Consider the following 57,671-nt stretch of genomic DNA (forward strand, 5'->3'; position numbering starts at 1 on the left):
TATATGGGTGAAACTAACTTATAACGATCATTTAGGCAAAATACTTTTTAAAAGTTTACTTTTTAGTGTTCCCATGAGTATCGGTCAATGGTACTTTGAAAAGAATTCCAAGTTATTCAAATGGGAAAAATGGACAATATTTCATACCTTTACCAGTGTAAATTTTACTTTGTTTACTATAAGAGGTTTCGTTGGATTATTAAAAAAATTAGATAAGGTAAAGAGTGCATAAGTTTTTAGAGCGAATTCAAAGGTTTTGCTGTAGGCATGTATAAAGACTTTTCAGAACAAATGGAGTTTGTTGATCTGATTAAAAAATATCAAGCATAAGGAAATTCAGGAAAGAAATAGTTGGAGCGTATAGCAGAAGAAATCCTGTTATATATTCCAACTTTTTGTTTTGAATGAAAGAAATAAAGCTCGATATTCATGACTAAGAAATTCAGAAAAGGAGTGACAGAAATGATTCAAATTTATCCTGCAGGTACACGATACACAGTAAAAAATGAATGGCTGGCGAGTAATTTAAGTTTTTCTTTTGGTGAGTATTATGACACTTCCAATATCCGATTTGGTCCACTGCGTGTCTTTAACGACGACATTGTCCAAGGTGATCGCGGCTTTGGAATTCATCCGCATCGGGAAGCGGAAATTGTTTCTATCGTATTAAAGGGGCAGCTAAAACATGAAGACAACTTGGGGAACTCTGGAATTATCAGCTATGGAAATATACAGCGAATAAGTGCTGGAACGGGAGTGCTTCATTCTGAATTCAATGCTTCCAATGATGAAGAAGTCCGATTTTTACAGCTATGGTTTTCACCAAATGAAAAAAAGTTAACTCCATCCTATGAAGATATCTCATATGACGTTGAACAATTACAAAATAACTTATTACCTGTAATATCCCATACTGCCTCCGAGCGGGTGGCAGGAATTCATCAAGATTTAACCCTTTATTTATCAAAGTTGGATGGTAATATGACATTGAACTTTCAACAGGAAGAAGGCAGGAAGATTTACATCTTTACTATAGAAGGAGAAATTTCAATTAATAAGGATTCCATTTTACAATCCCAGGATGCGGCACGGATCACAGACATCCATGAAATTACGATTCAGGCAAATCAAGATAGTTTCTTTTTATTAATTGATTTACCTGGGGGTGAATTTTAATGTTAATGATTCGTCACTCTATAGGCAGCCGATTGCTTTGTCAAACTACTAATTACCGTATTGAAAAGCAAGACGATCGTTGGCTGATCTCCTTATCTGTTGATGAAGAAACTGCTTCGACTGTTTTAGATTTTCAGGATGAGTTAAATATATTTGAAGCAAAGGAAAATGAAAAGACTTGGTATTACTCCTCTGATTCACAAATTAATTTTCAACCTAATGAAAAACAATTGGTGATCCTTGCTGATCATAAAACTGTCTATCCGACTTAATGATTAACTCTATTAAGTTGAGTAAATTTAAAAAGTCTGATGGGATTTACAAGCTCCTTTATTTTTATTAGAAAGAAAGGATGTCTACAATGACAAACAATTTATATGAAAAAGGAGATTTAAAAAATCTTAGTAAACTTAAAGAATTAGCACCAGAACAGCTTGAAGCTTTTTCGGATTTTAATACGGCGGTCATGACAGATGGTGCACTGAGTAAAAAGGAAAAAGAAATCATAGCGGTTGCAATTGCCCATGTAACGGAATGCCCTTATTGTATTGATTTATATACACGACGTGCAAAAGCTGAAGGAGCATTACTTGAAGAATTAGTAGAAGCGATCTTTGTTGTAGCAGGAGTAGAAGCAGGTGGGGTAGTAACCCATAGTACTCATATACATAATGCGATGGATGCCAGAAGCAGAGGATTCACTTTATAGACGTTCAAATCTAAAAAACCTTGGTAAATTAAATAAATTTGCTCCTGAAGGCTTTAAAGGTTATTCAACGTTTAGTAGAACAGCAATGAAGAAAGGCAATTTGAGTGGAAAGTTTAAAGAGATTATTGCTGTGGCAGTTGCTCATGCTACGCAATGCCCATATTGTATAGATGTCCATTCGAAAAATGCCATGAAGCTTGGATGTACAAATGAAGAGCTTGCAGAAGCAGTAATGGTTACTTCAGCATTACTTGCAGGAGGAGCTTATGCACATATCGCTAATTTGATACAAAGCTATGGTGATTAACAAAAAGGTAGGATAAAAAAGGCCGACTCTCATTCCTGATTAATGGAAGGTGTGAAGTGACCCCGTAAAGTTAGACACATTATTTCGTTAGGCAGCTTGTTGGGCATGAGCTCGGTATTGAACTGGGCTCATGCCTTTTAATTTTGCCTTGATTCGTTTGTGATTATAGTATTTTATATACTTTTCTAGTTCTTGCTTAAAGTGTTCCACACTCTCAAATTCTTTTAGATAAAGAAATTCGGATTTCATAATGCCAAAGAAATTTTCCATAACGGCGTTATCGTAACAGTTCCCTTTGCGTGACATACTTTGTGTAATGCCACGTTTACAGAGGGCATGACGGTATTGTTTCATTTGATAATGCCAGCCTTGATCAGAATGAATAAGGAGTTTATCCTCGTCTGTTAAACGTTCAAAAGCTTGATCTAACATTGTTGAAACAAGCGAATAGGTTGGTCTTGAACCAATGGTATATGTAATGATTTCCCCGTTAAATAAATCCAACATCGGCGATAAATATAGCTTCTCTCCAAATAATTTAAATTCCGTAATATCTGTAACCCATTTCACATTTGGTTTTTCAGCTTGGAAATTGCGATCTAAAAGATTAGGGGCAATCTTCCCAACCTTTCCTTTGTAAGAGCGATATTTTTTCATACGGACAATACATTTTAATCCTAGTTCTTGCATGATACGCTGAACTTTTTTATGGTTTATTTTGTGATAGACGTCCCTTGTTCGTTCATATAATTCAGTGGCGCCGCATGGATAAGTGGACGAAGGACACTGCTTCGTTTGCAGGTGCTGCATTCAAACAGATGTTTAATGGTCTCTATAAAGAAAACAAACTCTTAAAGGGAGAATTGGTGATTGGCGGAAGTAAGGTAGATTTAAAGAATATTAACTGCCCGCTTTTCGTCTTCTCTTGCTCACGTGACACACTTATATTAGAGAAGCAAAGTCTTCCGGTGATGAACCTTGTTTCAAGTAAGGATAAAACCTATGAGGTTTATGAAGGTGGACATGTTTCACTGGTCTTGACTGGGGTGTTCGCTAAAATCTGGGATCAGTGGCTTTCGGCTCGATCACAGGAAAATCGGAAGGGTTGAAGGGGATTTAATAATTAATGAAAGCTTTATATAGAATAGAAGAGTCATCAGGAGAAAGTGTAAAATATTTATTATTCAGTTAATGGCAAATGCATGATAAAACCTAAATGAGAAATGGTTGTCTCTGAACCCCATAACCGCACTGTGATTCCTCCACTCGTGCGGTTTTTTTCTTAGTTTGGCCTTTCATTGGCAAGATTTACATAGATATTTATCAGAAAATTCGAATGTAAGGACATCTCTTTTAATAAAGTAAATGTAAACGGGTGTAAAAAGGCTTTCAGCCGAAAAGTTTCATATTGAGGTAAGTAAAGGAACCATGTTCTTTTTTAAATAAAAGGGAGGGGTAAAATGCTGCATATTGTAGCCTGTATCAAGCAAGTACCTGACACCAAAATTATCAAGATGAACCCAAAAACAAACACGATGGATCGCAGGACGGCGCCTGCGATATTGAACCCGTATGATGCCCATGCTGTTGAAGAGGCGGTTCGTCTAAAGAATAGGTATGGGGGAATCGTATCTGTTGTTACAATGGGGCCGCCTCCAGCGGTTACCGCAATTAAAAAGTGTATTGAAATAGGCGCCGATGAGGGCTATTTAATCACGGACCGCCGGTTTGCGGGAGCGGATACATTGGCAACGAGCTATGCTGTGACAAAGGCGATTGAAAAGATAGGAAAACAACAGCCCGTAGATTTGATCATTTGCGGAAAAATGTCCATTGATGGAGATACCGGGCAAGTTGGACCCGGTATTGCACGAAGGCTCGATATTCCACCGCTGACTTCTGTGAACAAAGTAGTGGAAATTAATCAAGAAGATGGATATGCCATTGTCCATCGCAAGTTGGAGGACGGTTATGAAGTCGTCCGATCCACATTGCCGTGTTTGTTTTCCGTTGAAAAAACAATCAATGAAGTGCCGTATTCTCCGTTTCCAAACATGATAAAAGCTGCCAGGTATAAACCTCATATCTGGTCTGTTGATGACCTGGAAGAGGTTGATGTGAAGCAGCTTGGTTTGAAGGGATCTCCTACGATTGTCTCCAAAGTTTGGGCTCCACAAAAGCCGGCAGGTGGAACGTTCCTTGAAGGCAACCCAATGGCACAAGTAGAGCAGCTGGTCTCTGTCATGCTTGAAAAGAAAGAATTGTTTGAATCAAAGGAGGAAATGTAATTGGATTTCCAAGATTATAAAGGTGTTTGGGTGTTCATTGAACAAAAAGATGGAGTGGTTGCTTCCGTATCCCTTGAACTATTGGGTGCCGGCAGAAAGTTGGCAGACAAACGGGGAGTGGAATTGGCCGGTATTCTAATAGGAGAAAATGTTAAACATTTAACGAAGACCGTTTTTGAATACGGTGCAGATACAGTGTATGTATATGATCAACCCATCTTTAAACATTACAGGACCGAATCCTACATGAAGGCGCTGTTGGAATGCACGGAAAAATATAAACCAGAAATTATCCTCTACGGTGCCACCTCAACAGGAAAGGACCTGGCAAGTGCGGTAGCCACCGATATGCCGACAGGTTTAACGGCGGATACGACGGAGCTGGATGTTGAAGAGGAAACAGGGTTACTATTAGCGAGCAGGCCGGCTTTTGGCGGAAATATTATGGCGACCATTTTATGTAAAAAATATCGGCCCCAAATGGCGACAGTACGCGCCAAAGTCATGAAAGCGCTGACCCCTCAATCAGGGAGAACAGGCAAGATGGTTGAAGAAACAATATCCCTAAAAGAAGAAGATATTCGGACAAAAGTCTTGGAAATTGTAAAGGAAACTGTAAAGAAAGTAAGAATCGACGAAGCGGACATCATTGTTGCAGGCGGAAAAGGATTAGGGAGCTTCGAGGGATTTCAGTTAATACACCAATTGGCGGAGACTCTTGGAGGAGCGGTTGGTGCCAGCAGGGATGTGGTGGAAGCGGGTTGGATCGACCACGCTCATCAAGTAGGGCAAACCGGTGTGACGGTAACGCCAAAAATTTATTTTGCAATTGGAATTTCCGGTGCGATTCAACATATTGTGGGAATGAAAAATTCCGGTTTAATTATTGCCATTAATAAGGACAAAGAGGCCCCCATTTTTCAGACCTGTCATTATGGAATTGTAGGCGATGCCTTTGAAATCGTTCCTATTCTAATCGAACAGTTTAAAAAGGCTTTATCCAGAGAAAAGGTAAGCAATACCAGCGAAGGTTGATGGAATGATACCAGGGCGAGAAACATAAAATAGAAATTCTCAAAAAGGTTGGAGACGTAAGTTCCCACAATAAATTAATTGTTACTCACAATAACTCTATAATAAAGCCTCACGGTGAATTTTCACTCATGAGGCTTTTTCCTATATATGCCTATAATTGAAGCCTAATGAAATCTGGAATAGATGGATAAATAATTTAGCTTATTGGAAAGATAAATTAATTAAAAGGGTACAAGATGGTTAAACAATATCAGTAAACAGGAGATTTAAATGGAAGATACACTTATACCCATTCTGAGAACAGGTGTCAGCTTTTTGCTTTTAATACTTGTTACTTTGGTTATTGGAAAGCATATTAACTCTCATAAAAACCACTATAGCTTTGCCTTATCCGTTACAATTGGTTCCTTTATAGCGAACATGGGGTTTGATACGAATTTAAAGTTCAAAGAAATTCTAATTTCATTTCTTGTATTAGTTTTAATGTTTTATTTGTTCATGGTGTTATCTTCTAGGAATCGAAGTTTTAGAAAATGGTTATCTGGTAGACCAACCCTACTAATAGAAAAAGGAAAATTACTAGACAATAATATGAAAAAGGTAAAGTTCTCGATTGACGACCTTAATCAGCTTTTAAGGGAAAAGGAAATCTTTAATATATTTGAAGTGGAATACGCATTACTAGAAGTGAGCGGGGAATTATCCATTCTAAAAAAGATACCGTTTCAAAATGTAATAAAAAAAGATTTAAATTTGCCCAATTCATCAGAGTCGCTGCCAGTTGAACTAATTATGGACGGGAAAATCATCGAAAAGAACGCTTCCGGCATCTATAACCGTGAGTGGATTGAAGCTGAATTCAAAAGAAGAAATTTACGAATAGAAGAAATTTATTATGCTGTAGTCAATAGCGGTGGTTACCTTTTTGTAGACAAATATAAAGATAAAATAAATTCACCTACAGATGTTGAATAATTTGGAAAGGCTAATTGATAATAAGGTTTGAAAATAGGAAGGCAACCATTCGGTTTATACGAACAAAAAATCCCCGGAATTTGTCAAAAGGGGATTTTTTGTTTGCATAGGAAAAGCACAGTTAGTTAACAACTTCCAAAAAGGCCAAACTGGTATAATCGCTTTTTTATGTTGATTTCCTATCATCCTTACTTAAATGAAAAAGCATATACATCTGCTTAGCAAGAAATTGCGGTGTATAAGGCATGTCCTTACGCAACCAAGCTACGATCGTGCCGATAAGAGCTGAAGAACCATGCCAAATCGCAATATCCCTTTGGATATCGGTAGTAGCGAGCAAGGAGTCTATCTCCATTCTCTCTGTTATTGATTTCGTAAGGATTTTTAATAACCGCTCTGTAAAGATTGGCGTCCGTGTAGAACTAAGAACCACTTTATAGAATTTAGCATTCTCGGCTATATGCTCAAGCAGGTTCACAAGCTTCAATGAATCAATTTCTTCAGCAGATTTCATGTTTGTTGTCGTACTCAGCATAATGCACTCAATATCCTCGGCCATTTCCTGTGCCATTTTCTCCATCAAGTCTTGTATATCATGATAATGCAGATAAAACGTAACACGGTTGATGGTTGCGCGTTCCGCAATCCGATTAACCGTTATTTTATTAATTTCCATCTCCTGCAGCAAATCTATAAAAGCGTCCTTGATTAATTGGCGCGTACGAAGTATACGAGGATCTACTCGTGGAGTTGCATTATCCTTCATGTTTAATCACCCTTCCCATTTGAAAATTTACAATTATTTTAGTTGTGTCTATTATTTTCAGCATTAACAACAAAACTGAAAAGAATGATAACTAATCTACACTTCTCAAGAAATTGTCTGTTGTCAGAACCAACGATCTTATTATAATGTAATTTATACAATGTTAATTATTAAACACATTGTAAAAAAAGTCTATATTCTAGTTAGAAAGGATAGGAGAGAATTGAATAATAAACCTAAAACTGTCACAAATTCGATAAAAAAAGGTCCTATTATGTTCATTATGATCTTAGGTGCTTTCATTGCAACATTAAACCAAACACTCATGAGCGTCGCTACGCCAGAATTAATGGTTGAATTTAAAATCACAGCTGCAACAGCACAGTGGTTAACGACAGGTTACATGCTGGTAAACGGTGTCTTGATTCCCATTACCGCTTACTTTATGCAGCGATTTACCACCCGTCAGCTTTTTCAAGCGTCCATGTTTATCTTTCTAGCTGGGACCATCGTTTCTGCTATTGCAACGGGATTTCCTTTATTATTGACCGGACGCATGATTCAGGCGGCTGGTGCAGGAATCATCATGCCGCTGCTTACGAATGTCATTCTGACCATCTTTCCTCCCAACAAACGAGGAGCAGCCATGGGGATGGTCGGGCTTGCGATTATTTTCGCCCCAGCCATTGGTCCTACCATAGCCGGCTATATTATTGAAAACTACAAATGGGAAACAATGTTTTACGGAATGATTCCATTTGCTGTCCTTGTTATTGTACTTGGATTCATTTATCTCCGAAATGTATCCGATCCAATCAAGACCAAACTTGATATCCTAAGTGTCGCCCTCTCTACCATTGGTTTCGGAGCCTTGCTTTATGGTTTCAGCCGTGCTGGAAGCCTTGGATGGTCAGACATCGAGGTACTAAGTACGATGGGTGTTGGAATCTTGGCCCTTGCACTCTTTTCATGGAAGCAGATGAAATCGCAAAATCCGCTGCTTGACTTACGTGCATTCAAGTATAATATGTTCTCTTTAACAACCATTATCAATATCGCGGTTACGATGGTGATGTACGCAGATATGATGCTGCTTCCGCTTTACCTACAGAATATCCGTGGTTACACAGCCATTGAATCCGGTCTTCTTCTTCTACCGGGTGCGCTAGTAATGGGCTTTCTTATGCCTGTTACCGGCAAGCTGTTCGATCGCTTTGGCGCGAAATGGCTAACGGTTATCGGAATGATAATTACCATTCTGACAACGATGGGCTTTACCAACTTGACAGATTCGACAAGCTATACCTTTTTGGTTCTGATGTCAACAGGGCGTCGCATTGGGATGGCCTTGATGATGATGCCTTTACAGACCGCTGGTTTGAATCAATTGCCACAAAAGTTAAGTGCTCACGGAACAGCCATAAGCAATACCATTCGGCAAGTGGCGGGTGCTGTCGGTACGTCGCTTCTTGTTACCGTTATGTCGGACAGAACGAAATCACATCTGCAGGATATGATTCCCACTGCAGCTGCTAAGGGCTTGACCCAAGGGCAGCTTATTAAGGAATCGACCATACAGGGGATTAATGACGCCTACCTTGTCATCATCGGAATCGGCATCATCGGATTACTTCTTTCCTTCTTTATCAAGAAGGTTAAACAAGCATCCGAAATAGAGCCCAAAGCAACTTTGGGAAAGGTACCACAAAGAAGCTTGGAAACTACCTAACTTAACCAACATCCATTGTATGGAGAAGTTTAATAGAGAATAGAAAATTATAAACAATTGGAGGAATTGATATGAGACTTCAAAATAAGGTTGCCGTAGTAACCGGTGCTGCTTCTGGGATGGGAAAAGCCATTGCGATTCTTTATGCGAAAGAAGGAGCAAAAGTAGTAGTTTCTGATATCAACATTGACGCCGCAACTATTACAGTAGATGAAATAAAGTCTAATGGTGGGGAAGCAATAGCGGTTATGGCCAATGTTGCGAAAGAAGAAGATATACAAAATCTGATTAACACAGCAGTTAATACTTTTGGAACATTAGACATCTTAGTCAATAATGCAGGAGTAATGGATAACTTTGAACCTGCTGGTGAAATAGAAGATGAGAAATGGGAGAGAGTTTTTGCGATTAATACTACGAGTGTCATGCGTGCAACACGTAAAGCCTTACCTTTCTTTTTAGAAAAACAATATGGGGTTATTATTAATGTCGCTTCAGCTGGTGGACTTCAAGGAGCTAGAGCAGGAGCCGCTTATACAGCATCTAAGCATGCTGTTGTTGGTTTTACAAAAAATACTGGATTTATGTACGCAACAAAAGGTATTCGTTGCAACGCAATTGCGCCAGGTGGAGTTGAAACAAACATCAGTTCATCCATAACGGGTGTTAACGAATTTGGTATGGGGCGCATTCAAGCAGGATTAGGAATAAATCCACGTGTAGGTAAACCAGAAGAAATTGCAAATATAGCTCTTTTTCTTGCTTCTGATGAATCAAGCTTTGTTAATGGAACAGTTATAACGGGGGATGCAGGTTGGACCGCTTATTAATTTAGTACATTAATAATGTGTTAAAACCGTCGAGATTTATCTTGACGGTTTTTGTTTTTTTAGTTTATGAAACATTGTTCTTAAACTAAACCAGCAAATAATTTGTCAACATTTTTAATAAAAAGATTAATAACCTCATGAATTGAACCACTAAAAGATAGAAAGGAGGGAGGGGTATATCTACTCGCATCACTTCGTCTCAACAGTGAGTAAGGTAGCTCCTCTTCTTTTAATAACATATTGGGTCGATATTAAATGAATAATCGCGTAGCATCCTCTTACAAATCAAGGCATAGAAAAATTCACCGATGATTGGAAAAAAACTCTTAAGAACTAAAACCAAAGGTCACTCTTTAATAAAAATGGGAAAAAGATTGGAGATTCTTTTTCCCTAGCGCAATAAAAATGCTAATTATTAATTTAGGGAATAATTTTATATTTTCAAAGGTAACAAATCCACAAAATTCGTAAATGAAGTGTGGATTTTTTCTATATTGTCAGTAACTAATCAAATAACAGAGTGGAAAGAAGAGCCAAAGTACATGCTCCTCCAATGAAATCCTATCAAAACAAATTATAAGTAAAATTTTAACAATATCAATATATTATTTTGTTTAATATTTTTGTATAATACATAACAAGAGTCTATATATCGGGATAAAATGCGTATAACTGTTGGGAAAGCCCAGTAAATGTCACTGATAACATCTTTTTGAAAGGGTATTCATCATTGGAAATAAATTTTTTACTTCAAATTAACAGGAGGGATAGATCATTTATTGGTTTTTTAGAAACAAATCTTTATATTTTAAGCTTATTTGTATATTTATAACAATTATCTTACTATCTATAACCATCTCAACAGCATTACCGGCTCATCAATATTCAAAGCAGATTGAACAGCAAGCGAATGATCATACGAGGAAAGATATTGAGCAAGTGAAAAAAAATATTGAGTCACATATTAAGGAATTAGAAAATATTACAGAGTATTTAAGCAGGACCGAAAATGTAAGCGATTTTTTGCTCGTACAAAAGTCCGCTGCTGGTCTGCAATCTAAAATAAAAACGCAGATGAAAATGTATACGGATACACACCCAGAGATTGCTGGGGTTTTAATAGTTAACAAGTCCGACTTGTTAATAAGTAATGAAATGTCCAGAACGACAAGGGATCCTCTAACCAATGCGAGTTGGTATAAGCAAGCAGCTAATGCTCCTTCTGTAATTCATTTGGTAAGCAGGCCAATCGGCAGGAACCTCACCACAAGTCCAAAATACAGCGCGGATGAAGTGCTGTCAGTTACCAAAGCGGTCATAAATGAAAAAACAGGTGAAGTTTTGGGAGTTATTCTGATAGATTGGAAGCTTGATACAATTAATAATGAAATCAGGAACATGGGCTTTGGTGCGCATGGATTTGTATACGTTATAGATGAACAGTCTCGTATAGTGTATACCCCAGTTAATAAAATCGTTTATCGTATAAAGGATTCTTGGTTCAATAATAGAAAATCAGGAAGTTTTATTAAAAACATTCAAGATACTGATTTCCAGGTGATGTATGACTACTCTGAATATACTAGATGGAAGATTGTTGGAGTTTTCTCAATTAATGAAACCCTTGCTTTTATAAAGGATATGAGATGGACTGCTGGAATTATTGCAATGGTTGTGTTGATTCTGGCAATTTTTGCGGCCGCTTTTTTCACATCGTCGATTACAAGGCCTCTCAGTCAACTTAGCTCACTAATGAAAAAGGCAGCACAAGGAGACTTGGACAATAAATTTGAAAGTAAAAATGAAGATGAAATTAAGCAGCTTGGAGAAAGTTTTAATAGCATGATTGAATCGATTAAAAACCTTCTCAATCTCATTAATTTGATAGAGAAACGAAAGCGTGAGGCAGAGTTAAAGGTTCTGCAAGAGCAAATTAAGCCTCATTTTCTTTACAACACATTTGATACCATTAAGTGGATGGCCATGGAATATCAAGCAAAGGACATTATGGACGTGATTGATGCGTTGACAAAACTTTTTCGGATTGGGTTGAGTAAGGGAAAAGAAAGTATAAAGGTATCAGAAGAGATTGAGCACATAAAAAGTTATCTGATTATTCAGATGACTAGATATGAGGATAAGTTTGATTATGTTATCGATGTACAGGAGGAGGCTAAAGAACTTTTTGTTCTCAAACTCATCTTGCAGCCTTTAGTAGAAAACTCGATTTATCATGCGATTAAAACCAAGAGAGGTCGAGGAAAAATATTAATTCAAGTAAAGATCATTGATAACAAGCTATTTCTAAGTGTAACGGATGATGGAAATGGAATGAATCCAGAAATGATAACAAAATTAAATCAACGTCTGCAAAAAACAGGGATGATTGGCGGTGCAGATTCGGGTGGATATGGCATGTTGAATGTAAATGAAAGAATTAAGCTCTCTTTTGGAAATGACTATGGTTTAATCGTTCACAGCATAGAAAATAATGGTACAACGGTAGATATTTGGCACCCAATCGTCCGAGAGGGGTTAGGCTGATAGGTTTTTCTTTCATTTTAATAGGGGGAATGGAAATGTTGAAATTACTTATTGCTGATGATGAACCTAAAATCATTAGAGGGTTGAAAAAATCTCTGAATTGGGATGAATGGAATATACAAATTGCAGGTGAAGCTCAAGATGGGGAGACTGCATTTGAATTGGCCCTGGAGGTTAAGCCTGATATTCTTTTTTTGGATATCAATATGCCTTTCCTTAATGGATTGCAATTGATTGGAAAACTGAAAAAGGAGCTGCCTTCTTCCATTATTATCATAATCAGTGGACATGATGAATTTTCTTACGCACAGGAGGCCCTTCGATTAAATGTATTTGAATACTTACTAAAACCAGTTAATCCTGATGACCTGAAAAGAACTGTTACCAAAGCGGTCAACCATTTGAATGAATCTAGAAGAAGTAATCAATTGGTCCAATGGATGAATGAGCAATTGGAAGAGAATGTCGATTTGGTTAGAAACAGCTTTCTCTGCAAGTGGGTTAAAGGGCAGTTAAATGAAGAGGAAATTCATAAGCAGCTCCACTATTTTAGTCTTGATTGGGAAAAAGTTGGGATTTTTGTAATTAAGCCAAACAGGAAAGCTGTAGAAGGAAATATCGGAGATGCTTGGGAAATGGACCTATTGTTTTTTAGCATGCAAAACATTATCGATGAATTACTCGATGCTTTCGAGCCACGTGTTGTTTTCCGGGATGAAAGCAATCATATCGTAGCAATGATACCTACGGAAGAGTTAGAGCCACTGGATCTGTTATGTGACCAATTTGAAGAGGTTATCGAAAAGTTGACAGGTAAAAAAATAATGATAGCCAAAAAAGTTGTAGAAAAGCCACCAACCGAAATCCCAGATGTTTATAGTAATTTCATCAAAGAGCTTAACGAACAATCTATGATTATGCCTGTGGTTATTTTGGCTAAAAGATATATTGAGAGACATTACTACAAACAAGATTTAACCCTCCAGGAAGTAGCTCAAGAAGTTAATGTTAGTCCAAGTTATTTAAGCCGGCTTTTAAAAGAAGAATTAGGTTCTTCCTTTATCGATTACTTAACCCAAGTCAGGATTCAATATGCGATTAAATTTATGGAAAACCCATCATACAAAATTTATGAAATTGCGGATAAAGTCGGTTATAACACTCAGCATTATTTTAGTACAGCTTTTAAAAAGGTAATGGGTGTATCTCCTTCTAATTATGTTAAGGAGGTAGGGCATTAGTGAAAGCCGGGTTTCGGATTAAGAAAAGATATTGGATGACAATTTTAGTCTTAATAATCCTTGGATGGTTTGGCTATAAAGCAGCGCATGCTTCTCACAAGTCGAATGAAGGGACAAAATTTGTTATAGGTGTGTCCCAGGCAAATTTAACTGAACCTTGGCGAGTAGCTATGAATAATGAAATTAAAAGTGAATCAGATCGATATAAAGATTTGCATGTGATTTATACTGATGCAGCTCATAGTATTGATAAACAGAAGCAAGATATTAATAAATTACTTGATTTTGGGATTGACTTGTTGATTATCTCCACTAATGATTCCAAAAGTTTAACACCTATAATCGCTAAGGTGCATAAAAAAATACCGGTTATCGTCTTAGGTCGAGCAATCGACGGGTATGATTATAGCTTATTTATTGGACCAGCCAATGAGGTCATTGGCAGAAACGCCGGGCAATTGGTGGCAGATCTGGCTGGAGATAAAAAAGTAAATTTAGTAGAAATACAAGGACTCTCCCAATCACCTCCAGTGATCGAAAGAAGTAAGGGCTTCAATGAAATAATCGAAAATCATCCTAATATTCACCAGGTGGATACAATAGTTGCAGATTGGAATCGAGATAAAGCCGAAGATGAGGTAATAGAGAGGCTAAAAAAGAACCGCAAAATCAATTTCGTCTTCGCACATAGTGATGCAATGGCTCTTGGGGTACATAGGGCATTAGAAAAAAAGGGAATTCAAGGAGTTAATATCATTGGTGTGGATGGACTAGAAGGTGATGATGGAGGACTTGATTTGGTTAGACGTAACATTTTGAAGGGGACCTTCGCCTATAGGACTGGTGGCAATGAATCAATTCAGTATGCGATGGATCTTTTACAAGGCAAATCTGGTATTCCCAAAAAAATACTTTTGCGTGTGAATAAAATTACGAAAGAAAATGTGGACCAATACGTACAAACAAAACAAAATACATTGGATGAACCTAAAAAACTAAAAAAACATATTGTTTTAGGATTTGTACAAGTGGGCAAAGAGAGCAGCTGGAGAGCGGCAAATTCCTCCTCGATTAAAAAAGCTGCCCAAGACTTTGACATTGATCTTAAATTTAAAAATGCGAATCAAAGTATAGATAATCAAATTAAAGCTATTCGAAACTTTATTAAGGAGCGGGTAGACGTTATTGCATTTTCGCCGGTTGTCCAAACCGGGTATGAAGAGGTTTTAAGGGAGGCTAAACGGGCCGGAATTCCTGTTATCTTGACGGATCGTGAATTGGACTTTAATGATGATTCACTTTGGCTGACTTCTATTGGCTCCGATTTTCAAGAGGAGGGTAGGAGAGCTGCGAGATGGCTTTTAGGATTTACCAAAGGAGTAAAGAAGGATATTAATATTGTAGAATTGCAGGGAACACAGGGGTCTTCACCAGCGGTTTATCGGAAAAAGGGATTTGAAGAACTGCTAAAAAATAATACAAACTATCACATCATCGCTTCCCAATCAGCTGATTTTACAAAAGAGGCAGGTAAACGTGTCATGAAAGAGATGTTGGAAAGGTATGGGGATAAGATTCAGGTCGTTTACTCCCATAATGATGACATGGCACTGGGAGCGATTGAGGCAATTGAAGAGGCTGGGAAAAGACCCGGGAAAGATATTTTGATTATATCAGTAGATGCAACCAAAGAAGCATTTAATGCCCTATTTTCAGGTAAATTAAATTTGACGGTGGAGTGTAATCCATTATTAGGACCTGAATTAATGAAAGTGATATTAGATTATCAAGAAGGAAAAGAGATTCCAGTCAAAATCGTTACAAAGGAAGGGATTTTTAGTCAAGACAACGCCAAACGGGAATTCATTAATCGGGCATATTAATTCTTGAACTAAACAAAGAACTCGAAAAATAACAAAAAAAGATATAAATCAAAAACAGGGGTAAAATAGTACAGAAGATTATAAAATTTTAAATTTTTCTATAAATACAGTTACAACTTTTCTAATTAGAATTAATTTAACGGAAGAGGGAACGTAGATTAGATATCATTAGGCGGATGTTTGATCTCCAATGAGAGCTGAGTAGATATTTTGTTAGGTATACAATAACACAATTATGCAAACGCTTATTAAGTTTATTCAAAAGTTACCATCCAACTATGTAAATCAAGCGCAGAAAGAAGAATTGATCATGTTTATTACTTACATGAACAATAATAAGCTTCATTAAAGCATCTAGTGAATAGACCTTGAAACCACGTTAAAAGTGGTTTTAAGGTCTATTTTTCTTTTTTGTATACTTAGTTAAACTAGTAAGCAAAGTTTCTATTGATAAAATTTTGCTATAAAAATAATGTGTTGTATTTTATAAAATATCGTAGATTTTTATAAAGATTGTCTACAACTGATTTGATATACTCTCACATATGAAAGCGTTTAAATATTATTTTTTAAGGAGGTATTACACAACCCTATGAAAAAAGTAGTTTCGAAAATTATGTTATCAACACTACTATTATCATCCTTTTCAACTGCAGCCTATGCGGATAACCCTATCATTAAGGATAAGTTCACCGGAGACCCGGCTGCGCTCGTTCAGGGTGACAAGGTTTATCTCTATGCAGGACACGATGAAGCGAGTGCGGGTGGAAATTTTTATTTTATGCCAGAATGGGTCATTTATTCTTCAACTGATATGGAGAATTGGAAACAAGAAGGATCACTTAGCGTCAAGGATACCTTCTCATGGGCAAGGGAAGATGCCGCATGGGCGAGTCAAGTAATCGAGAGAGACGGTACCTTTTATTGGTATGTAGCCACTAATAATAAGGACGGTAGTGGATATTGTATTGGTGTAGCTACCTCTCAAAGTCCAACTGAAGGGTTTAAGGACGTACTTGGAAAGCCATTGATTACCAATCAAATGACGACCTCCAACATTTCATGGGATGATATTGATCCTACAGTATTGGTGGATGATGACGGACAGGGGTACCTATACTGGGGAAATTCGTATCCATACTATGCAAAGCTCAAACCGAACATGATCGAGCTAGACGGGGATATTCAAAAGGTTGCCATCAATAACTTGAAAGGTGGTTTCACAGAAGCTCCGTGGATTCATAAACGGAATGGCAAATATTATTTATCATTTGCTCATAATTGGCCAGAAGGACTAGCTTACGCAATGAGTGAGAGCCCTACAGGTCCATGGGAATATAAGGGAATGCTTATGGATCCGTTCACCTCAGACCCTAATGATAAAAACAATAGTAATACTAGTCATCAATCCATTATTGATTTCAAAGGAAAGTCGTACATTATTTATCATACCGCTGCTTTGCCAACTGGAAGTTCATACAGACGCTCAGTCTCAATCGATCGATTATACTACAATCCCGACGGCACAATAAAAAAAGTTGTCCCTACTTCCACAGGCTTGGATGGTGAAGGACAAAAGCTGCAGTCGTACAGTTTCCTAGACCGCTATATTAGGCACTATAACAATGATGCACGGATTGATCCTTTAGACGTATTAAATATTTCAAATTTTGATGCCAGATGGCAGATAGTCCCTGGACTAGCGAATTCAGGAGAGGAGTATGTTTCCATTCAGTCTGTGAATAAGCCAGGATTCTATTTAAGACATAGTAATAATGACCTCGCACTTGTAAAAAATGACGGTACAGATTTATTCAAAGCTGATGCCACATTTAAAAAGGTGCCTGGTTTATCGGATCCAAACTGGGCTTCCTTTCAGTCATATAACTTCCCGAATTTATATATTAAGCAAAAGGATTACTTATTGAAATTAGACCAAGTGAATACCGAAGTGGATAAAGAGAATGCAACTTTTAAGATGTCAGAAGCAAATGTAAAGGATGTCAAACTGAATATTGATAGTCTTACACTGCAACAAAATAATGAAAGCAGTTTGTCTGCTGTTGTATTACCAAGTAGTGTACTTAATCAAAAAGTGACTTTTACATCCAGTGATCCTAATGTCATATCCATTTCTAATTCTACTTATAATCCTGAAGATGGAAAGACAACCGTTACAATTGCTGCGAAATCTCCGGGTAAGGCTGATATTATTGCCACAACCGACGAAGGACAATTCGCTGATTCGGCTACAATTACTGTAGAAAAACAGATGCCTACAACTATAAAGGATTTAAAAATATCTGCGAATAATAGAAAAGTTCTAATCGAAGGCTATTTGACCCAGAAAAAAGGGACGGATGTAGCCGTTAGAGTTACAGCCCCAAATGGTAAATTGGATTATCTTGATCAAATTACCACGGAAGACGACGGTGAATTCAGTTATGTCTTTACACTTTCGAATCATGCAGAAGGTAAATATGATGTCAGTCTCGGTGCTGCAGACTTAAGTGAAATAGTGAATACCAGCTTCCAATATAAGCCCGGACCACAAAATCAATGAATATCTTGAAATACTTAACTAGGTATCTAAGCACTAGTTTAGGAGAAACAATCTAATAATCTAAAAAGTCAATCTTATGTAAGAATCATAAGGAGGGATTAAATATGAAGTTAAAAAAAACAATTCATTGTGCACTTGCAGTCACACTTTTGTCGGTTCCAACAACGATTATTCCTTCGTGGGCTGCTACAATAACACCAGAAACAACAAGTGCTGTTGACCAGGCAACTGGGAGTGCTTCACTAACGGAGGAAGGTCTCACAACTAGGTATAAATTCGATCAATTAAACGGGACATCCATAACTGATGCCTCTGGTCATGGCAAAGATGCCACCGTTATGAACGGGGCTTCCTTGGCTACAGTGGCAGGCAGGACCGGTATTGATCTTGAGCATACGAAAAGCCAATATGTCCAGTTGCCAAAAGGTATTATGAGTACTCTGGATGATTTCACCATCTCCACATGGGTATATCTGGATTCAAAAACAGGAAATTGGACTCGAATTTTTGATTTTGGAACCGGAGCTAATGCAGGGAAAATTTTCCTTACAGAAAACCTGTATTTGGATTTAGTTGGACGAGTGGCAGATGCCACTCCGAGTGCCCCGAAGGTCGGTGAATGGACGCATATCGCTATCAGCAAATCAGGAACAGCTTACACAATCTATGTTAATGGCAAGGTTGGTGCGACAGGAACTACAACCAAGAAACCATCTGATTTTGGAGAAACCGCCTATAACTATATTGGAAAATCGAATTGGCCTGATCCTTATTTAGACGGTAAAGTGAGTGATTTCCGCATCTATAATAGAGGATTGAGTGGAGAAGAAATCCAGCAGGTTGTCTCTGAATCTATGACGGATCAAGAAGCCGTTGGGAAAATTGCAGGAACATTGAGCGTCGGTGATACTTCAAAAGTAATTCAAGATTTAAAATTACCTGTGACTGCTGACAATGGGGTATCGATCTCTTGGAAATCGGATTCTCCTTCTGTTATTTCCGATACCGGTGTAGTGACAAGACCTGCAAAAGACCAAAAGGATGCAAATGTATCCTTAACAGCAACAATTAGCCGGAATGGATACTCAGAAACGAAAAACTTTACGGTCACTGTGCTGGCTGACAGCATCGTGTCTATAGAGGCGGTAAATCTTAGAACATTGGTAGATTTCCCACCTAAGCTTCCTAGGAAGGTAACAGTACACCATTACGATGGTCATACCGAGCAACTTGATGTAGATTGGAACTCTATTTCAAATGATGATTTCTCACAGACTGGGAAACTTGAAGTCAAGGGCTCTGTCTATGGTACCAAAATTCAGCCTGTTGCCAATATAAGTATTACTAAGATTGCTAAAGTTGACGAGGTAAACGTTAAGACAAAACAGGGCACCGCGCCACAGCTTCCATCTACTGTAGATGTACATTATAGTGACGGATCTACTGGAACACTTAATGTGGATTGGGCAGAAGTGAACAAACAAGATTATACCAAAACCGGAACCTTTACCGTTAAAGGGGAGGCAACAACCTATGAATATACTGACCCATTGATTGAGCAAAGAGCAGATCCTCACATTTTTAAACATACTGATGGCTATTATTATTTCACAGCATCGGTTCCTGAATATAACCGCATTGTTTTGCGGAGAGCAAAAACTCTTCAGGGCCTTGCCACAGCAGAGGAAAAAGTAATTTGGACCAAACACGCTACAGGGGATATGGGAGCGCATATTTGGGCCCCTGAAATCCATTTTATCGATGGAAAATGGTACATTTACTTTGCAGCAGGAGCAGCGGAAGATATTTGGAAAATCCGTCCATATGTTCTCGAGTGCGGAGATGCGAACCCACTTACAGGAACATGGACAGAAAAAGGCATGATGCAAAAACCAGCAGGCAGTACGGCCTTCACCAATTTTTCCTTAGATTCCACCACATTCGAGAACAATGGCAAACGTTATTTCGCCTGGGCACAGAAGGATGGCGGAAATTCGAATCTTTATATCGCGGAAATGAGTAATCCATGGACAATTACAGGGAAACCGGTTATGATCTCAACTCCGGATTACGCTTGGGAAAGACAGGGATTTTGGGTAAATGAGGCACCGAGTGTATTAAAGCGGAATGGAAAAATATTCATGACTTTTTCTGCAAGCGCCACCGATGCTAACTATTGCTTGGGGTTATTGACCGCTTCGGATACTAGTGATTTATTAGACCCTAAGTCATGGAAGAAATCGCCAGAACCAGTGTTAAAAAGCGATGAAACAACGGGCCTTTACGGACCGGGACATAATGCCTTTACTGTAGCGGAAGATGGGAAAACGGATATCCTGGTTTATCATGCCCGCTCCTACAAGGATATTCAAGGGGATCCCCTGTATGATCCAAACCGGCATACTAGGGTGAAGAGAATAACTTGGAATGCTGATGGTACACCGAATTTCTCAAGTGTTCCTGTAGATGGAGCCGTACCTGGACCTGCTATTTCAGTAAAGGCGAATGTGACTGTCGATGACAATGCGGAATTTTCGGTCGTCACTGATTTTAGTTCAAAACAACTACAACCGAAGGAAAAATTAAGTGCTAAAGTTCAGGTTACGAGCAACAAGAGCACTGCTCAGTCTATTTTAGTGACAATGGCTCTGTACGACAGTGATTATCAACTGGTGGACATCCAGTCTCAGACCCAAAGCATCGCAGCTGGTTCTAAGTCATCTTTCTCTTTGAGCATGAAGATGCCTTCCAAAGTGGATGGTCACAAAGTGAAGGTCTTTGTGTGGGAAGGAAAAGAAATTGAATCCTCTTCACTAAAGCCTGTATCGTCACCAAAAGTTTTGCAATAATAAAAAAATCAGGGCTAAGCTAAGCTAGTCCTGATTTTCAGGCAATCGAACATGGAATCGCTTATGTTTCTGAAGATCGAAAGGTTAACGGGTTAATCTTAATGGATGATATTAAACAAAACATTAGTAATCTAAAAATATATTAATAAAAAAAGAAATGCCAAGTCAGCCAAGTGTTTTATTAAAAAGCCTTGGCTTCTTTGCATGTATCCTCTCCCCGGGCGATCACAGATAATAAGGATCCAAATTACCTTTGAACATTATGCTTCATCAAAAAATAGCCAATTATTATAAACAATCCATGTTTTTTATAAATACAGCTTTTGTTTTTTTATTAAGAGCAAGTGGTTCAATATCAAACTTGTCATTACACCTACAAGTATGGCCATGTACAAGGACGGGATATTGGACTTCAGGATACTTATTCTGTCGATACGCTTATTAATATAACTTGCAATGCCATCGATGATTTGTCTGGTATTGCTTCTAAAGAATGCCCAAGTGTTGAAGGACCAGCCTATACCTTCGAGTTAGGGGCTCATAAAATCACTGCCCCAGCCACTGATAAAGCAGGAAATACCGCCAAAGTCGACATCGAATTTACTATAACTGTTGATTTTGATAGTTTAAGCCGATTGACCCAATCTTTTGTAAGTAAGGATGGGGTGGCGCATTCACTTGTAGCGAAACTCCAATCAGCAAAAGAAGGAGCCGTTAAAGGTAACAAACAGACCGTGGACGGTAAATTGAAGGCGTATGAAAATGAGCTGTCTGCCCAAATAGGGAAAACTATTACTGAAGAACAGGCAAATATTTTTATTTCTTTGTCGGATATGCTCTACTTAAAATAAGCCAGGCTGATCATTAAATAGACCCCAAAAACTACTAAATAGTAGGTTTTAGGGTCTATTTTTTTATTTTTAAAAAAATAATCACTTAAATATTATATTTTCTAATGTAAAAAAGAAAGCGGAATATTATAAAAAAACGCATTTCATTGAAAATACATCACTAGAGTAATTATTTATAATAAAATAAGATTCAAATTAATTAAGGGGGAAGTCACATGAAAAAATTTAAAAAATTATTTACTGCATTAATTTCAACAGCAACTGCGATCTCATTAATGACAGGATGTGCTGCCGGGAACAACCAACAGGCGAGTAGTGGTTCAAGTGGTGGGAAAGATGGGAAGATTGTCGTTGGTTTTTCACAAGTAGGAGCTGAAAGCGAGTGGAGAACAGCTAATACTAAGTCAGTCAAAGAAAGTGCAGAAAAAGACCCGCAAATTGAATTAAAGTTCTCAGATGCCCAGCAAAAACAGGAAAACCAAATTAAAGCAATCCGTTCTTTTATTGCTCAGAAGGTGGATGTAATCGCTTTCTCGCCTGTTGTTCAAACAGGTTTTGATACAGTTCTTCAAGAAGCGAAAACAGCAGGTATTCCTGTTATATTAACTGACCGTGCTGTAGATGCCGATCCATCCCTTTATAAAACGATGATTGGATCAGATTTCGTTGAGGAAGGCAAGAAAGCGGCACAATGGATGTTGGACAATGTAAAAACGGATAAGCCGGTAAATATCGTTGAGCTCCAAGGGACGGTAGGTTCTGCTCCTGCCATTGACCGAAAAGCTGGTTTTGAAGAAGTAATCAAAGATCATACCAATTATAAAATTATTAAATCTCAAACAGGTGACTTTACCCGTACTAAGGGTAAAGAAGTAATGGAAGCATTCTTAAAGTCTAATGGAAAAAATATCAATGTTGTATATTCTCACAATGACGATATGGCAATCGGTGCAATTCAAGCGATCGAAGAATATGGCTTAACTCCAGGAAAAGATATCAAAATCATTTCTGTTGATGGTGTAAAAGGTGCTTTTGAGGCGATGATGGCTGGCAAGTTAAATGCCTCTATTGAATGTAACCCATTATTAGGAGAACAGTTGATGCAAGCCATTAAGGATGTTAAAGCAGGTAAAGAATTACCAAAGTGGATTAAGACAGAAGAAGGCATCTTTGATACAACTAATGCAGCAAAGGAATTCCCTAATCGACAATATTAAAAGCTTTTTTAGATATAGGAGCTCTCTTATTAGGGAACTCCTATATTACTCATAAAATAAACAAAAGGAGCATTAAAACAATGTTCATACAAGAGAAACCAATTCTATACATGGAAGGTGTCACAAAGTCCTTTCCTGGAGTGAAGGCTTTGTCTGACGTTAACTTTACTCTTCGTAAAGGAGAAGTTCATGCTCTCATGGGTGAAAACGGTGCAGGTAAATCGACGTTAATTAAAGTGCTAACCGGAGTCCACAATTTAGATGGAGGTACCATCCTTTTCGACGGACAGAACATTGAGCCGAAATCTCCCCTAGATGCCCAAAATATTGGAATCAGCACGGTTTACCAGGAAGTGAATTTATGCCCTAATTTGACAGTAGCAGAAAATATATTTATTGGCAGAACACCGAAAAAAGGCGGCAGAATCGATTGGAAGTTAATGAATCAAGAATCACAAGAAATCCTGAAGCGAGTAAATCTCGATATTGATCCGACTAAATTACTCTCTTCTTACTCTGTTGCCATTCAACAAATGATTGCGATTGCTCGCGCAGTTGATATTTCAGCAGGGGTATTAATCTTGGATGAACCGACCGCGAGTTTGGATGAAAACGAAGTAAAACAGTTGTTTAAGATCATGCGTAAGCTGCGTGATGAAGGAATGGGAATCGTATTTGTCACACATTTCTTAGATCAAGTCTATGAAATTACGGATCGTATCACAGTCCTTCGGAACGGTAAACTCATTGGCGAGTACAAAACAAGTGAATTATCTAGGATAGAATTAGTAACTAAAATGGTTGGTAGAGAAATCGATGAAAAGGAACACAGCAAACAAAACAAAAGTATAGTTTCTTCATTAAAGAAAAAGGAAGAACATTTCTTAAAAGCTGTCAGTCTAGGAAAAAAAGGTACGATAGAGCCATTTGATCTGGAAATGAAAAAAGGGGAAGTACTTGGTCTTGCTGGTTTACTTGGTTCCGGCAGGTCTGAAATTGCTAGATTGATATTTGGAATTGATAAAGCGGACGATGGTGTCATTTATATAGATGAAAAAAAGATTTCGGCCATGTATCCTAAAAAAGCTATACAACAAGGGATGGGATTTTGTCCGGAAGATCGTAAAAAAGAGGGCATCATTGGAGAATTAACTATCAGGGAAAACATGATTCTTGCTCTTCAGGCTAAAAGAGGCATATTCAATTATATCTCTAGAAAAGAACAAGAGGAAATTGCTAATAAATATATTAAAATGCTGCGAATAGCTACCCCATCTATGGAACAACAAATCAGAAATCTAAGTGGAGGTAATCAACAAAAAGTGATTCTTGGCAGATGGCTGGCAACCAATCCGAAATTGCTTATACTAGATGAACCTACTCGTGGAATTGATGTAGGAACTCGGACGGAAATTCAAAAATTAATACGAACACTTGCTAATGATGGTATGACGGTTTTGCTTATTTCCTCCGAATTGGAAGAATTAGTAGCTTGTTGCGATCGGGTAATTGTTTTGCGTGACCGTTCTCCGATTGGACAGCTTCGCGGAGAGAATATATCAGAAAGTATTATTATGAAAACTATAGCAGGAGCTGGCGCAAATGTTTCTTAATCAATGGAATAAACTGAGGCATTCAAAGGTATTTTGGCCTTTAATGGCCCTCTTAGCATTACTTATATTTAATTATTTTTATATACCAGGTTTTTTTAACATCGAAATCAAGAATGGTCATTTATTTGGAACCATAATTGACATATTAAATCGGGCGGCTCCGCTTATTATTGTATCTATTGGTATGACTTTAGTTATTGCAACAGCTGGTGTGGATATCTCGGTTGGAGCTGTTGTGGCGATATCAGGTGCAATGGCAGCTTACCTGATCGGAGGAACTCTGGTTGTTAACAATGGAGTTCAAGAGTATGTAAGTGATACGCCTATGGCGCTAGCCATCCTTGCTGCCCTTGGTGCTTCCGTCCTTTGCGGAATGTGGAATGGCGCATTGGTATCTAAAATAGGTGTTCAACCAATGGTAGCCACCCTTATCCTTATGACAGTTGGACGGGGAATTGCGCAGCTGTTCAGTGAAGGACAAATTATCACTGTCTACTATAAACCGTTTAGCTTTTTTGGTGGTGGATACTTTTTAGGAATACCGTTTGCTATTTTTGTTGCCGCTGTATTGGGGTTACTAGTTTACTTGCTTATGAGAAAAACCGCAATGGGATTGTTTTTAGAGTCGGTAGGAGGAAACATGGAATCCAGCCGATTTACTGGGATTAATTCGAAGAAGATCATCTTCTGTGCTTATGTAATCTGTGGTTTGTGCGCAGGGATCGCAGGAATCTTGATTAGTTCGAATGTGAAGAGTGCAGATGGAAATAACGCTGGATTATGGATGGAGTTAGATGCAATATTAGCTGTCGTCATTGGTGGTACTTCAATGAACGGTGGAAGGTTTTTCCTATCAGGTACCATTATCGGTGCTCTTTTCCTTCAAATGTTAAAAACAACTATTTATTCCACTGGAGTTCCTCCTGAAAGTATACTCGTGGTGGAAGCAATTGTAGTAATTATTGTATCGCTTGTACAATCGGAAAAATTCAGAAGCTTATTTATCTTAAAAATGGGCAGCAAGCGTAAGAAGGGAGTAATTCAATCTAATGAGAAACATGCTGCGAGTTAGTCAATTAAATATCAAGTTAATTTCGACCATCATTCTATTTCTTTCCTTATTTAGTGTAGGTTCTTTTCGTTATACGGGCTTTTTATCATCGCAAGTCTTTCTGAATCTATTTATCGACAATGCTTTTTTAATCATCATTGCTACAGGATTAGTGTTTGTAATATTATCTGGTGGAATCGATTTGTCAGTAGGATCGGTTGTTGCGCTAACCACTATGGTGTCCGCAAGTATGCTTCAGAAAGGTGCAAACCCGGTTATTGTTATGGTTGTAGTTCTTTTAATGGGAATCATATTTGGATTTGCACAAGGATACATCATTCAGCGTTTTCAATTGCATCCATGGATTGTTACATTAGCAGGTTTGTTTTTGGCCAGAGGACTTTGTTATTTTATTAGCATCGAATCTATTACTATCACAGATCCATTATTTACCAAGATATCTCACTATAAGATTATGCTGGGTGGCCAATATTTTATTTCCATTAGTGTATTGATTAGTATTGTGTTTGTATTGGCAGCCATGTATGTGGCTAAATATACAGAGTTTGGTCGGACTGTTTACGCCATTGGTGGAAACGAACAATCGGCTATGCTTATGGGACTGCCTGTTGTAAGAACGAAAATTCTCATATACGCTATCAGTGGCTTTAGTTCTGCCCTCGGAGGCTTGGTTTTCACCTTCTACATGTTGTCTGGATATGGGCTTCACGCATTAGGTCTAGAAATGGATGCCATTGCAGCATGTGTCATAGGTGGAATTCTTTTAACCGGCGGGTATGGATATGTTGTTGGTCCAATGTTTGGCGTGCTGAGTATGGGAGTAATTCAAACCATTATCATGTTTGAAGGTACACTCAGTTCATGGTGGACAAGAATTGTAATTGGAGTTTTATTGTTTGTTTTTATCGTACTTCAACGCATAATCGTCATTCAGAGTGAAAGAAACAAAACGATTATTAAAAGAAAAGAAAGAAAAGAAAGAAAAGCACTCGCTACCTGAATCAACGATAGAGGAAATCTGAAGTGAATTTACTATAATAAAACCATTTTGATCAGGAGGGGAAACATGAACAAGAGGAAAAGGCTTTCAACTTTTTTATTAACCTTCATGCTCTTTAATACCGTATCAGGAATAGTTCCGAAATCCACATTTGCTGAGGAACCAAAAGAAGTAAAGTTAATTCTTGATTATGATATGAACAATATTGAAGGTACAACAGTGAAAGATAGCACTGGGAATTTTGATGGAAAGCTGGTGAATTTCCAAAACGCTGACCTTATTAAGGGGACAGATGCAGGAGTTATAAGCTTTAAAGGCGGTTCTACTAGTTCATATATTGAAATGCCTAAAGGTGTCTTAAATAATTTGGATAGTATCACCGTTTCTTCTTTGGTGAATTGGAAGGGTGTTAATGAAGCCGAATGGTTATATGCGTTAGGTCAGGACAGTAACAAATATTTGTTTACGACGCCGAAGCGTAACTCGGGTGACCGCTCTTCAAGAGCAGGACTCGGGATAACAAGCTGGATGAATGAAGCAGGTGTAAATGCGACAAATGGGCCATTAAAGTCAAGTGAATGGAAGTTGATAACTACTGTTATGTCAGGTGTAGAAAAAACGATAAAGCTGTACATTGATGGGGTTGAAGTGGGTACTGGTTCTACGAACGGTTATACATTAGCACAAATCAACAATGTTAATGGAAGAAGTGGTTTTATCGGGCGTTCATTTTATTCTTCTGACCCGTATTTTGGAGGAATGATCGCAGATTTTAAAGTGTTTGATGGAGCTTTGACAGCAACAGAAATAAGTAAACTAAAAGAAGAAGCTGATAAAAAAATTGCAGCCATGGATGGACTACTGCTAAATCACGCTGCTGAAAAATTAGATTACTCCATTTTTATCAATCAGAACCAAAACAAAGACGAAATTAATTCGGATTTATCTTTCCCTAAAAATGGGGCATTTGGAACATCCATCACTTGGGAATCACAAAATCAAAACATTATTACAAATGATGGTAAAGTTAATAGACCTTCTTATGAAAATGGTGACCAATCGGTAGGAATTATAGCTACTATATTGGAAGGTACAAAGACTTTGACAAAAGAATTTACCGTTACTGTATTAAAGAAACCTCAAGATTCAGTGACCGTTCGAATGGATGCAGAAGATTTGAAAGTTCATAACATTAATGATGTTCGCGGCAATCTAACTTTACCGAAATCGGGAGCTAATGGTTCTACGATCACATGGAAATCAACTGACCCTTCCATCATTACACCAACTGGAGAAGTGAAACGTCCTGGAAATGGTGTAGGAGATAAAATGGTTAAATTGACAGCAACTCTCACATTACACAAGGAATCAATCACAAAAGCATTTTTAGCTAAAGTGAAAGAAATGCCGAAAAAGGAGAACTATGAAGGATACGTCTTCAGTTATTTTACAGGAGAAGGTTATTCGAATGGTGAACAAATTTATTTTGCCTTAAGTGAAGGAAACAATCCACTTAAATGGCAGGAGTTAAACAATGGGGCGCCAGCAATCACTTCTAATTTGGGTGAAAAAGGACTTAGAGATCCATTTATCATTCGTGCCCCTGAAGGAGATAAGTTCTATTTAATTTCCACAGATTTAAAAATTAATGGAGATTGGAATTGGGACAGATCCCAAAGGACAGGCAGCCGCTCTATAATGGTGTGGGAATCTACTGATTTAATTAATTGGTCAGAGCAAAGAATGGTAGAAGTATCTCCAAAAGAGGCTGGAAATACATGGGCTCCGGAAGTTACGTATGATGACACGACTGGTGAGTATATTGTGTTCTGGGCTTCCAAATTGTATGACAATGAAGCGCATAGCGGCTCTACTTACAACAAAATGATGTATAGCAAAACAAGAGATTTCCATACGTTTACGGAACCAAAAGTTTATATGGATTATGGATATTCAGTTATTGATACCACCATCATTAAGGATGACGGAAAAATCTATCGTTTTACAAAAGATGAAAGAAACAACACGACATCTTCACCAAACGGTAAATTTGTTTTTGGAGAAGTTGGGGATTCGGTTCTTGATCCTACTTTTGATCTTATTAAAGAAGGGATTGGAAAAGGATCAATCGGTGCAGGTGAAGGACCTACCATCTTTAAATCGAATACGGAAGAAAAGTGGTACATGTTTATTGATGAATTTGGCGGTAGAGGGTATGTTCCTTTTGAAACAACCAATTTACAGTCAGGTGAGTGGAAGATGTCAACAAACTATAGTTTACCAGCACGCCCTCGCCATGGGACCGTAATGCCGATTACAAAACGGGAACATGAAGCATTACTTGCAAATGTTCCAACAGTCAAGAAGCAAGAGCCCGTTCAACAAGTACCACGCGTTACTGTGGATAAGGAAAAATTGGAGTTAGCAGAAGGAAAAGCTGCACAGTTGACTGCAACAGTAACACCTGAGAGTGTTGTCAATAAAGATGTTCTATGGTCCAGTAATAATGAAGAAGTAGCAGTAGTGGATGGAACGGGTAAAGTTACTGCGAAAAAAGAAGGTACTGCAAAGATTAGTGTAACAACAGTCGATGGTGGTAATATGGCTGTTAGTGAGGTCATCGTAGAGAAACAGAAGGACTTAACACGTCCAGAAGGACATTTTACGATTAATACTGGTGCGGAATTTACAAAAGATCCGAATGTTACTCTATTGCTTGAAGCAAAAGATGATTTAAGCGGAGTGAACCAGGTTCGCTTTTCCACGAATGCTAAGGACTGGACAGAGTGGGAAGCGTATAAGACAGCAAAAGAATTCACCTTGCCTTCAGGAGATGGGGAGAAAACAGTATATGTTGAATTTAACGACCATGCTGGAAATGTAAGTGAAACGTATCAACAAAAAATAATACTTGATACGACTGCTCCTTTGATTCAATTTATCGGTAATGAAGGTACGTATCCTGTTGATGCGAAGATAGCGATTTCCTGCAGTACATCGGATGAAGTGTCAGGGGTTGATTCCGCTAATTGCCCTAGTACTGAAGGATATGCGTATAACTTCGGCATTGGTGTTCATACAATCTCGGCTTCGGCTACTGACAAGGCGGGGAATACAGCAGTAGCTGAAAATAAGTTTACCGTAACTGTTGATTTTGATAGTTTAAGCCGATTGACCCAATCTTTTGTAAGTAAGGATGGGGTGTCGCATTCACTTGTTGCAAAACTCCAGTCGGCAAAAGAAGCGGCCGCTAAAGTTCACAAACAGGCCGTAGACGGTAAACTTAAGGCGTACGTAAATGAATTGTCAGCCCAAAGCGGGAAAGCAATTACTGAACAACAGGCAAATATTTTGATTGATTTGACGGATAATCTCATATTTAAATGAAAATACATCAGTTAGGAATTTTTTTATAGTGAACATGTAGTTAAATACGTTATGAATTAATGTTTCCGAGTACCCATAAACAGGAAAACCAAATTAAATCAAGACATAATGAAAGGAGAAAAAGGAGGTACGGTACGTGTTACTGTTTAAATTGGTACAAACCGAAAAGAAAATAATGGAATACCAGCAGGCGATGTATGACTTAGCAAAAGTAAGTGGACTAAATGATCCGCATGTATTATCTATAAGTCAAAAGTTAGATAAAGAAATTCTGTTTTTTCAAAAAAATTCAATAAATATACCCAAAGTACCAGTAGTCAGGTTTTAACAATTAGTAGGAAGGATTCTGTAAAATTACAGGGTTTAATAACTTTAATAATTATATATACTCATATACTGATTATTTAGTGATAGGATGACTCAGAAGGTAAAGTATTCTATTAGTGTTGATTACGGAACACAATCAGGAAGAGTTAATGTGTAGTTAAAAAATTTTAATATAAATCCATAGTGATATTACCCCCTTTTAAGTTGACAGTGTAAAAACCATGCAAAGTGCTTGGGTGTTACACTTTTAATTGGAGGGGATTTTTTTATGGCAAAAAAACAATGTGTGTTAATTTTATGATAATCGGTAAATAATTTACCGAAATTATTTAATTGTGTCAATTCAGTAATACCACTACATATGATATTGTTTTTTTCAGCATTCTCGCAGTCTTGATAATCAATAAAGTGGCTAGAATTACTTGTTTTTCTAAGAACTTTTCCTTTTTCATTGGCTGTGTTAAACTAGTTTGTTGATTTCCGCTCCAATCAACAAGGTTACAATATCAACAATGACCTTTAACACAGCCTTTTCATTAAACTGATAAAATGTTCTCGAACCCCAGCTCACAGCTTTTAAAATTCCTTCTTTTCCATCACGAAGTATACCTCCAATGTGGTCATTCGTGCGAAATACTTCTTGGGACTCCATCGTGTTCGGATTCACCTTATAAATCATCGACCTGCTATTTGGGCGATATTCTGCAACAGGAACCCAAGTTGATTTACCATCAAAAGTAATTCCTCCAGGATGATACACATCCCCTTCACCAAGTTTTATATCTTTATTGCTTGTTACCCAATGGTACTAGTTACCTATAAAGAATAACTGGAAGGTTTATCTGCACAATCAGTTCTACATCATCACCGAGTCTTATCAAAGGCATCTGCCTTAACAGTCCGTATCCAAGTCCTGGTGAAATCAGATGGCAGAAAAATACGAATACCTTGGAGCACTTGCTCAAATATCTGAGCTTATTTATTTCTCTAAATATGAAGAATAGGCTAATATTCAGTAATAGTATTGAACACATATTAAAAACACGTTATAAAAGCAATCATAAGGTATTTAATTAGTGGGCAATACGAACATGTTCCCAGGAACTTAAATCGAGCAATCACGAATTAATTAAGCCCTAATCAAGCTTTCTTTTTTATTGTCAATGTCGAAATTTACTGCTGAAATAAATAGAAAATTGATTAATAGAGGAGAATTACATAAAGAACACTAATGCATTTATTCACTAATCTAAATTTATAAACAACTTTAGACAAATAAAAGAGAAGAATATATAATCATTATGAGGAAAAAACATGAAAAGAGGAGAAATAATGGATATAAAGCGTCAAAATGTCGATTTTGGTAATTCGGTCTTTCAAACCCTTGTGGACGGTTATTATTTTGAGATTCCTACAAATGTAGTAGAAATAACGAGGGAAAAGGCAGACGGCCACTTTCCGTCTACTTTCCATGATCCCCAATCCCTTCTTCAAAGTTTACTCATTTCAACTACGATAGACGGTGTAGAGAAATATTATCTGGTGGGCGAATCAGCGGAAAAACAAGTATTAGGAAACAGTCATATCAACAAACTTCATGATAAAACGGAATCTGAGATTCCCTATGTGATGTTCCTAGCGTCAGCAGCTTATTACAATGTATTAAAAGGAAACGGCATTGAAGATAAACGAGTGAACATTAATTATTTTTCAACCATGCTTCCAATTTGGTTGCTTAAGAAAACGAACAAGTTCAGTGATATGCAAAATAAAATGGCAAGCCGATTTGAAGGGGAGCACAAAGTAACGATTTTAACACCGGGATTTGAAAGAGTTGTATCCATTCACGTCGAAACAAGCAAATGCCGGATTGAAAGTGAAGTTGCTCGTTGGGCAATTAAAAAAGATTTTGATTTACAAGATCGTGAGGAAGCAAATTCATTTCAAAACTTTGAAACTCTAATTGTGGATTTAGGCGGAGGGACTGTTGATCTTGCATTGCTTCAATCAGGACTTCAAGCTCCTAAAAGCAGGGAATCATTGAATTGCTTCGCTGACATTTCGTATCTAAAACACATTGAGAAATTAAGAAGTGAAAAGTTACTCGAGTACTTTGATAATGTTCGTTCACTAGAAGAATTCATTATCAATAACATTGAAAAAACCAAAATGGAGCAAAGGGATGGAAATAGCGGTAAAAAGGTTGATCTCACAGAGCAAATCCATGAGTCATTAAGGGAGTACACGCAAATTTTAATAACGAAAATTGAAAACACATTCCCATCACCTAAAGATAAGGTCTATAAATATGTTTATATTGGTGGAATAGCCAGCATCCTTAAACGATTCATCCAAGAATCGATCAATATAAGGTATGGAGACGAAATTAGAGAGCAAAATCATCTATTCCTTCAAGATACAAGAAAGTTAAATTTATATGGTCTAGAAATAATAAGCAGGCATGAAACAAACTTAGTTTTCGCTTAAGAAGAGGAGGAGAATGTATGAACAACAAAGATCATCTTCTTGGTGAAAAGTTCATTGGCGGATTAAACAATATGTATTCACATCTAGGTGCACAGATGGTTTCACCATTTTACGTACTATCGAACTTTTTTCTAACTGCTGTTAATCACCAAACGGATGAGGTCAGATTAATGAATAAGGAATCAGGAAGTAAATACGAACGTGTATTGCTTACTTTAGAAACTTTGAAAATCTCTCCAAAGGTGTATTCAATACTTGAGCAAAAAGCACAAGCAAATGAGCTGGAGGAATATATTACAAATCTTGTTGAGCATGATTTAGATAAATTGGAAAAAGAAGAAGAGGCAATAACCTTATTTGATACACTTCGTGAAGAGATTTTAGGTGAGATTAACTTACTTAAACAAAAATTCGCATCCCGTCTTGTTGAAGATCCTAATGAGATGGGGTCCGGCCAAGAAACCGAGTTGCGGGATTTTGTTGCGAAACTGGGTGAGCAAAAATTAGACAAGGAAGAATTCCAAACGATGTTAAACTCCCTCCGCAGCGAGTTTTTAGACGAGATTAACTCACTTAAAAAGGAACTTCCCTTCCGTCCGGTTATTCATGCCAATCTAAATAAGTATAATCCTGCTTTGGAACCTGCGGAAGAAGTAAAAGATATTAAAGAAGGACAAATGCTCGAAAGTGATCAAGTAAAAGGGACTATTAAAGAAGTCATAGATATGGATTTTTAAATAGGCTCACTGATCATATTATAAAAAAGTCCAAGAGATTTCTCTTGGACTTTTGGCGTAAACAGAAGAAGGAACCAATTTCAATTTCTGTACTCCACTAATTAGTTTACAAATCCTAAAATCTTTGTTAATCTGACCGTTGTTCCAGCCAATCTCCTATTGTTGGATAAGTGACTTTTGTTGCTTTAGAGCCAAATGCTACAGATACGTGTCCGGTTGGAAGAGAAATATACGTTTTATCTTTGCTGGATATTACTTTCATTAACGCTTCCACCTGGTGCGGCAGGGCAATATGATCTCTTTCAGCAGACAGGTTGAGTACATTAGCGGTGATGTTGCTTAAGTTGACCTTTCGTCCGCGAATTTCGAGTTCCCCTTTAATCAGCTTATTTTGCTGGTAAAAATCCCGGATCCACTGACGGAAGGCTTCACCAGGAAAGGCAATTCCGTCACCTACCCATTTTTGCATTAGTTTCCAGCTTTTAATAAATTCTTCGTTGTTGGCGCGATCCACCAGACTAACATACGGTCCGTAAAAATTGGTCATTGGCTTTAACATTTTGTTTCCAAAATCGATCATTTCGGGTGGAATAACACCCAATGTATCGACAACCTTGTCGATGTCAAAATACCGCTTATCAAGGAAAGAACCAATTAAGCCTGTGTCTTCAAAATCAAATGGGCTTGTCATAAAGATGACGTTGCGAATTGGCAATTCAGGATGAAGAGCAGTAAAAATGGAAGTCATAGTGCCTCCCATACAGTAACCTAGGAGTGAAACTTCATCCGCCTGGGAAGTCCGTAATACTTTACGAACCGCACGTGGAATGTAGTCCATAATGTAGTCTTCCAGTTTCATATTTCTATCTTCCTTGCCAGGTGTTCCCCAGTCAAGAAGATACACATCAAAACCGCGGTTAACTAAATATTCAACCAAACTGAATCCTCTTGTTAAATCCAGGATATACGGTTTATTAATTAATGCATAAACCATTAGAAGTGGAATTTTATGTTTTATTGGCTGATCGGATGTGTAGCGGTATAATGTCGCTTTGTTTTTTGTCCAAATGACTTCTTTTGGTGTTGGCCCCACTTCTGGTTCGGCATCCTTCGTTAATACTTCAGCTGCTCTTTTTATTTTTGCATAATAATTTTGGTATTGCTCCGGCATTGCAGCAGAAATCTGTTCTTCTATAGTTGGGATCCTCATGATTCCTCACACCTTTCAAAGTAATGCGAATCGTATGGTGTATCCTAACGATAGGGAATGATCTCGCTACATATACAGCCCGCCGTTAATATTTAACTGCTGCCCAGTGATATAATCACCATCTTTACATAGGTAAATAACTCCTTTTGCGATTTCATCTGGCTGACCAAATCGGCGTTGCGGAACCTTAGCGACTATTGATTCGCGAATATTTTCCGGAATGGCTTTAACCATCTCTGTGTCTATAAAACCCGGGGCTATCGCATTAACCGTTACACCGCTTTTTGCAAGCTCCAGAGCAAGAGATTTTGTGTAACCAATCATTCCGGCTTTTGCTGCAGCATAATTGGTCTGCCCAAAGCCGCCAGCCTGGCCGATAATAGACGATATGTTGATGATGCGGCCCGCATCTGATTCAAGCAAATGCTGCAAAGCAAAGGAGGTTGTATTGTAAACGCTGTTTAAATTCACGTCAATAACTGTTCTCCAGTCTTCTTCACTAAGTTTTTTAAAGGACTTGTCTCTTGTGATCCCTGCATTATTAACAAGGATATCTAGTCTGCCAAAATGGTTAACAGCTTCTTTTATTAATTTTTCAGCTTCTGCTAACTTTGAAACATCTGCCTGCACAGCATAAGCTTCGCTGCCGATTTCGTTTATTTCTGCGACCACCTTTTCTGCCAGCTCATTGCGGCTGTTATAGTTGATGACTACTTTTACGCCGTTCCTTGCTAATTCCATGGAAATCGCTGCACCGATTCCTCTGCTCCCACCAGTGACAATCGCAACTTTGTTATTTAAATCTGCCATTTACACCAACCCCTTTATATAAGTTGTTGTATTAAATGTTGAAGAATTTTACAGGCTGTTTTGCTCATCCTTGTTACTTGCTGCTCTTTTGTTATTGGCACCTAATTTGTTCTTTGCTGTTCTCTTGTTTTTTGCATCCGCGGTGCTCTTTGTCATTTCTTTGTTATTGGCAGCCGTGGTAATCATTGCTGCTTTCTTGTTATCGTCAGCCGCGTTGACCTTTGCAGCTTTTTTATTATTTCCTTCAATTAGAGAATTTACTTGAGTAAGGATTTGGTTAAGTTTAGCGTCTAGACTTTTTAGTTCTTTTCCAAAATCTTTAATTTCGGATTGCAGTTCTGCATGGTTTAGTTGTTTAGCTCTCGTTTCTTCCAAAAGATCTTCTAAGTCATCAACTTTTGTATCCACATTGACGATAAGGGACGAGATTTTTGCAATGTCCGTACGGGTTGGGACATTCATCTGCTCCAAATATCGTTCTGTTGTTTCATTTAACATTTTCTGGAACAGAAGATTCATATCCAAAAGCTGCCCCATGGCCTGAGATGGAAATTGTTCTTTCATTTTTTCATCGATTAGGGTACTGGAGTGGTTAAAATAGTTTTTCCACATTTCAAACATGTCTAAGTTTTGAGTCATTTACTTTGTCTCCTCCACTATTTCCATTTTTGCTAACACTTATGGTACCCAATTAATTCTAAATAAAGTTAGGGTAAATATGTGAAGAAAAAGTATATACTTTAAACAATAACTATTTGACAAGCTTCTCATATAGGTGTAAATTACATATAGTGTTATTTATTAATTAGGAGGTTTTTTATAATGGAATTAAACAATGAGTTCGTTACTAATTTTGGTGAATCTCTATTAAACATTTGGACAAACAGTTTGGACAAGGTGACCGATTCTCAAAAAGAAATAGAAAATCTTTTGCTTCAAGCATTTACAACACAAAAAGAATCATTGGAGAAAATTGCTGAAGGAATGGACTTTATCCAAGAACAACAGAAAAAATTAATTGCTGATGTTCGTGATTATGTAAAGCAAAATGTTGATACAGTTTACGGTGAACAAGCAAGCCAAACTTTCGAAAAGTGGTATGCTCAACTAGATGAAATAAATAACCGTGTTCAACAGTTAACCTCCACTCCATACAAAGAAAGTTTAAATTTATTAAATCAGTCACAAGAGCAGTTCCAACAATCGATTAAAAATAGTATCGAACAGCAAAGAAAGATTCGTGAAGAGGCTGTAAATCAATTTAAAACTGCACAAAAAGGATTTATGGATTTATTTGAATCCAACACAAAAATGGCATTTAATTTGTTTAAGTAGAACAGCGAATTTTCGCTGTTTTTTTTACAATGTACATATAATATATTATATCCTACCACTAAAGGGACAATCTGTAACGAAAACGGTTTCCTAAAAAGCTCATCTAATGTTTTCCCCACAACCACAGTATTTTCCAAATTCCAACAACTTTTTTAATTGCCTTTTGCATATTTCGTTTAGGATAAAGCAAGGATATCAATTGGAAAGAAAAAATTTCTGGTTACCCTGTACTCTTAATTACTTTTAAGAATTTAACAGATATTTCCGTAAAATTGAAATATTTAAGGAGAGAACTCAACATGAATCAAACCGAAGTGGTTATCGTCAGTGCTGTAAGAACAGCAATTGGAAGCTTTAGTGGAAGTTTAAAAAGTGTTCCGGCAACAACATTAGGTGGAATAGTTATCAAAGGAGCCATTGAAAAAGCTGGGATCAATGTTACTCAAGTGGATGAAGTCATTATGGGGAATGTCTTACAAGCAGGACTTGGGCAAAACCCAGCAAGACAAGCTGCCATTGCTGCTGGTTTGCCTCATGAGGTATCCGCCCTAACGATTAATAAGGTATGCGGTTCAGGACTGAAAGCGGTTCATCTAGCAACACAAGCTATTCTTGCAGGGGATGCCGAAGTGGTTGTTGCCGGAGGAATGGAAAATATGAGCCAGTCTCCTTTCTTGCTTAGAGGGGCTCGCGATGGATTCAAGTTGGGAGATCAGAAATTGGTGGACAGCATGATTCACGATGGACTATGGTGTGCCTTCAATAATTATCATATGGGTATTACAGCTGAAAACCTTTCTGCAAAATATGAAATTTCTCGTGAAGAACAAGATGAATTCTCTTCATGGAGCCAGCAAAAGGCTCAAGTTGCGATCGAATCTAATCGCTTTGCAGATGAAATTGTTCCTGTTGAAGTGCCGGGCCGTAAAGGACAAGTAACAGTATTCGCTCAAGACGAATTTCCTCGTGCTGGAACAACTGCAGAAGGGTTGGGAAAGCTTCGCCCAGCCTTTAACAAAGAAGGATCCGTCACAGCTGGAAATGCTTCTGGAATAAACGATGGGGCAGCAGCATTTGTTATCATGAGTCGTAAAAAAGCAGATGAATTAGGAATTAAACCGTTAGTTACCGTAAAAGCGAATGCAGGTGGGGGCGTGGATCCAAGCATTATGGGAATCGGCCCGGTTACAGCTGTAAAAAAGGTTTTAAAAAAGGCTTCTTTAACATTACAAGATATGGATTTAATTGAAGCGAACGAAGCTTTTGCCGCTCAATCAATTGCAGTGGATCGCGAACTTCACTTTGATAAAGAAAAATTAAATGTAAATGGCGGCGCAATTGCGTTAGGTCATCCAATTGGTGCCAGCGGAGCACGCATTTTAGTTACTCTCATTCACGAAATGCTAAAACGTGATAGCCGCATGGGATTAGCAACACTTTGTATTGGCGGAGGCCAAGGAGTAGCCACCATTGTGGAACGTAATTAAAATATAATTCAACAATTTGATTTTTTTCAATGCTGGCCTCCAAATATCCTTATCTTGCTCTCATATTTTGGAATATTTAATACTTCTATCATTCTGGGAAAAGATACTAGTCAGATGAAGTTAAATGATATTATTCAAGACTTGGTTCATGTTATTGAAAAAAAAATGAAGGCGTAAATAGTTATCATGGATAAGAACTAGAATAATGCTTTATTTTGGAAGGTAAAGACTGTATTTCGTTCTGCTATTAATTCTATTAAATAAGAGAAATTTTTTTGTTTTACCCAAAAAGTTAGACAGGAATTTTCTATTATAGCCCCCCCTAACACAAAACTATAATTCTATAGGGTGTGGTTTGGGCGGGGATACTTTTTGTGGCAGGTCCGTATATAACAATTAGATCTCTGTTCGCAGGGGTTCTTGAAAAGAGTTGCCCAATACCTCCATTACTTTAAAAAGATAATGCATAAAGCGAACCATTAGTAGAGGCTAATTAACTTTGTTCCAAGTATGGCTGTTGCCAATCTTGTGGATATAAATTGAGTGCCATTCCATGTTAAAAGGTTTTCGACATATCCTAATGTATCCGAATTAGAAATACCAATAATTCTTTGAAAAACAAGTAAATCATAACTCGTGACTTTTTGATCCGTAACAATTGGATTTAAAGCACCAGCAGAAAGGACCTCGCCTTGAACTTGTTGTTTTAATTTTCCATTTCCATGGTAAAGCTGAGATAGGTAATCATAGCCTTTATAGCTAATGTCTAGAGTGAAAAGAAGGTCTAACGAAGGACTTCCTACACTTACTTTATAAAGATCTTCATAATTGACTTTGAATGTATAGCTATTATTATATTTTTCAAAATCAAACAATAGGAGTGGAATATTATTTCTGAAGGAGTAAATATAGAAAATACCGTACCCCCCGCTTCCTCCTTTATTCAATACTTACCAGAATTTCCAATATATTATCTTTAGAAAAATCCCCAAGGAAGAGCTTAGCATTGTATCCAGCATTATTTTGAAGATTAATTGTTGAAATCTGGTTAGAACGCCCATCTTGAATTACAAGTGTAATATGATCTGCGAAGATTTCGATTTCAACGTTTTTTCTTCCATATAAATAGATGTAATCAATTATACCGTCACCTGTAACGTCACCTTGCTTCATGTCAAGCAACACTTCGTTTCCAGAATAAGTATAGTTACCATATGATTGTTCTTGGAATTGCCTGTACAAATAACTCCCCACAATAAACATTTGGCAATTACTTGGTGTACCATATGCAGGTTAATACCTATATGACACCATAATGTTAAGAAAATGTTCTGTATAGTAATGTTAAGGGGATTCAAAATGTGAAAAAATGAGTATTTAAGGGTTTGAAGAAATCTATATTAGTTGGTCAGAAATATGCCAAATTGATTGTAATAAAAACCATTATGCGATATATTGGTTTTATGGAAAAAGACATGATAAAACCAATTAAACGTTTGTCGTTTAGAGATGAAGTATATCAAACTTTAAAAAGGTCGATTATTACCTTGGAATTACAACCAGAAGAACGCCTAAATGACAAAGAATTAGCAGAGAAGTTTGGAATTAGTCGTACTCCAGTTAGGGAAGCATTAAAACGACTTGAAGACGAAGGACTTGTTGAGTCACTACCAGGATCTTCTACTCGCGTAGCACCATTAAAGTTAGAGGAGGCGAAACATGCTTTTACGGTTGTAGCAGCTTTACATGCTTTAGCTGCTCGACTTGCAAATCCTTTATTGAAGGAAACGGATATTGAAGAATTAGAATTTAGCAATAAGACTTTGAGAGTAGCCATTGAAAAAGGTGATGTGATTAAGGCCATTGAAGCAGATGGAGCTTTTCATAAGGTTTTCCTAGATGCGGCTGCTAACCCTGAAATTGCCTTGGCATTGGAACGTATCATACCTAAAATTCAACGATTAGAAATCTCACAATTTATTTCGCTCAAAGGGTTAAAATCGGTAGAACAGCACGATCAAATTATATCATCTTGTAAAAATCAAGAACATGAAAGAGTAGTCCGTCTTGTTGAAGAAAACTGGCTAAGTCTTGGCGAACTATTAACACACCAAACGGAGCCGAGGTGAGTTCAGTTGAAATCAATATTAATAGGTATATGTGCAGCTTTCTTTTTTGCATTTACATTTGTTCTTAATGCATCTATGGAGCTGTCTGGTGGTAGTTGGATTTGGAGTGCCTCGCTCCGATATATTTGTATGGTTCCATTCCTATTGTGTATTGTAATCGTGAGAAAAAATCTAGGGTCACTCTTAAAGGAAATGAGAAAAAAACCAGGAAAATGGATGTTATGGAGCTTTGTTGGTTTCGGGTTATTCTATGCTCCATTATGTTTTGCCTCTGCTTATTCACCTGGTTGGCTGATCGCTGGTACATGGCAAATTACGATTATTTCTGGTGCATTACTTGCACCGTTATTTTTTGAAACGAAACACACAAAGAATGGTCCATTACAAGTAAGAGGGAAGATTTCCTTTAGAGGTCTAATCATGTCAATGATCATTCTGTTAGGCATTGTTCTCATGCAAATGGAACATGCAAAGCTACTTTCTTTAGAAAATCTATTATTGGGAGTTGTCCCGATTCTAATCGCATCATTTGCCTATCCTTTAGGGAATCGGAAAATGATGGATGTTTGTGAAGGGCGTTTAGATGCATATCAACGAGTCTTAGGTATGACATTAGCAAGTCTTCCATTCTGGTTTTTACTTTCCTTGTATGGCTTGTTTACCGTTGGAGTACCAAGTGGAGGGCAAAGTCTTCAATCGTTAATGGTAGGACTTTTTTCAGGAGTCATTGCGACTGTCTTATTTTTCATGGCTACAGATATGGTAAGAGGAAATATGCAAAAGTTAGCTGCTGTTGAAGCAACGCAATCAATGGAAGTGGTTTTTGCATTAGTGGGGGAACTAATATTTCTATCTATACCTCTTCCTTCTACATTATCCTGGGGCGGGATTTTGATCGTTATCTTTGGTATGGTTTTGCATAGCTATGTTTCAAATAAAAGAGTGGAAAGTTATTTAAATCAGTCAGTTAATTTAAACTAAATAAAGGATGCGATGCTGAAAGAAGGCATCGCTTTTTCACAATGAAATTTTCATCGGTTTCCTAGTAGTCAACCAATTGCAGGGCAATATAAAAAGCATTTTTATTATGAACCGAAAGAATTTCCTAGTGTATATAGTTGGTAATAAAATTTATCCCATACAATTTGTGGGATTTTTTTATTTTTCTTCATAGCTTGCAAAAAGCGAATTGCGACGTTCTGGGCATCGGAAGGCAAATAAAGGCATACCATCCGAACATTTGGAAGTCTATAAATTGGCTCAAAGACTTTCCGGAAATGTCGATCGAACCGAATTTCGACGTGCAGATCCTTAACTCGGAAGAATAATAGCTCGGGTGGGAGCGTACTCAGATTGGAGAACGCGTCCAATGAATGACCCATATTTTTAAGTTAAAAACTATAAAACGTTAGCAAGGATAAAAGAAAAGATGTAATGATTATGGCGAGAAGTGGACGTATTGCTTTCGAACGTAATTCTTTAAAGCTAATATTTAATCCTAAGCCGGTCATAGACATCGTTAATAAAAATGAAGTAAAAACTGCAATATCTGACATAAGTTTTTTTGATACTACAACCTCATTACCGATAATATAGCTCCCCACAAAACTCATACCGATAAATCCAATTAAAAACCATGGAAACTCGAATTTTGCGTCACCCTCTATTTTTCTTTTCTTTTTCATCCAAAACATTAGGACAAAACAAAGTGGAATTAATAGAAACACACGTGCAAGTTTGGCGAGTAAAGCGTTCGCTAGAGCATCCTGGCCAGCAGGCGTAGCTGCTAAAGCAACGTGGCCGATCTCATGAAGGCTGATTCCAACCCAATTCCCGTAGTCTATAGGACTAATAGGTAATAAAGGAAATAGTAAAGTATAGATAATTGAAAAAACTGTTCCTACTAATGCGATGATGCCGACCCCCATAGCTGTATCTTCATCTTTTGCTTTTATAATTGGCGATACGGCTGCGATCGCAGCGGCACCACATATGCCTGTTCCAACACTTAATAATAAAGAAAGATTAAGATCTGCTTTGAGCCATTTGGCAAGTATCATCAGAACAACGATTGAAAAAATGATTGTTACGGCTCCTCTTAGCAATAGTGGAAACCCTGATGAAATATGCCGATCATGTTAAGCTTTAAACCATAAAGAATGATGGCCAATCTTAGCAGTTTTTTTGATGAAAATTGAATACCAGTACGTAATCTCTCTGGGTATCCAAACACTTGTCTATAAACCAAAGCAAGTAAAATGGCACATGCAAGTGCTCCTATATGATTTAGACCTGGCAATGTCGCCAAAAGAAACCCGCACATGGCTATAATCATTGTAAAACCAATTCCAAATATCCAAGAAACATTGAGCTTTTTTTCTGATTTTTTTTGCTCATTAGGACTGGAGAATATTAATGCTTTCTGTTCCAATGGTTTTCATCCCCTCATTTGCATTATTTAAATTTATCCTAACGAATGTTTTACAATAAGGAAAATAAATGATTATTATAGTTATAATAAGTAAAAACGATATAGAGTAGGTGGACACATTGGATCAACTATTATCAGTATTTATATCTGTAGCGGATAAAAGAAACTTCTCTAGAGCAGCGGAAGAGCTTCATATGACGCAGCCTGCCGTTAGCCAGCAAATTCAACAGTTAGAAAAATATATAGGTGCAAAGCTGCTATTAAGGACAAACAAAAATGTACAGCTCACTAAAGCAGGTGAAATTGTCTATTTACATGCTAAAGAAATAACAGCTTTATATAAAAGAATGTCTATGTTAGTGAATGAATTAAATAATGAGCCAACAGGACTATTAAAAATTGGTGCCAGCTATACTTTTGGTGAATATGTTTTACCGCATATACTTGCAACAATGAAGTATCGATTTCCTAATATCATTCCTTCGGTACAGATTGGCAACACAAGAGATATAGCAAAAGCAATCTTAAGTCATGAGATTGATGTAGGAATTGTAGAAGGTGAGATATCTCATCGAAATATATATATTAAAACAGTTTCAACGGACCAAATGTATATCGTAGCAGGAGGGAAATATCCAATTTATTTCAATAAGGAAGTTACACGAAGACAGGTAGAACAAGAGAATTGGATTGTTCGTGAAGAAGGTTCTGGAACAAGAGATGCAACAGAAAAATTATTTGAAACTTTGCAAATACGTCCTACTAGGTTAATGGAGTTCGGCAGCACACAACTAATTAAAGAAGCAGTCGAAGCGGGGCTTGGTATTAGTTATTTATCTGAACTTACGGTTAAAAAAGAAAGGCTACTTGGTACCATTCAAGTATTAAATGTTAAAGGGACACCGATAAAAAGAAATTTTTCCGTTATTACAGAAACTGTCGACTTACATACGAAAACTATGAACTTATTTATTGAGTTAATTGAAGATTATCTAAAGAATCAATAAGAGCAATAGCCCTAATTAAATCATAAATCATTAAAGATATAAAAAAGACAAAGCCGGAACCAGCAGGAAGACCGCTTGTAAGGGGGGACTTACCATTGATTCGGTCTCTGAATTATTTTGAAGTATGTTTCTTTTAATATGGTAAGGGTGAATAGAGGATAAGTTTATGAAGGACTCTAAATAAGACCGATTGCGTTTAAGTATGACACATGAAGGGAATTGGTTAATCGTAATGTGGAGAAATTGGACATACTACCAGAAAACTGCATTTCGCATTGTTATCATATATATGGCGATTAGCGTTTTGTGGGTTTTGTTATCCGATTGGGTATTGATATATTTCTTTAAGTCAGAAGTAAAGTGGCTGCAAAATGCAAAGGGTTCTTTTTATATATTGTTAAGTGGATTTCTATATTACTACTTAATTCAAAAGGGGATTAAAGCGGCTATAGAAAATCAACAGCAATATCGGCTGATTGTTGAAAATGCATCCGAATTAATCACTATCCTAGATAGGAATGGAAAAATAATGTATGCCTCTCCCTCTTTTCAAAAAATCGTTGGTTATTCTTCCAAAGAATGCGAAGGGAAATTCGTTTTTGAGTTTATTCATAGGGAAGATCGCGTTAAAACACTGAAAACATTACATACTAGAGTGCTAAATAAAATTAGTGATCAAGTTGAAATTAAGTTGATACATAAAGATGGTCATATAGTAGTAGTCGAGACGAAAGGTATCCCTAATACTGAAAAAAATGGGGAAGTGGAACAAATAGTGCTGCTGGCCCATGATATAACAGAACGAAAAAAGAACGAAGAAAAAATAAAACATCTGGCATATCATGATACATTAACAGGATTGCTAAACAGAAATAATTTTCGCGATTGTTTTAAAGAATCTATTGCTCGTGCTGAAAAGGCTAAGCAAATGTTAGCTGTCTTATTTATTGATTTAGACAGATTTAAAGTGGTCAATGATACGTTTGGGCATAGTGTAGGTGATATTTTATTAAAACAAACAGCAGAAAAACTTATGAGTTCTGTAAGTAAAAATGATTTAATCTGCCGTCAGGGTGGAGATGAATTTATTCTCTTATTAAATAACACCACTAAAGAGGAAACAGAACGAACAGCAAATAAGATTCATGAAACATTGTCTTCTCCTTTTGTTTTATCAGGCAACGAAGTGTTTATTACTCCAAGTATTGGAATTAGCTTCTATCCTTCGGATGGACTTGAGGTGGAAGGTCTAATTAAAAATGCAGATATGGCGATGTATGATGCTAAAAGTAAGGGTAAAAACAATTATCAGTTTTATAGCCTTAATAAAGCGGAAACCAACATTAGAAAGGTGCAATTAGAAAATAAGTTAAGAAAAGCGTTACAGGAGCAGGCGTTTCGGTTGTATTACCAGCCTGAAATTAATATCCATATCCATAAAGTTACGGGATTTGAAGCTTTGATTCGATGGAATGATTTAGAGGAAGGCTTCATTTCGCCTAGTGAATTTATTCCGATAGCTGAGGAAACAGGTTTAATTGTTCCTATTGGGAATTGGGTCCTCTGGGAAGCTTGCAGGCAGAATAAACTTTGGCAAGAGACGGGATATCCACCTGTTGTTATATGTGTAAATATCTCTATTCGACAGTTTTTAGATATAGATTTTTTGGATACGGTAAAAACAATTTTAAAAGAGACCAACCTTGAACCAAAATATTTGAACCTTGAAATAACAGAATCGATCGCAATGGTTGATGTCCAAAAAACGATAGAAATATTGAATAAATTAAGATCAATGGGTATTCATTTAACATTAGACGACTTTGGAACGGGTTTTTCTTCGCTAAGTTATTTAAGTAAATTGCCCCTTGATTTTGTTAAAATTGATCAATCATTTGTTAGAGTCTTACCTGAATATGAACAGAATAAAAACATTGTGAAGGCGATCATTCAAGTGGCTCATAGTTTAAACAAATATGTAATTGCAGAAGGCGTTGAAACGAAGGAGCAATTAGATTTCCTTCGGTTACAACAATGTGACCAAGTTCAAGGATATTACTTTAGCCAAGCTTTACCAGCAAACCAAGCGGAGGATTTTTTAATAAATTTTAACAAGGGTATTGGGTCTGACCCCCAGCCCTTAAAGCTTTAAAGCCCTGGGGGTAACCATTGAATTAAAAGTGCACGTTAGTAATAAGATTGCATCCTTTTTTCAAGGGTGCTTTTTTTGGGGGGTTAGAGACTTACCAGCCTAATCAAAATGTTGATTTACCAAGTTTTCATTATGTATATTCATTTAATCAATCTAATGAATACCTAGAGGTATGTAAGTTTCGCTTGAATGTTCTTTATCAAGAAAGTATCTGTCGTTAATAAAGCGCTTGTACTTCTCCTTTTAAAGTGGGCAATAGGAACCTGTGTAGTCATGATTTTTGTTGCTCTACTTACAGGAGATATTTCTTATAGGGGGACTATCTAAGTGGTATTAAAACGGAAACGATATACCTGTAATGGTGGGAAAATATTTTATTATGATATGAGTTTCTAAACAAGGAGCCTTACCAAAATAAAAAGCTTGATTCTTGAAGCTTTTTTTCTATTTAATTCTAAGGATTGAAACAATTCAGAGAACAACCCGAAAGTAGGCTTCCTTGTCGTATAATAGTCATAGGATTGAAAAAATATACATTCAATTTTCGGAAAATTATAAATATTTAATCGGACCTGTAGATAATAACCAAACTTTCGCACCTAGATGATCATATGACCTAACTTAAAGTAACATCAATTAACACTAGGAGGAGCTATTTTGTCATTAAGCCATGAGATTGTACATGCCATTCGTCAAAGACAGAAACGAGGATTGCCAGAGGAAATTCGTGAAAAGGTGATTCTTCATTTATGCGATACAATTGCCATTTCCTTAGCTTCTTATAAAGGAGCACCTATCGCTTTAAAATCTATAGCGGGTCTTTCTATTGGTGTAAAAGGTGGGGCAGGTCGAGTAATAGGAAGTGAGCATCGATTACCTCCCGCCTATGCTGCATTTGCTAATACGGCTTTAGCACATGCTTTAGACTATGATGATATCAATGATTTAGCTAGAATCCATCCAACCCCTGTTACATTAGCTGCCGCATTAGCAGCTGCTGACGCTGAGGATTCAAGGAGCACGGATCTTATTACTGCAGTTGCCCTAGGAAACGAGTTATTGTGTCGACTGGGATATGCAATCGAACCCAGGGGTACTGGTACGGATTCCAAATGGTTCTTAAGTCAACTGTTTGGTTATTTAGGTGCCGCCATAACTGCTGGACTGGTCCTTGGATTAGATGATAATGAGTTAGTTCATGCCTTGGGACTGGCATATATGCAAGTAGCTGGCGGTAAAGAGCCAGGTGTTGGGACTGGTTCCCAAGCTAGATCCATTTATCCGGCCTTTTCATCAATGGGAGGTGTTCAAGCAGCATTTTTGGCCCGAGAAGGGGTGACAGCACCTGCAAGTTGTCTGGATGGGAAGACGGGCCTCTTTCTAAATTATTTTGGGAAGAATTTAAATGAAAAACAACGAAGCGTATTATTGGACTCTGAAACATGGGCGTTTTCCGATACATCTATTAAACTTTATCCTAGCTGTCGTTACTCACATCCCTTTATTAACTCTGCCCTTGTACTTAGGACCCATTGTAGGCATGATGAAATTGACAAAATTGTGATAGGGGTAAATGAAACAGCGAATATATTATGTCAACCACTTGAGGATCGTTGTCATCCTAAAACATTACAGGATGCTAAATTTAGTATCCCCTTTATTGTGGCATTTACATTTGTGCATGGGAGTGTTCACTTGAATAATTTGACGGAGAGGGCCCTTATGGATACCGAAGTGTTAGATTTATCTAATCGTATAAAAATTGAGCAAACACAGGCTGATACGCCTGGAATTCCTTTAGGTGATATTAAGATAGTAACCGCCAAAGGTACAAAAAGACATATAGAACTAATTCACCCTGAAACATCTTTTGATGAAGTTAAGAAGAAATTTATCGAATGTTGTCAATATGCAAACGTAGCCGATCCTGAAGTGCTATGGGATAAGTTAAGCCATAATCTAGATTTTGATGAAGTGAATAGATTACCAATGATAATTCAATAGTTCTTTAGGGTCAGGCCCCCAATCGAGTAAAGCATTACTCCTTTGGGAGACGGACCCTTTTTGTCGTTGACTGACTCCAAATCTCTATGCAGACAACATTATATCAAGAAAATTTCATTTACCAACCATCACTCAACTAGTTTATAATAAAAGGATGTCCAAATTGGATAGTAGGAGTCTATTTCTATGACACTAAGAGATTAAAGTAGGTGAATTATTATCGATATCATTGAAACTAGGGTAAGAGGTTTTATTGCTGATATTCAACACCCAAAACAAAAAAAGAAAATAAATATAAACGATTTGGAATTTCAGCTGCGTAAGCTTTTGGATGATTATTTTGAAATGGACGGCTATTCGTTGTTTTATCGTGCCATTGAAACATTGCAAGCGGAAGGACAACTGATTCCTATTCCAAATAATCAATATAATGGAAGAAGCCCAGCGCTTGCCTTATATTACTGGGTTAATATAAAAGTTCAGACACTCAAATGGGATCGTCTTGAAATGATGAAATTAGGTGATCAGTTTGATTTTTCCTTTTATGAACGGCATCCCGAATGGCAAACGAAAGACGAATGGAATCGAATCCAACATGTTTATACTTTTCTCCAATCCAGTCAGGAACGGGAAAACGTGTCATTCGAAGAAAGAAGTCTGGAGCTCTTTGGTCATGAAAAATTCTTACTAGACAACGATAGCTTTCCGGATGGAAAAGGGTTTTTAGCTAGAATTGGAGTATCTGAAGAGCAACTTAAAATGGTGAATTACGGGGAGCCTTTTGTATTTTGGATGAAACAAGGGAAAGAAATTAAAGATATTCAGCGGGTTCTGATCGTCGAAAATCTATCATTCTTCCATACTTCCATTAAGTTATTGGAAGCCAGTCAACTCGATTATGAACCTGAACTAATCATATATGGTGAGGGGACTAAAATCGAACGGAGCTTTTCCTTTTTCTTCAGAATATTTCCGTCCAAACCCTATCTTTTCTATTACGCAGGAGACCTTGATGCCGCAGGATACGGGATCCTCATTCGGCTTATCGAAAAATACTCGGATAGCTGTATTCAGCCTGCCTTAAAAATTTATCGCAAAATGATACAATGTCTAGAACAAAGGAATGACCAGAAACAAGGGCAAACACAAAACAGCAAATACCGTGATGCATTCTTTCAATGGTTTACGGAAGAGGAGCAAGTCTTATTAATGCAATTATGGCAAGAAAATAAGCGGATCCCACAAGAAGTCTTAAACATAGAAACATGGAGGCGATGGATGTGAACGAATCATGGGAAGGATTCGCCCAGCGAATGCAACGATTAAATCCACTGTTTGAGCTTGGGAAGGGAATGGAAGTGGGTGAGCTTAAACCTCATATCCAAACCATTCTCATGCAAGTGCTACTGACCATCTTTTATAGAGAATTAAATGATGATGATCATAGACGCAAGTCAGATATCAAGTATATGGTAGAAGATTCCATTAAGCAAATGAAGCTTTTAGCAGACGATAAGCAAATTGAACGGGTGACAAGCGGGCTCCTGTATCAGGGGAAAGAAGAGTATAGTAAACCGTTTGAAGCCTTATATTACGATGAAATAAGACAATCCTGGGAGACTCAGGTCTTCCGATATGTCACAATGGATGAATTATATACGAATTTAGAGATGGGCGGATCCATTGTTTATAAACTCACGGATGTTGCTCAGGAAATGATTTTTATGAGCAGGGAAATGGCTGAAGAATTCTCGATAACGATTGAACAACTCTACAGTATGCAGCTGATTAAAAACGGAAATTTTAGAAAAGCTACTCGAAACCTCGATCACCTCATTTCACGAGTAAACCGCTTAATGGCAAAGGAATTCTCCTTTCAAAAGGAAATGATCAACAATCCCAAAATCTTATTGATGGAAGAGGAATGGCAAAGGGCTGACAATCGTGTGGAAATTGAAAAGCAATTTGAAGAAGAAAAAAACCACTTCCGTACCATCACTAGTATGATCGATAAAACGAAAAGAAATGAAGAAGATGATTATATTCAGAAAGAATTGATTCTTCTCCAAGAAAAAATTGGCCATACAAGGCAATTGCACGATCGTTTTGCTAAGCTGGTTATTCAAAATATTTCCTATGAAATGAAATTAAAAGTGGAAAACCCTTCCTTGTTTTGGGAAAACAGTTTGGTCTCCTTTCGAGAGCATATTTATGAAAATTGGTTCATGAAGAATGGAATTCAAACTTTTACGGAAATCGAAACGGTGCTTTCTCCTTTATTTTCACCGAAGAATGAATTTATTTTGCCGCTCGATTGGATTTGGGGTGAGCAAGAATTCGATGAAAAACAACTAACCGATTCCGTAATTGAAGAGGAGGCAGAAGAAAGCATTACTCGTCTGCGAGTGACGAACTGGGAATCTGTCATTAAGGCATGGAGTTATGTTTTTCAATTTTTACAAACCAACGGAGAGTTTTCGATAGCTGATTTAGCGACATTGCCATTAGAAGTGCAGGATTTATGGTTTGAAGAATCTGAAACGATTGATTTATGGATGATGTTCGATAAAAAGCCACTGAAGGTTCAAGTGCTGTATCGAAAGGAAGAAACATTAAGTGATGAGAGGGAAATTCTTCTTTATAAACTAATGAAGGAATATCCTCAATTTCAAACTTTTGAGGGTACAAAAATCTTTACCAAGTTTGATCATAAAGCGGAGCCTTTTTTATGGTATCAAACGAAAATGTCCCCTTTTAAACTATGTGTACAGGAGGAGAAAGGATGAATGCAGACACGATCAAAAGAGCATCCGCTGTCTATTTTACTTTATTAAAAGATAAAGTAATCGACGAGAATAGTGAACACTTCCAGACTTATTTCGATCCAGAAGTGAGACAGACAGTTCTTTTATTAGCAGACGAATCTGGTACATATATCATTGAATCGCCAAAACGCATCCAATTAGTTGTTCAGCCTACTGGCTCCGTCTTTGCTACCAATTTTACCCATATGAAAGAAAAGCATCGACAAGTCGAAAATAAGAAACATTTTCATCTTATCAGTGTTGTCATTATGTCATTTTTAGCTGCCATCGATCGCAAACAGGCTGCAAAAATTCGCACGAAGCGGGAAGGGATTAGCTATTACGCATTAGAACGGAAAGTCAACGACCTAATGATTCAATGGGATAGCATTCTTAAAGCTAAACCGACCTTCGGGGAAAACGAACGAATTGATATGAAGGAAGTTGTAACTACCTGGAAATACATGGAGGTTGACACGGACGATTATGGAGTAAAAAAAGGCAATAGACGAACAAGAATCGGTTTAATTGCCGGAGCTATGCGTTTATTAGAGACGGAGGGGCTGATCGTCATTCTTGATCGGGACGATATAGCTAAGGTGATACCAAAACAAGAGCTTTTTGAGCGAATTGAATACCTGTATCACGATTATGACCGTTATGAAGTTTTTAAGCAATTAATGACAACAGAGGAGGATGAGCATGCCGAAGATCCATCGAATTAGAATTGTAAACTTGAAGTATGATGGCATGCAAAAGCAATATAAAGATACCACTTTTAATTTCCATAATGAAGAGACATCAACCAATGCCCTTATAGCGATGATGAATGGGGGCGGGAAAGGTGTGTTCCTTCAAACGATCTTCCAAATACTCAAACCTGGGACTTCGTGGGGGAAACAAAACAATCGTTATTATCAACAGTTCTTCTTTAATAATAAAGAACAATTTATTCCCTATACCTTTCATGTTCTCATTCAATGGGAATTGGATGGTGCTGACCGTCGGTATCTGATAACTGGAGGAATGTTCTCAGCCGAACAACGGATCTCGATGAGTGAAGAAAGTGGATATGAAAGTAAAACATTGGAACAGGAAGCAAAAATCCTCCCTACTATTACCTTTTATACGAGAGAATTTGAACGGAAAGAAGAGGCAGCGCTTGAGCATATTCCACTCTACGATAATGATGAGGTTGCTGAAATCGAAAGTTTAAAGGACTATTTAAAATGGAATGGATATGACGTTTACCGAGATACTAAGAAGCACTATCGCATCCTTGATACATACGGAATTAACCGTAAAGACTGGGATATTATGAAGGATATTAACAAGGATGAGGGCGGCGTTGGGAAATACTTTGAGGGAGCGGAAGATGATCATTCCCTGTTCCAAAAACGAATTGTTCCCACTGTTAGTCAAGTCTTGCACAGGACGGAACATCAAAAAAACGATCTTGTGGAGATTTTCAAGAGTCAGGCAAGTATCGCTAAGGACCTGCCTGTTCTATTAAAAAGAGAGCAAGCCCATAAAGAGTTTTTAGAAGACATTGTCCCATTTGAAGAGCATCTAGCTAAAGGTGTAGAACATAAAGAAATTGTTCAAGCAAGTATACAGGCAGGAAGACAACTGCTTGGTGCTTTAGAGCATTTGAAGCAAACGGAAGAGGAAATGCTGCTTACTTTAGAAAAAGACATGGAGAAATTAATCATAAGGCAAGCAGAACTACGCTATCAAAAAGACAACCTGGAGTATGCAAAAGCTCACAGTGAAGTTATGGATTGGGAAAAGAAATTAGTGGAAGAAAGGAAGAAACATACTTCCTTACAAGCCATCGTTCTAGAGAAACAGGAGCGAAAAGAAGCGTTAGTATTTCAGGCTTTATTGAAAGAGTGGAGTGAAAACGAACAAACCATTCGCTCTCTTTCCCAGCAGATAGCCACATTGGAACAAAATAGTGGCTTAGAGCAAGTGAATCAAAGAATGGAAGAAATCAAACAAGAAGCTAAAAAGCAATGGGAGCAGTCCTATTTATCCATACAAGAAGCGATTAAGCAGTATGTGGGATATCAAAAGTTCTTAAAGAAAAAAGGAACGGAGCTGTCGCAACAGGATAAACAAAAGACAAAAAAGATTGCTCAGCTTAGTACTGAAATTGATTTTCTTTACACGCAGATGCATGCCTTTGAGTCCAAGGAAGCGGCACTAATCCAAGCATTTGGCGACCGCTTAAGCTATGACTTAAAGGGATTGATCGAAAGTCTTTTTAAACAAATTGAAGACAAAAAGGCTAGATTAGTAGAGGTGCAAGCAAAAGATAAAGAATCTAGTGAACGGCAAAACCAACTTGCCACTTCACATGGTACCCTCGTCCAATCGATTCAGTTTTCAGAAGAAAAATGTGAAGAATTAAACCTAGCAAATGAAGAGCAAATGCAAAGAGAAGCAAAATTATTAGATAAACTTCATGGTTTATTAGATGATGCCACAGCACCGTTTACTCACTCGCTCTTATCGAAGTATTCTATACAAATAGAAGAAATACTAAGCAATAACCGACAACAAGCTGAACAAATTAAAAAAGAACTATGGGAAACACAACTCGACCATTCCTTAAACGATGAGCCCTTTTGGGTAGCAAATAAAGATGTAAAAGAATTAAAGGAATGGATCGATGAGAAGACTGGCATTGATGTGTTTTATGGTACCCAATTTCTCCAATCCTTACGTGCAGAGGACCTAGCGAATAACCTTATGAAGTATCCACTCCTTCCATACGGTTTGGTCGTAAGCGGGCAGCAATGGCAAAAAATAAATCAGCAGGTTCTTTCCGGAAGAATGTTCAAAAGTCCTGTTCCGATTTTCTTGCGGGAGGAAATGAACAGCGAATATCATCAAACTTCCTTTGTGATCATTAACGGAACCGAGCAAGAGCTATTAACGGATAAAAACCAATTCACCAACTGGAAAATAAAGATTGCTAAACAAATAGAAGAAAAGAAAGATACACTCCTTGAAATTGAAAAAACAGAAACCTCCTTACGTCGTGTTTTAAAGGAAATCGATCGATTTTTATCAAGCGATCTTTCTATTGATATCGAAAAAGCTCTCAATCAGGAACAAAACGCGCGTCTTTCTAAGAAAAAAAATTTACAGGAAATCCAAGCACAAGAAGAAAAAGAAAAAGAATTGCAACTTCAGCTAAAAGAACAGCTGGAGAATACAAAAGGTAAAATAGAAAAGCTTACAAAAGATGTGGAAACATTAGAGGATTTTGATCAAGAAAAAACTCTTCATCAAGAAAATAAACGAGTGAAATTAGAGAAAGAGAAACAAAAGGAAGCCTTAGGTTCTCAGCAGCAAGAAATAGGAAAAGAGCTCCAAAATACAGTTGAACTGCAAAACCAGTGGAATCAAACGTATTTAGAATGGAAGCTGACATCCGAACAAACTATAAAGGAGATCAGGTTCTTTATAGAAGAAGCGGTTTTTCCTACTGATGAAAAAGCAGATCCATGTGATGAGGTCCCTCATCTTTCATCACATTTATTAGAAAAGATAAACGGAAGTATTGGAGAGCTAAAACAGCTCCAGAAATCAAAGGAAGAACAGGCTAGAGAATTACTCGTTCTTCAAGCAAAAAAAGAAACAGAACAAAAGCAGCAAAAGAAATTAGAGAAAAAACTAACAGCCCATGATCAAGACTGGAATAAAGCCGCAGAACCAGATGAACCTATAAGTATATTAGAAACCATGTTGCAAACCGCACAGAAGGAAGCGAAGACAGCGGAAAAAGAAGAACGGGAACAAGGAACGGCTGTAACAGTAGCAGAAACTTCCTTAAAGCATGCGACCGAACAGCGTGACAAGTCAGGAAAGAAAGTTGAAAAGCATGAAAAACAGCCGGAAGAATGGGAAGGCTTTGACTTAGAAGTAAAGGCTTTAGAAATTAAAGACCAAACGAAATTAACGAAAGAGGAAGTAAAGCAGGCTGAGAAACGCCAAAAAGAAACAGAAACGAATATTGCGGGTTTCGAAGGGGATTTGTTAACCTTATCCGTTATCCTAAAGGAGGAAGCGGCAGCCTTTACGAATCATGATTTAGAAAAAATTAAGAGTCATGGAAAAGCATGTATCTTATCCTGGTGTGAAGGACATCAAGTGATTCAGGAAGAAGGCAAGGAGAAGCATGCGAAAATTGATCAATCATTAAGGAATTTAAAGCTCACGATTGAAGGAAAAGATTGGGAGATTCGCTTTAAAAATGAAGTATTAACGACACTAGACCATATGGATACAAGGCATTATACTCATATCCAGACGATTGTTAAAAATATGAAACGTTTTTCACAAAGTGGATTGGAACAATTAGAGCGCGACAAAGAAAGAGCAGAAAAGGCTCAAAACTTCTGGGCCAGCCGAGCCAGCATGAAAGTGATGAGTATTTCAGAGGCCATTCGTTCCATGGTTTCGAAAATGAAGCTAAAAAATGAACGAGGATCCTTCCCACTCGTTCAGCTCAAAGAAGACATCTTGCCCAAAAAAGCTGAAGATATCGAACCACTTCTGAAGCAGCATTTTGTAACGGCCATTAACAAAATTACCAAACAATTTGATATGATTGATGACCATAATCGATTATTAGACGAAGAAATAAAACAACTCATAAGTGATGAGCAAATTTTATTTGTATCACTCCGAAATCGATACCCTGAGCTGCTCGTCTATAATATGCGAACGGATAATGCCTTTATGTATGGGAAACCGCAAAGAGAGCATTATTCAACCTGGCAGACTATTAATCAAGGTTCTAAGACGAAATCCGACGGCAGCGGCGGACAGAAGTTATCAGCCCGAATGGTAATGATGATGATGTTATTATCCGTTAAAAGCGAAACAGATCAAAGTTGGGTGCCTTTAGTTTGTGATAATCCGTTCGGACAAGCTGCATCGGCACACGTCCTTGACCCAATCTTCGCCGTGGCCGAAAAACTGAAGTTCCAATTCATCGTCGTCACCCCGCCTGAACTGGTGAAAACGGAAATCAGCCAAAGATTTGATGCCTATTATAAATTGGACTTCATTCGTGAAAAAGGAAAAGAAATTGTTTCAGACACGATTGTTCCAGCATTTCGGATTTATGAGGGAGCTGAAGCAGTTCAGGTATGATGAACGAGGATTTAATATAAAAAAATCCCACTTTTTGTATGGAAGGTGGGATTTTTATTTTTACTAGACAGCATTACTTGTACTAATAACCATCATGAAGCACTGATGACCAAAACTCCGGAAGAAAGCCAAAGAAAAGGTCATCATTAAGCTCATGAAGACCAAAACTTCATAAGCAAACCAAAGAAAAGGTCATCATCAAGCCGATGAAGACCAAAACTTCGAATGAAAACAGAAGAAAAGGTCATCATCAAGCCGACAAAGACCAAAACTCCGAATGAAAACAGAAGAAAAGGTCATAATCAAGCCGATGAAGACCAAAACTTCATAAGAAAGCCGAAGAAAAGGTTATCATCAAGCTGATGAAGACCAAAACTTTGAACAAAAGCCGAGGAAAAGGTCATCATCAAGCTGATGAAGACCAAAACTTCATAAGAAAACCAAAGAAAAGGTCATCATCAAGCTGATGAAGACAAAAACTCCGAAAGAAAACCAAGAAAAGGTCATCATCAATCTGATGAAGACAAAAACTCCGAAAGAAAGCCAAAGAAAAGGTCATCATTAAGCTCATGAAGACCAAAACTTCATAAGAAAACCAAAGAAAAGGTCATCATTAAGCTCATGAAGACCAAAACTTCATAAGAAAGCCGAAGAAAAGGTCATCATCAAGCCGATGAAGACCAAAACTCCGAAAGAAAGCCAAAGAAAAGGTCATCATCAACTCCATGAAGACCAAAACTCCAATCGATAGCAAAGACTAGTAGTTCATTCATAATAAGTCCATTGACGAACTCCAATCTGTTTATAATTCTTCACTAATATCCTCTTTATTGTCCTTTTTAACTCTATCACCACGCACCATTCAAAAATTAAATTTGTGGTAATCTTCATTTTAGGAAATAGAATCTTTATTTCGCTTACATTTCGCAAAACTGCAGCAGTAACCAACTCTTCGTGCCCACAGTCACCACACTTACATATCTTACCGTTAACATAGATCGAAAATGAGTTACACACTTCACAAGTCATTCCTTTGCGCACCTGCTTATATTCATAATGTGGCAGTATGGTATATGGATTTTCTTCAATATGAAGGGAAATCAATTTGTCAGCAAGCATTTTATCCTTTCCGTTTAATTTAGAAGGAATTGCATCTAATTTTTTCAAGTAGCTATTTATTTGTGTTGGAAAAATAATAGGACTGTCGAGGGGTGCTTGGTATAGGGTAAATTCGGGATTGATAAAAACGACTTGGGACTCAATCGGATAGTTATACCCAATATTCTGGAGTAATTGACGGAGCAGGGATTCGCTGCGATTCAATTGGAGAAGGGGATTATTATATTCTTTTTGGGGCTTCTTGTATAAACGGTTTGTGTTGAACTCAATAAAATAATCCCCCTCGAAATTTTTAACTTCGTAAAAGCAGATTCTCCCAGAAATAATAATCAAGGAGTCTATTTGAAAAGTGGTGTTGTTTACCTTAAACAGCAGATCATTCAAAATATAGCATTCGCATTGAAGCTTCTCGGTCATTGTATCAAACA

46 protein-coding genes and 2 pseudogenes (2 of these 48 cut by a window edge) are annotated in these 57,671 nt (G+C 37.4%); 37 read left to right on the forward strand and 11 right to left on the reverse strand.

All coding sequences use genetic code 11. The annotated features are described in order from the left end of the window. From J7E67_RS08405 to J7E67_RS31175, 5 genes are all read left to right on the forward strand, one after another. On the forward strand, nucleotides 1-232 hold the 3' end of the coding sequence (locus J7E67_RS08405; protein ID WP_214716383.1) for a CBO0543 family protein. The gene continues 239 nt to the left of window position 1, outside the view; only the last 232 of its 471 coding nucleotides appear in the window; its start codon lies off the left edge, out of view; it ends in the stop codon at nucleotides 230-232. 230 nt (nucleotides 233-462) lie between these two features. Next, nucleotides 463-1,176 carry a pirin family protein gene (locus J7E67_RS08410; protein ID WP_214716384.1) on the forward strand — a complete coding sequence of 238 codons (714 nt, stop codon included), beginning with the start codon at nucleotides 463-465 and terminating at the stop codon, nucleotides 1,174-1,176. Beyond that, nucleotides 1,176-1,448, forward strand: a complete 273-nt coding sequence (locus J7E67_RS08415; RefSeq protein WP_214716385.1) for a hypothetical protein — start codon at nucleotides 1,176-1,178, stop codon at nucleotides 1,446-1,448. The genes J7E67_RS08410 and J7E67_RS08415 overlap by 1 nt, the downstream gene beginning before the upstream one ends. An 89-nt stretch (nucleotides 1,449-1,537) precedes the next feature. Next, nucleotides 1,538-1,885, forward strand: coding sequence for a carboxymuconolactone decarboxylase family protein (locus J7E67_RS31170; RefSeq protein WP_251026647.1), 348 nt, complete (start codon nucleotides 1,538-1,540; stop codon nucleotides 1,883-1,885). Between the two features lie 100 nt (nucleotides 1,886-1,985). Further along, nucleotides 1,986-2,192, forward strand: a complete 207-nt coding sequence (locus J7E67_RS31175) for a carboxymuconolactone decarboxylase family protein (protein ID WP_251026648.1) — start codon at nucleotides 1,986-1,988, stop codon at nucleotides 2,190-2,192. Between the two features lie 87 nt (nucleotides 2,193-2,279). Here J7E67_RS31175 and J7E67_RS08425 read toward each other — a convergent pair. Beyond that, nucleotides 2,280-2,915, reverse strand: a pseudogene (locus J7E67_RS08425) (IS3 family transposase); the annotation flags it as partial. 41 nt (nucleotides 2,916-2,956) lie between these two features. On the opposite strand from J7E67_RS08425, the gene J7E67_RS08430 reads away from it, so the two are divergent. From J7E67_RS08430 to J7E67_RS08445, 4 genes are all read left to right on the forward strand, one after another. Next, nucleotides 2,957-3,301, forward strand: coding sequence for a hypothetical protein (locus tag J7E67_RS08430; RefSeq protein ID WP_214731357.1), 345 nt, complete (start codon nucleotides 2,957-2,959; stop codon nucleotides 3,299-3,301). A 351-nt stretch (nucleotides 3,302-3,652) separates the two neighbouring features. Continuing rightward, nucleotides 3,653-4,480 carry an electron transfer flavoprotein subunit beta/FixA family protein gene (locus J7E67_RS08435; RefSeq protein ID WP_088086642.1) on the forward strand — a complete coding sequence of 276 codons (828 nt, stop codon included), beginning with the start codon at nucleotides 3,653-3,655 and terminating at the stop codon, nucleotides 4,478-4,480. Then, entirely contained in the window at nucleotides 4,481-5,515 is a 1,035-nt protein-coding gene (locus J7E67_RS08440; RefSeq protein WP_214731359.1) for an electron transfer flavoprotein subunit alpha/FixB family protein, read from the forward strand. A gap of 270 nt (nucleotides 5,516-5,785) precedes the next feature. Further along, nucleotides 5,786-6,490 (forward strand): DUF421 domain-containing protein, encoded by a 705-nt coding sequence (locus J7E67_RS08445; protein ID WP_214716387.1) that lies wholly within the window; start codon nucleotides 5,786-5,788, stop codon nucleotides 6,488-6,490. Between the two features lie 166 nt (nucleotides 6,491-6,656). Here J7E67_RS08445 and J7E67_RS08450 read toward each other — a convergent pair whose 3' ends face one another. Then, complete coding sequence (locus J7E67_RS08450; RefSeq protein WP_214731361.1) at nucleotides 6,657-7,256, reverse strand: TetR/AcrR family transcriptional regulator; 600 nt, start codon at nucleotides 7,254-7,256, stop codon at nucleotides 6,657-6,659. Between the two features lie 274 nt (nucleotides 7,257-7,530). On the opposite strand from J7E67_RS08450, the gene J7E67_RS08455 reads away from it, so the two are divergent. From J7E67_RS08455 to J7E67_RS08520, 14 genes are all read left to right on the forward strand, one after another. Next, nucleotides 7,531-8,985: a DHA2 family efflux MFS transporter permease subunit gene (locus tag J7E67_RS08455; protein ID WP_251026649.1), complete on the forward strand. Its 1,455-nt coding sequence runs from the start codon at nucleotides 7,531-7,533 to the stop codon at nucleotides 8,983-8,985. Nucleotides 8,986-9,056: 71 nt separating this feature from the next. Next, on the forward strand, nucleotides 9,057-9,815 hold the full coding sequence (locus J7E67_RS08460; protein ID WP_214731363.1) for an SDR family oxidoreductase: 759 nt from the start codon (nucleotides 9,057-9,059) through the stop codon (nucleotides 9,813-9,815). 894 nt (nucleotides 9,816-10,709) lie between these two features. Continuing rightward, on the forward strand, nucleotides 10,710-12,359 hold the full coding sequence (locus J7E67_RS08465) for a cache domain-containing sensor histidine kinase (RefSeq protein ID WP_308160705.1): 1,650 nt from the start codon (nucleotides 10,710-10,712) through the stop codon (nucleotides 12,357-12,359). A 35-nt stretch (nucleotides 12,360-12,394) separates the two neighbouring features. Further along, nucleotides 12,395-13,600 (forward strand): response regulator transcription factor, encoded by a 1,206-nt coding sequence (locus tag J7E67_RS08470; RefSeq protein WP_214716394.1) that lies wholly within the window; start codon nucleotides 12,395-12,397, stop codon nucleotides 13,598-13,600. Continuing rightward, on the forward strand, nucleotides 13,600-15,483 hold the full coding sequence (locus J7E67_RS31185; RefSeq protein ID WP_308160700.1) for a substrate-binding domain-containing protein: 1,884 nt from the start codon (nucleotides 13,600-13,602) through the stop codon (nucleotides 15,481-15,483). Before J7E67_RS08470 ends, J7E67_RS31185 begins: the two co-directional genes overlap by 1 nt. A 592-nt stretch (nucleotides 15,484-16,075) precedes the next feature. Beyond that, nucleotides 16,076-18,046, forward strand: coding sequence for a family 43 glycosylhydrolase (locus J7E67_RS08480; RefSeq protein WP_214731365.1), 1,971 nt, complete (start codon nucleotides 16,076-16,078; stop codon nucleotides 18,044-18,046). Between the two features lie 104 nt (nucleotides 18,047-18,150). Further along, nucleotides 18,151-20,895 (forward strand): family 43 glycosylhydrolase, encoded by a 2,745-nt coding sequence (locus J7E67_RS32080; RefSeq protein ID WP_308161366.1) that lies wholly within the window; start codon nucleotides 18,151-18,153, stop codon nucleotides 20,893-20,895. Nucleotides 20,896-21,239: 344 nt separating this feature from the next. Further along, on the forward strand, nucleotides 21,240-21,746 hold the full coding sequence (locus tag J7E67_RS08490) for a hypothetical protein (RefSeq protein ID WP_214716398.1): 507 nt from the start codon (nucleotides 21,240-21,242) through the stop codon (nucleotides 21,744-21,746). A 215-nt stretch (nucleotides 21,747-21,961) separates the two neighbouring features. Continuing rightward, on the forward strand, nucleotides 21,962-22,963 hold the full coding sequence (locus J7E67_RS08495) for an ABC transporter substrate-binding protein (RefSeq protein ID WP_168243013.1): 1,002 nt from the start codon (nucleotides 21,962-21,964) through the stop codon (nucleotides 22,961-22,963). Nucleotides 22,964-23,043: 80 nt separating this feature from the next. Next, entirely contained in the window at nucleotides 23,044-24,576 is a 1,533-nt protein-coding gene (locus tag J7E67_RS08500) for a sugar ABC transporter ATP-binding protein (RefSeq protein WP_214731367.1), read from the forward strand. Beyond that, complete coding sequence (locus J7E67_RS08505) at nucleotides 24,566-25,648, forward strand: ABC transporter permease (protein WP_214731369.1); 1,083 nt, start codon at nucleotides 24,566-24,568, stop codon at nucleotides 25,646-25,648. Before J7E67_RS08500 ends, J7E67_RS08505 begins: the two co-directional genes overlap by 11 nt. Further along, nucleotides 25,626-26,648 (forward strand): galactofuranose ABC transporter, permease protein YjfF, encoded by a 1,023-nt coding sequence (gene yjfF / locus J7E67_RS08510; RefSeq protein WP_251026650.1) that lies wholly within the window; start codon nucleotides 25,626-25,628, stop codon nucleotides 26,646-26,648. Before J7E67_RS08505 ends, yjfF begins: the two co-directional genes overlap by 23 nt. Nucleotides 26,649-26,714: 66 nt before the next feature. Beyond that, on the forward strand, nucleotides 26,715-30,035 hold the full coding sequence (locus J7E67_RS08515) for an immunoglobulin-like domain-containing protein (protein ID WP_214731371.1): 3,321 nt from the start codon (nucleotides 26,715-26,717) through the stop codon (nucleotides 30,033-30,035). A gap of 136 nt (nucleotides 30,036-30,171) precedes the next feature. After that, a complete protein-coding gene (locus tag J7E67_RS08520) occupies nucleotides 30,172-30,363 on the forward strand; it encodes an aspartyl-phosphate phosphatase Spo0E family protein (protein ID WP_214716406.1) in 192 nt (63 codons plus the stop codon). A gap of 188 nt (nucleotides 30,364-30,551) precedes the next feature. On the opposite strand, the gene J7E67_RS32270 is transcribed toward J7E67_RS08520, so the two are convergent. Together J7E67_RS32270 and J7E67_RS08525 are read right to left on the reverse strand one after the other, a co-directional pair. Then, nucleotides 30,552-30,767, reverse strand: coding sequence for a hypothetical protein (locus J7E67_RS32270; protein ID WP_308167084.1), 216 nt, complete (start codon nucleotides 30,765-30,767; stop codon nucleotides 30,552-30,554). 55 nt (nucleotides 30,768-30,822) lie between these two features. After that, nucleotides 30,823-31,122 (reverse strand): DUF6454 family protein, encoded by a 300-nt coding sequence (locus tag J7E67_RS08525; RefSeq protein ID WP_214716407.1) that lies wholly within the window; start codon nucleotides 31,120-31,122, stop codon nucleotides 30,823-30,825. A gap of 572 nt (nucleotides 31,123-31,694) precedes the next feature. Between J7E67_RS08525 and J7E67_RS08530 the strand changes: the two genes are divergently transcribed. Beyond that, on the forward strand, nucleotides 31,695-32,849 hold the full coding sequence (locus J7E67_RS08530; protein WP_214716484.1) for a ParM/StbA family protein: 1,155 nt from the start codon (nucleotides 31,695-31,697) through the stop codon (nucleotides 32,847-32,849). A gap of 17 nt (nucleotides 32,850-32,866) precedes the next feature. After that, complete coding sequence (locus J7E67_RS08535) at nucleotides 32,867-33,586, forward strand: hypothetical protein (RefSeq protein WP_214716408.1); 720 nt, start codon at nucleotides 32,867-32,869, stop codon at nucleotides 33,584-33,586. A 127-nt stretch (nucleotides 33,587-33,713) separates the two neighbouring features. Here J7E67_RS08535 and phaC read toward each other — a convergent pair whose 3' ends face one another. From phaC to J7E67_RS08550, 3 genes are all read right to left on the reverse strand, one after another. After that, complete coding sequence (phaC, locus tag J7E67_RS08540; RefSeq protein WP_214716409.1) at nucleotides 33,714-34,796, reverse strand: class III poly(R)-hydroxyalkanoic acid synthase subunit PhaC; 1,083 nt, start codon at nucleotides 34,794-34,796, stop codon at nucleotides 33,714-33,716. 66 nt (nucleotides 34,797-34,862) lie between these two features. Continuing rightward, complete coding sequence (locus tag J7E67_RS08545; protein WP_214716410.1) at nucleotides 34,863-35,606, reverse strand: 3-oxoacyl-ACP reductase; 744 nt, start codon at nucleotides 35,604-35,606, stop codon at nucleotides 34,863-34,865. Nucleotides 35,607-35,654: 48 nt separating this feature from the next. Continuing rightward, entirely contained in the window at nucleotides 35,655-36,245 is a 591-nt protein-coding gene (locus tag J7E67_RS08550) for a hypothetical protein (RefSeq protein WP_214716412.1), read from the reverse strand. A 183-nt stretch (nucleotides 36,246-36,428) separates the two neighbouring features. Here J7E67_RS08550 and J7E67_RS08555 point away from each other — a divergent pair, with 183 nt between their 5' ends. Both J7E67_RS08555 and J7E67_RS08560 read left to right on the forward strand, forming a co-directional pair. Then, nucleotides 36,429-36,941: a hypothetical protein gene (locus J7E67_RS08555; protein ID WP_214716414.1), complete on the forward strand. Its 513-nt coding sequence runs from the start codon at nucleotides 36,429-36,431 to the stop codon at nucleotides 36,939-36,941. A 299-nt stretch (nucleotides 36,942-37,240) separates the two neighbouring features. After that, nucleotides 37,241-38,428, forward strand: coding sequence for an acetyl-CoA C-acetyltransferase (locus J7E67_RS08560; RefSeq protein ID WP_214716416.1), 1,188 nt, complete (start codon nucleotides 37,241-37,243; stop codon nucleotides 38,426-38,428). Nucleotides 38,429-38,907: 479 nt separating this feature from the next. Here the strand turns inward: J7E67_RS08560 and J7E67_RS31200 are convergent, their stop codons facing one another. Continuing rightward, complete coding sequence (locus J7E67_RS31200) at nucleotides 38,908-39,375, reverse strand: hypothetical protein (RefSeq protein ID WP_251026651.1); 468 nt, start codon at nucleotides 39,373-39,375, stop codon at nucleotides 38,908-38,910. Continuing rightward, the gene (locus J7E67_RS31205) at nucleotides 39,368-39,670 is read right to left on the reverse strand and encodes a hypothetical protein (RefSeq protein ID WP_251026652.1); all 303 of its coding nucleotides are present in this window, start codon (nucleotides 39,668-39,670) and stop codon (nucleotides 39,368-39,370) included. The genes J7E67_RS31200 and J7E67_RS31205 overlap by 8 nt, the downstream gene beginning before the upstream one ends. Nucleotides 39,671-39,891: 221 nt before the next feature. On the opposite strand from J7E67_RS31205, the gene J7E67_RS08570 reads away from it, so the two are divergent. From J7E67_RS08570 to J7E67_RS08580, 3 genes are all read left to right on the forward strand, one after another. After that, nucleotides 39,892-40,557: a GntR family transcriptional regulator gene (locus J7E67_RS08570; protein ID WP_214731478.1), complete on the forward strand. Its 666-nt coding sequence runs from the start codon at nucleotides 39,892-39,894 to the stop codon at nucleotides 40,555-40,557. 6 nt (nucleotides 40,558-40,563) lie between these two features. Beyond that, nucleotides 40,564-41,538 (forward strand): DMT family transporter, encoded by a 975-nt coding sequence (locus tag J7E67_RS08575; protein WP_214716418.1) that lies wholly within the window; start codon nucleotides 40,564-40,566, stop codon nucleotides 41,536-41,538. A 194-nt stretch (nucleotides 41,539-41,732) separates the two neighbouring features. Continuing rightward, nucleotides 41,733-41,885: a Ger(x)C family spore germination C-terminal domain-containing protein gene (locus J7E67_RS08580; protein WP_251026671.1), complete on the forward strand. Its 153-nt coding sequence runs from the start codon at nucleotides 41,733-41,735 to the stop codon at nucleotides 41,883-41,885. A 63-nt stretch (nucleotides 41,886-41,948) separates the two neighbouring features. On the opposite strand, the pseudogene J7E67_RS08585 reads toward J7E67_RS08580, so the two are convergent. Further along, nucleotides 41,949-42,892: pseudogene (locus J7E67_RS08585) on the reverse strand (YeiH family protein). A gap of 215 nt (nucleotides 42,893-43,107) precedes the next feature. Between J7E67_RS08585 and J7E67_RS08590 the strand changes: the two are divergent. The 7 genes from J7E67_RS08590 (at nucleotide 43,108) to J7E67_RS08620 (ending at nucleotide 56,124) form a co-directional block, all read left to right on the forward strand. After that, on the forward strand, nucleotides 43,108-43,995 hold the full coding sequence (locus J7E67_RS08590) for a LysR family transcriptional regulator (RefSeq protein WP_214731376.1): 888 nt from the start codon (nucleotides 43,108-43,110) through the stop codon (nucleotides 43,993-43,995). A gap of 304 nt (nucleotides 43,996-44,299) precedes the next feature. Then, entirely contained in the window at nucleotides 44,300-46,147 is a 1,848-nt protein-coding gene (locus J7E67_RS08595) for a sensor domain-containing protein (RefSeq protein ID WP_214731378.1), read from the forward strand. Between the two features lie 657 nt (nucleotides 46,148-46,804). After that, a complete protein-coding gene (locus J7E67_RS08600) occupies nucleotides 46,805-48,151 on the forward strand; it encodes an MmgE/PrpD family protein (protein ID WP_214731380.1) in 1,347 nt (448 codons plus the stop codon). Nucleotides 48,152-48,496: 345 nt separating this feature from the next. Next, nucleotides 48,497-49,435, forward strand: coding sequence for a Wadjet anti-phage system protein JetD domain-containing protein (locus J7E67_RS08605; RefSeq protein WP_251026653.1), 939 nt, complete (start codon nucleotides 48,497-48,499; stop codon nucleotides 49,433-49,435). Continuing rightward, nucleotides 49,426-50,937 (forward strand): hypothetical protein, encoded by a 1,512-nt coding sequence (locus J7E67_RS08610; RefSeq protein ID WP_251026654.1) that lies wholly within the window; start codon nucleotides 49,426-49,428, stop codon nucleotides 50,935-50,937. The genes J7E67_RS08605 and J7E67_RS08610 overlap by 10 nt, the downstream gene beginning before the upstream one ends. After that, complete coding sequence (locus J7E67_RS08615) at nucleotides 50,934-51,680, forward strand: DUF6063 family protein (protein WP_214716426.1); 747 nt, start codon at nucleotides 50,934-50,936, stop codon at nucleotides 51,678-51,680. Before J7E67_RS08610 ends, J7E67_RS08615 begins: the two co-directional genes overlap by 4 nt. Continuing rightward, nucleotides 51,658-56,124, forward strand: coding sequence for a coiled-coil domain-containing protein (locus tag J7E67_RS08620; protein ID WP_214731382.1), 4,467 nt, complete (start codon nucleotides 51,658-51,660; stop codon nucleotides 56,122-56,124). The genes J7E67_RS08615 and J7E67_RS08620 overlap by 23 nt, the downstream gene beginning before the upstream one ends. A gap of 765 nt (nucleotides 56,125-56,889) precedes the next feature. On the opposite strand, the gene J7E67_RS08625 is transcribed toward J7E67_RS08620, so the two are convergent. Further along, nucleotides 56,890-57,671 carry the 3' portion of a nuclease-related domain-containing protein gene (locus J7E67_RS08625; RefSeq protein ID WP_214731384.1) on the reverse strand. 130 nt of this gene lie beyond the right edge of the window, so only the last 782 of its 912 coding nucleotides appear in the window; its start codon lies beyond the right edge, outside the window; the stop codon is at nucleotides 56,890-56,892.

Source organism: Bacillus sp. ISL-46 (genome assembly GCF_018613205.1).

Bases quoted from the DNA above. Each gene is read 5' to 3' on its own strand.
- J7E67_RS08410 (WP_214716384.1), top strand. From the start codon at position 463: ATGATTCAAATTTATCCTGCAGGTACACGATACACAGTAAAAAATGAA.
- J7E67_RS08415 (WP_214716385.1), top strand. From the start codon at position 1,176: ATGTTAATGATTCGTCACTCTATAGGCAGCCGATTGCTTTGTCAAACT.
- J7E67_RS31170 (WP_251026647.1), top strand. From the start codon at position 1,538: ATGACAAACAATTTATATGAAAAAGGAGATTTAAAAAATCTTAGTAAA.
- J7E67_RS08430 (WP_214731357.1), top strand. From the start codon at position 2,957: ATGGATAAGTGGACGAAGGACACTGCTTCGTTTGCAGGTGCTGCATTC.
- J7E67_RS08435 (WP_088086642.1), top strand. From the start codon at position 3,653: ATGCTGCATATTGTAGCCTGTATCAAGCAAGTACCTGACACCAAAATT.
- J7E67_RS08445 (WP_214716387.1), top strand. From the start codon at position 5,786: ATGGAAGATACACTTATACCCATTCTGAGAACAGGTGTCAGCTTTTTG.
- J7E67_RS08450 (WP_214731361.1), bottom strand. From the start codon at position 7,256: ATGAAGGATAATGCAACTCCACGAGTAGATCCTCGTATACTTCGTACG.
- J7E67_RS08455 (WP_251026649.1), top strand. From the start codon at position 7,531: ATGTTCATTATGATCTTAGGTGCTTTCATTGCAACATTAAACCAAACA.
- J7E67_RS08460 (WP_214731363.1), top strand. From the start codon at position 9,057: ATGAGACTTCAAAATAAGGTTGCCGTAGTAACCGGTGCTGCTTCTGGG.
- J7E67_RS08470 (WP_214716394.1), top strand. From the start codon at position 12,395: ATGTTGAAATTACTTATTGCTGATGATGAACCTAAAATCATTAGAGGG.
- J7E67_RS08480 (WP_214731365.1), top strand. From the start codon at position 16,076: ATGAAAAAAGTAGTTTCGAAAATTATGTTATCAACACTACTATTATCA.
- J7E67_RS32080 (WP_308161366.1), top strand. From the start codon at position 18,151: ATGAAGTTAAAAAAAACAATTCATTGTGCACTTGCAGTCACACTTTTG.
- J7E67_RS08495 (WP_168243013.1), top strand. From the start codon at position 21,962: ATGAAAAAATTTAAAAAATTATTTACTGCATTAATTTCAACAGCAACT.
- J7E67_RS08500 (WP_214731367.1), top strand. From the start codon at position 23,044: ATGTTCATACAAGAGAAACCAATTCTATACATGGAAGGTGTCACAAAG.
- J7E67_RS08505 (WP_214731369.1), top strand. From the start codon at position 24,566: ATGTTTCTTAATCAATGGAATAAACTGAGGCATTCAAAGGTATTTTGG.
- yjfF (WP_251026650.1), top strand. From the start codon at position 25,626: ATGAGAAACATGCTGCGAGTTAGTCAATTAAATATCAAGTTAATTTCG.
- J7E67_RS08515 (WP_214731371.1), top strand. From the start codon at position 26,715: ATGAACAAGAGGAAAAGGCTTTCAACTTTTTTATTAACCTTCATGCTC.
- J7E67_RS08530 (WP_214716484.1), top strand. From the start codon at position 31,695: ATGGATATAAAGCGTCAAAATGTCGATTTTGGTAATTCGGTCTTTCAA.
- J7E67_RS08535 (WP_214716408.1), top strand. From the start codon at position 32,867: ATGAACAACAAAGATCATCTTCTTGGTGAAAAGTTCATTGGCGGATTA.
- phaC (WP_214716409.1), bottom strand. From the start codon at position 34,796: ATGAGGATCCCAACTATAGAAGAACAGATTTCTGCTGCAATGCCGGAG.
- J7E67_RS08545 (WP_214716410.1), bottom strand. From the start codon at position 35,606: ATGGCAGATTTAAATAACAAAGTTGCGATTGTCACTGGTGGGAGCAGA.
- J7E67_RS08550 (WP_214716412.1), bottom strand. From the start codon at position 36,245: ATGACTCAAAACTTAGACATGTTTGAAATGTGGAAAAACTATTTTAAC.
- J7E67_RS08555 (WP_214716414.1), top strand. From the start codon at position 36,429: ATGGAATTAAACAATGAGTTCGTTACTAATTTTGGTGAATCTCTATTA.
- J7E67_RS08560 (WP_214716416.1), top strand. From the start codon at position 37,241: ATGAATCAAACCGAAGTGGTTATCGTCAGTGCTGTAAGAACAGCAATT.
- J7E67_RS08570 (WP_214731478.1), top strand. From the start codon at position 39,892: ATGGAAAAAGACATGATAAAACCAATTAAACGTTTGTCGTTTAGAGAT.
- J7E67_RS08605 (WP_251026653.1), top strand. From the start codon at position 48,497: ATGGACGGCTATTCGTTGTTTTATCGTGCCATTGAAACATTGCAAGCG.
- J7E67_RS08610 (WP_251026654.1), top strand. From the start codon at position 49,426: ATGGATGTGAACGAATCATGGGAAGGATTCGCCCAGCGAATGCAACGA.
- J7E67_RS08615 (WP_214716426.1), top strand. From the start codon at position 50,934: ATGAATGCAGACACGATCAAAAGAGCATCCGCTGTCTATTTTACTTTA.
- J7E67_RS08620 (WP_214731382.1), top strand. From the start codon at position 51,658: ATGCCGAAGATCCATCGAATTAGAATTGTAAACTTGAAGTATGATGGC.